This window comes from Vagococcus sp. JNUCC 83 (assembly GCF_053667615.1).
In genome coordinates, this window is the sequence record NZ_CM132204.1 from 229,978 (window position 1) to 287,648 (window position 57,671).

Consider the following 57,671-nt stretch of genomic DNA (forward strand, 5'->3'; position numbering starts at 1 on the left):
TGTATCCAGTAATGAAACAAGTATTTCTGATATGATGAATTCAGGATATGAAACAGGATCAGAATCTTATGAGTGGGACAGTGAATATGATGACAGTTCAATAGGTGCGAGTGCTGCTTCAGCTGCCGCATCTGTATCATCAGCCCCCTTTGTTGGACCCATTTTTAGTTTTGTTATGACGTTTTTAACAATAGGGATATCATTTACATTTCTTGATGTCATTAGAAAAGGAAGGCAACAAGATATGTCGTTTAAGGAAGCGTTCCGGTTGTTTAATGGCAATGATTTTGTTCCGGTTTTATTAATAAACATCTTGTCATATATCTTCCAGTATTTATGGACGTTACTATTTGTTATTCCAGGTATAGTGAAATTTTATTCTTACTCACAGGCAAATTTCATATATAAAGATTTATCAGCAACGCGTGACACAAGAAGTATGGGAGCTACTAGTTTTATTACTGAAAGTCGAGAATTAATGTCAGGACACAAAGGAAGATTATTTTGGTTAGATATTAGTTTTATTGGATGGTACATTGTTGGGATGATTACCCTAGGAATTGGCTTTTTATGGATTAATCCATACATCAATGCAACCAAAGCAGCTTTTTATGATGACTTATCTAAAGGAAAATTTTTAGAAACACCAATAGAAGAAGATGGTGAAGTGTGGACTAGTTTTTAAAGAATGAGATGATTCTCATTCTTTTTTTAGTATATTGATACTATATAGTCAGACTTTTTTAAGTCTTAAGTCGTATGATGAATGGCATACCAATTATCCCGAATTGGTTTTTGAATTCTATTTAAATTTAAATAGAATCATTTACAACCTTCATTTCCACTAGAGCGACGGCTTTGGTGGTTTTTTTGTGCGTTCATGATATAATAAAGAGAACATACATTCTGATTGGAGGGTGAAAAATGTCAAATGGACTACGATTTCCATTAATCAACGATCTATCAAGAAAAATTATCCATATTGACATGGATGCTTTTTATGCTTCTATAGAAGAACGTGACAATCCATCGTTAAAAGGTAAGCCACTAGTAATCGCAAAGCATCCAAAAGATACAAATGGTCGCGGTGTGGTTACCACAGCTAATTATGAAGCAAGAAAATATGGTATTCATTCAGCAATGAGTGCCAAAAAAGCATATGAATTATGCCCACATGCAACATTTGTTGCTGGTAATCGGGAGTACTATGCTCAAATATCTAAACAAATCCATCAAGTATTTATCAAATATACAGATATGATTGAGCCTCTTTCTCTTGATGAAGCGTACTTAGATGTCACAGAAAACAAAAAAGGGTTAAAAAGCGCTATTAAAGTGGCACGACTCATCCAGTCAGAAATTTATGAAACGGTTCAATTAACGAGCTCTGCAGGTGTTAGCTATAATAAATTTCTTGCCAAAATTGCTTCAGATTATGACAAGCCACGTGGATTAACTGTTATTTTGCCTGAGGATGCGCAAAAATTTCTATTTGATTTACCTATTGAAAAATTTTACGGAATAGGGAAAAAGACAATTCCTACGATGCACGAACTAGGTGTCTATACAGGCAAAGATTTATATGCTATATCAGAAATGACATTAATTGATTTGTTTGGCAAAAAAGGTTATAGCCTCTATAGAAAAGTTCGTGGAATTCATAATGAACCTGTTGAGACCAACCGTGAAAGAAAATCAATTGGAAGAGAAAGAACGTTTGGTAAGACTATTATATTAGAGAATGAAATACAAAAAAATATAAGAGAAATGTCTGAAGAAGTTAGCAAAAAATTAATAAGTAATGAATTAAAAGGACAAACGATAGTGCTAAAGATTCGAAATACTTCTTATGACACCACTACAAAAAGAATAACAGTGAACCATTTTATTAATCAAACTGAGGATATTTATTTTTATGCTAACCAATTATGGGAAGATTTAAACTGGCAAAATATTAATATAAGACTAGTTGGTGTAACAGTAACTAATTTAGAAAAATATAGCTATGAACCGATTGAACTACCGTTATTCAACAAAAAAAGGTAGTTTAATATTAATAATAAAAAAATTGTGAAAAAATCATTGACGAATTATCATATAATTGTTATATTAATTCATGTCGCTACGAGCGATAAAAAATTATGAATCGTCATTAAAAAAACATTTCAAAAAAGTGTTGACAAACATTTCGATTCTTGATATGATATAAAAGTTGTTACGGCAACGAAGTTTAGATCTTTGAAAACTGAACAAAGTAAGACAAACCAAATGTGTAGGGCGTTTCTACTATGTAGAAACAAACCATATTTAGTGAATAATATTCGCTAGCAAGTTTTAAACAAATGAGCTTAAACATCGTAAGATGTTAATCAACTTTTTATTGAGAGTTTGATCCTGGCTCAGGACGAACGCTGGCGGCGTGCCTAATACATGCAAGTCGAACGCATTTCTTTTCACCGGAGCTTGCTCCACCGAAAAGAAATGAGTGGCGGACGGGTGAGTAACACGTGGGCAACCTGCCCACCAGAGGGGGATAACACTTGGAAACAGGTGCTAATACCGCATAATTGCTTTTGCTGCATGGCAAAAGTATAAAAGACGCTTTCGGGTGTCACTGGTGGATGGGCCCGCGGTGCATTAGTTAGTTGGTGGGGTAACGGCCTACCAAGACCGTGATGCATAGCCGACCTGAGAGGGTGATCGGCCACACTGGGACTGAGACACGGCCCAGACTCCTACGGGAGGCAGCAGTAGGGAATCTTCGGCAATGGACGAAAGTCTGACCGAGCAACGCCGCGTGAGTGAAGAAGGTTTTCGGATCGTAAAACTCTGTTGTTAGAGAAGAACAAGTGATAGAGTAACTGTTATCACCTTGACGGTATCTAACCAGAAAGCCACGGCTAACTACGTGCCAGCAGCCGCGGTAATACGTAGGTGGCAAGCGTTGTCCGGATTTATTGGGCGTAAAGCGAGCGCAGGCGGTCTTTTAAGTCTGATGTGAAAGCCCTCGGCTCAACCGAGGAAGGTCATTGGAAACTGGAGGACTTGAGTGCAGAAGAGGAGAGTGGAATTCCATGTGTAGCGGTGAAATGCGTAGATATATGGAGGAACACCAGTGGCGAAGGCGACTCTCTGGTCTGTAACTGACGCTGAGGCTCGAAAGCGTGGGGAGCAAACAGGATTAGATACCCTGGTAGTCCACGCCGTAAACGATGAGTGCTAAGTGTTGGAGGGTTTCCGCCCTTCAGTGCTGCAGTTAACGCATTAAGCACTCCGCCTGGGGAGTACGGCCGCAAGGCTGAAACTCAAAGGAATTGACGGGGGCCCGCACAAGCGGTGGAGCATGTGGTTTAATTCGAAGCAACGCGAAGAACCTTACCAGGTCTTGACATCCTTTGACCACTCTAGAGATAGAGCTTTCCCTTCGGGGACAAAGTGACAGGTGGTGCATGGTTGTCGTCAGCTCGTGTCGTGAGATGTTGGGTTAAGTCCCGCAACGAGCGCAACCCTTATTGTTAGTTGCCATCATTCAGTTGGGCACTCTAGCGAGACTGCCGGTGACAAACCGGAGGAAGGTGGGGATGACGTCAAATCATCATGCCCCTTATGACCTGGGCTACACACGTGCTACAATGGACAGTACAATGAGTTGCGAGACCGCGAGGTTTAGCTAATCTCTTAAAGCTGTTCTCAGTTCGGATTGTAGGCTGCAACTCGCCTACATGAAGCCGGAATCGCTAGTAATCGTGGATCAGCATGCCACGGTGAATACGTTCCCGGGCCTTGTACACACCGCCCGTCACACCACGAGAGTTTGTAACACCCAAAGTCGGTGAGGTAACCTTTTGGAGCCAGCCGCCTAAGGTGGGATAGATGATTGGGGTGAAGTCGTAACAAGGTAGCCGTATCGGAAGGTGCGGCTGGATCACCTCCTTTCTAAGGATAATTACGGAAAACACATTTTGTCTTTACTTTGTTCAGTTTTGAGAGGTCTACTCTTAATAAACGGGGCCTTAGCTCAGCTGGGAGAGCGCCTGCCTTGCACGCAGGAGGTCAGCGGTTCGATCCCGCTAGGCTCCATTGGTGAATTCTCACCAATGTTTTGTTCATTGAAAACTGGATAGTTGAAGTTAGATATCAATATAAACCGAGAACACCGCGTTGAATAGTTTCTTTTAAAGAACTGTGAAATGTGTTAATAATTATCTATCGCTAGGTAGTTATTAATAAAAAACAAGCTAACCGTTAGGTTAGAAAAGGTTAAGTGAATAAGGGCGCACGGTGGATGCCTTGGCACTAGAAGCCGATGAAGGACGGGACTAACACCGATATGCTTCGGGGAGCTGTAAGTAAGCTATGATCCGGAGATTTCCGAATGGGGGAACCCAATATCTTTTATAGGATATTATCTAATAGTGAATACATAGCTATTAGAAGGTAGACGCAGAGAACTGAAACATCTAAGTACCTGCAGGAAGAGAAAGAAAAATCGATTTCCTTAGTAGCGGCGAGCGAAACGGAAACAGCCCAAACCAACAAGCTTGCTTGTTGGGGTTGTAGGACTCAGCTGTGGTAGCTGTTGTGGATAGTCGAATCGACTTGGAAAGGTCAGCCGTAGCGGGTAAAAGCCCCGTAGACGAAATTGACAACACACCTATGAGTATCCTGAGTACGGCGGAACACGAGAAATTCCGTCGGAATCCGGGAGGACCATCTCCCAAGGCTAAATACTCTCTAGTGACCGATAGTGAACCAGTACCGTGAGGGAAAGGTGAAAAGCACCCCGGAAGGGGAGTGAAATAGAACCTGAAACCGTGTGCTTACAAGAAGTTAGAGCCCGTTAATGGGTGATAGCGTGCCTTTTGCAGAATGAACCGGCGAGTTACGATAGCATGCGAGGTTAAGCTGAAGAAGCGGAGCCGTAGCGAAAGCGAGTCTGAATAGGGCGAATGAGTATGTTGTCGTAGACCCGAAACCATGTGACCTACCCATGTCCAGGTTGAAGGTGTGGTAAAACGCACTGGAGGACCGAACCCACGTACGTTGAAAAGTGCGGGGATGAGGTGTGGGTAGCGGAGAAATTCCAAACGAACTTGGAGATAGCTGGTTCTCTCCGAAATAGCTTTAGGGCTAGCCTCGGATTTGAGAATGATGGAGGTAGAGCACTGTTTGGACTAGGGGCCCGTCTTGGGTTACCGAATTCAGATAAACTCCGAATGCCATTCATTTATATCCGGGAGTCAGACAGTGAGTGATAAGATCCATTGTCGAAAGGGAAACAGCCCAGACCACCAGCTAAGGTCCCAAAATACATGTTAAGTGGAAAAGGATGTGAGGGTGCACAAACAACTAGGATGTTGGCTCAGAAGCAGCCACCATTTAAAGAGTGCGTAATAGCTCACTAGTCGAGTGCCCTTGCGCCGAAAATGTACCGGGGCTAAACATGTTACCGAAGCTGTGGATAGAACCTTTGGTTCTATGGTAGGAGAGCGTTCTAAGGGCGTTGAAGCTGGATCGTAAGGACTGGTGGAGCGCTTAGAAGTGAGAATGCCGGTATGAGTAGCGAAAGACAGGTGAGAATCCTGTCCACCGAATGACTAAGGTTTCCTGGGGAAGGCTCGTCCTCCCAGGGTTAGTCGGGACCTAAGCTGAGGCCGATAGGCGTAGGCGATGGACAACAGGTTGAGATTCCTGTACTCGTTTGTTTTGTTTGAACAATGGAGGGACACAGGAGGCTATGGGATCGTGCGACTGGAAGTGCACGTTCAAGCAACAAGTCTTGATAAGAGTTAAATGCTTTTATCTTTAAGGACGAGTTGTGATGAGTAGGGAAATAAAGTACCGAAGTCTCAATGTCACACTGTCAAGAAAAGCTTCTAGTTAGAAACAAATGACCCGTACCGCAAACCGACACAGGTAGTCGAGGAGAGAATCCTAAGGTGAGCGAGAGAACTCTCGTTAAGGAACTCGGCAAAATGACCCCGTAACTTCGGGAGAAGGGGTGCTGAACGCAAGTTCAGCCGCAGTGAATAGGCCCAAGCGACTGTTTATCAAAAACACAGGTCTCTGCAAAATCGAAAGATGACGTATAGGGGCTGACGCCTGCCCGGTGCTGGAAGGTTAAGAGGATGGGTTAGCAATAGCGAAGCTCAAAATTGAAGCCCCAGTAAACGGCGGCCGTAACTATAACGGTCCTAAGGTAGCGAAATTCCTTGTCGGGTAAGTTCCGACCCGCACGAAAGGCGTAACGATTTGGGCACTGTCTCAACGAGAGACTCGGTGAAATTTTAGTACCTGTGAAGATGCAGGTTACCCGCGACAGGACGGAAAGACCCCATGGAGCTTTACTGTAGTTTGATATTGAATGTTTGTGACATATGTACAGGATAGGTAGGAGCCGTAGAAGTCGGAACGCTAGTTTCGATGGAGGCGCTGGTGGGATACTACCCTTGTGTTATGACCATTCTAACCCGCACCACTTATCGTGGTGGGAGACAGTGTCAGATGGACAGTTTGACTGGGGCGGTCGCCTCCCAAAAGGTAACGGAGGCGCCCAAAGGTTCCCTCAGAATGGTTGGAAATCATTCGTAGAGTGCAAAGGCAGAAGGGAGCTTGACTGCGAGAGCTACAACTCGAGCAGGGACGAAAGTCGGGCTTAGTGATCCGGTGGTTCCGCATGGAAGGGCCATCGCTCAACGGATAAAAGCTACCCTGGGGATAACAGGCTTATCTCCCCCAAGAGTTCACATCGACGGGGAGGTTTGGCACCTCGATGTCGGCTCGTCGCATCCTGGGGCTGTAGTCGGTCCCAAGGGTTGGGCTGTTCGCCCATTAAAGCGGCACGCGAGCTGGGTTCAGAACGTCGTGAGACAGTTCGGTCCCTATCCGTCGCGGGCGTTGGAAATTTGAGAGGAGCTGTCCTTAGTACGAGAGGACCGGGATGGACATACCTCTGGTGTACCAGTTGTTCTGCCAAGGGCATTGCTGGGTAGCTATGTATGGACGGGATAAACGCTGAAAGCATCTAAGCGTGAAGCCCCCCTCAAGATGAGATTTCCCATTCCTTTAAGGAAGTAAGACCCCTGAAAGATGATCAGGTAGATAGGCTAGGAGTGGAAGTACAGTGATGTATGGAGCGGACTAGTACTAATCGGTCGAGGACTTAACCAAGATAGCGGTGGAAGAATATATTGATACTAACAAAACATCCAGTTTTGAGTGAATAAACACTCAACAGAAATAAAAAGTGCGGTGGCGATGGCAAGAAGGATACACCTGTAACCATGTCGAACACAGAAGTTAAGCTTCTTAGCGCCGAGGGTAGTGAAGGGTTTCCCTTTGTGAGAGTAGGACGTTGCCGTGCTGAGTCTATTTCTTATTTTTATAATAAGTTATTAAATAGTTATTAATTCATTTAAAATATAATAGTAATATAAACAAGGAAGGTACATTTGTATATGTTATCTTCTTTTTTTTGTTATAAAATACATACTTTACAATAATAATGTTAGAATAAAATATGAAATCACACAAATTATTATAAAATATCATAAATATATGATAAACTCATATATGTAGAATTTTTATAGTAATTGTTAGTTGACGATGTAGATTAATGAATACATAACTAATCTAGTTAATGAAAAATACGACTTAGGTCGTATATACAATTCAATCATATGCTTGATATGATTCAACTTAAATGGTTGTAAAATAAGTTGGAAGTAAAGGAGTGGTATGTATGGAATTAAAAAATTTTAAAATCTCAGAATCGACAAAGCGGTGGATTAATTTTGTAGGGCGCACCGTTTTCTATGCAGCTATTATACTTGTATTAATTTATTTGTATCAATATAGTCATGTTGGAGGAGGCTCTTTCATCTATAATCAATTTTAAAAAGGAGCTGATGAATAATGTTAAATGAAATTGTAGCCAAAATTAAAGATATTTCATTAAATAATCAAGAAACTGTCTTTTTTGAAGAAAATAATAAGAAGTATACTTATAAAGAGCTAGATGAATTATCCGACTCTTTAGCAGGGTATTTAGAAGAAACATATCCAACAAAATCACCTATTATTGTTTATGGTAGACAAGAGGCTATGATGGTCGTTTCTTTTTTAGCGTGTACTAAATCAGGTCATTCGTATGTACCTATAGATGATCATACACCTAAAGAACGTGTTTCAATGATTGTTGAGGAAGCAAATGCGTCATGTGTTTTAGCTTTATCTGACTGGCCTTTAGACACAGATAATGTCTATAATCGTGAGAAAGTTATTAGTTTAATGAATGATGAAAAGGAATATCTAGGTAAACAAGTAGTATCTGAGGATGATATTTATTATATTATATTTACCTCTGGAACCACGGGAAAGCCTAAAGGTGTACAGATTACTTATAATAATTTAATCAGTTTTACACAGTGGATGACACATGATTTTTACTTAAAGAAAAATCAACGATTTCTATGTCAAGCACCATTTTCATTCGATTTATCCGTTATGGACTTATATCCAGCATTATTAACTGCTGGAACACTGATTCCTATGCCTAAATCAATGATTGAAAATTTCCCTTTATTATTTAAATCAATCCCTGAAATGAATTTAAATGTTTGGGTATCAACCCCATCGTTAATTGAGATGGTATTGTTAAACCCAGAATTTGATTCTGAACATTTACCAACATTAGAAAATTTTGAATTTTGTGGAGAAGAATTACCAAAAAATACAGCACAAAAGTTATTAGATCGTTTTCCTCAAGCTAAAATTTTTAATACATACGGCCCAACTGAAGCAACAGTAGCTATTACCAATATAGCTCTAAATCAAGAGATACTTGATAAATATGAGCGAGTGCCACTTGGAAAAGTGAAAAGTGATACAGAAATTCATATTTTAAGCGATCAAGGTGAAAAACTACCAGCTGGTGAAATTGGTGAAATTGTTATTTCTGGGCCAAGTGTTTCTGTAGGATATTTTAACAATCCTGAGAAAACAAATGAAGTATTCTTTGAATTTGAAGGTGTTCCTTCTTATCGTACGGGAGATGCAGGATTAATAGAAGATGATTTCTTATTTTATAAAGGCCGTATGGATTTCCAAATTAAGTTAAACGGCTATCGAATGGAATTAGGAGATATTGATCATCATCTAATCACTCAGAATGAGGTGCGAGCAGCTTGCTCTGTACCAAAATACAATAAATCGGGTAAAGTACAACAGTTGCTTGCATATGTTGTTTTAGAACCTAGCATTGATGTATCAGATGAAAGAGTACTGAGCCAAATGTTAAAAGAATCTTTAAGTAAAACTGTGATGGATTATATGATTCCACATCGTTTTATCTTTGTTGAAAATCTTCCTATGACTCAAAATGGGAAAATAGATCGGAAACAATTGATAAATGAGGTGAACAGTTAATGAGTCAATTATCTCAATTAATACCATACTTGACTCCTTATGAGAAACCTTTTTATTTTGTTTTGCTAGGTGTATTATTTATACCATCAATTATTTTGTCGCTAAATGGTAAAAGAATGATGTGGTATCAGAACTTCTTAACTATCTTCTTTTTATGGATAAGTTTTGGAGGTCCAAATTCGAGACAAGGATTGGCTTTAATTGCTTATATTATCTGGCAAACATTATTAACGTCTATTTATTTTAAATATCGACAAAAGAATAATAAAAGTGGAGTTTTTTATTTAGCTGTTTTATTGAACTTATTACCAATGTTCATTATCAAGTTATCACCTTTTTTTGGTTCTCAATCAATACTAGCTTTTCTAGGCTATTCGTATTTGACATTTAAATCGGTCCAAGTTGTAATGGAAATCCGTGATGGTATTTTAAAAGAGTTTAATATTAAATACTATATTCAGTTTTTAATCTTCTTTCCAACTATATCGTCTGGTCCTATTGACCGTTATCGTCGATTCTTAAAGGATTATTTAAATCCACCAGATAAAGAAAAATATGTTGAGTTACTTCAAAAAGGTATTCATTACATATTCTTAGGGTTACTATATAAGTTTATTATAGGATATGTACTAGGTAGTCATTTATTACCGGCAGTTCAAGGCGTTGCTTTAGGTGGTACTTCACCTGTTCTTGGTACAATCGGTTATATGTATGTGTATAGTTTTTATCTTTTCTTTGATTTTGCAGGTTATAGTTTATTTGCAGTTGGTACGAGTTACCTACTAGGATATGAAACGCCAATGAACTTTAATAAACCTTTTATTAGTCCTAATATCAAAGAATTTTGGAATAGATGGCATATGACACTGTCATTCTGGTTTAGAGATTATGTTTACATGAGGTTAATGTTTACTTTATTAAAGAAAAAAGTATTTAAGAGCCGTATTGTGGCATCAAATGTGGGATACTTTGGCTTATTCCTGTTAATGGGATTATGGCATGGTTTAACATGGTATTACATTGTCTATGGTATTTATCATGCGTTGTTGATTTGTATTAATGATGCGTGGTTGAGATATAAGAAAAAACATAAAGAAAAATTTCCAAGCAATCGTTGGACACATGCTTTGGCAATCTTTATAACATTCAATGCGGTATGTTTTAGTTTCTTAATATTCTCAGGATTTTTAGATACACTAATCAAACAATTTATTTTAGTATAGGAGATGGATACGTATGAACGTGAAAGAAACAGTATTAAGTATATTAGAAGATTTAACAGGAACAAATTTTTCAGATCAATTGGCTGTTGACTTGTATGAAGAAGGTATTTTAGATTCAATGGCAACGGTACAAATGTTAGTTGAAATTGATGGACAACTTGGAATTACAGTACCTGTTTCAGAGTATGAAAGAAGCGAATGGGCGACTCCAGAACAAATTATCGCACAGGTTGAAGCTTTACAATCATGACATTAAAGAAAAAGATATTTTTCGCTGTTGGACCATTTGCTATAGCAGCATTGTTCATAGTCGGATTATTGTATTCACCAATTGAGTTTATTAAAGACCCTTCTGATGAGAAGGTACATCAAGCAGCATCGTCTATGTCTGTTAATGTGCTAAAGGGCTCTGAAATTAAACGACAAGCAATGGAATCTGGAAAGTATTTACCATTTTTTGGCTCGTCTGAACTAAGTCGTGTTAATCCATTCCATCCGTCTGTGTTGGCTAAGAAGTATGATAGAGGCTATGAACCGTTTCTTTTGGGAGCGCCAGGAACGCAATCTTTAACTCACTTTTTTATGTTGAATTCAGTTAAAAAGCCCTTAGAAAATAAAAAATTGGTTTTTATTATATCTCCTCAATGGTTTGTTAAAAAAGGTGTGTCTGATCCGATGTATTCATTATTTTACTCACCAATAGAGACTTATGAATGGCTAGTTGATTTAGATGAGACTAATCAGACTGATCGATATGTAGCAGGACGATTACTTGAATTTGATAGTGTCAAATCCGATACTCAGTTAAAGAAAATGCTACTAAAAGTTAAAGATGGCGAAAAATTGTCAAAAGTTGATAGAAGAAAAGCATATTATAAATACAAACGACTTAAAAATGAAGATTTGCTGTTTGGACAAATTGGTATCGTATCAAAGAATAAGAGAATTGATAAGCAAGTTGGTAAATTGCCAAATCAATATAATTTTAATGAATTAGATACGTTGGCTTATAAGATAGGACAAGAAAAAACCAATAATAATCCATTTGAAATTTCAAATAGTTTTTATTCTAATCGTATTATGCCAATGAAAGGGAAATTAAAAAATTCTCAAACAAAATTTAATTATATGTCATCACCTGAATATGCTGATTTTGAGGCTTTCTTAGAATTATTAGATGAAAATCATATCGATGCAATGTTTGTTATTCCTCCAGTCAATGAATTGTGGTCGGATTATACTGGTTTATCAACAGAAATGTTAGATGATTTTTCTAAAAAAATAAATTATCAATTAAAATCTCAGGGATTTAATAATATAGTTGATTTTACTGATAAACGTGGTGAAAAGTACTTCATGGAAGATACGATTCATATTGGTTGGCGTGGTTGGTTAGAAATGGATACTTATTTACAAGAGTTTCTTAAATCTAATAAAAAACCTGACTATAAAATGAACCCAGAATTGTTTTTTAGTAAGAAATGGCAAACAGAACAGTATAAGTAAAAAAATCATCCTCCTTTAATTAGGAGCGATGGTTTTTTGTGTCTTTTAGAAGAGTTTAGGGAAGGTTTTAATACATAGAAGAAATGGTATGTAAAAACCAATAAAATGAGTAGTAAGAGGATGTTTAGGGTGGTTAAATTAAACGATATGATATAATTCCTTAAGTTAAAAGAAAACTGAATTGATATGGGTTGATTATTAGATAAGAGTATGACACAATAAGTGCTACCTTGATTATAAGGAGCAATGAATGAGTGATTAAAAAATTTGTAAAACGATTTGTTTTAATTTTAATAATAGGATTATTAGTATCTGGTAGTTGGTATGTATGGCAACTAAAAAAACATGTCACACAAACTTTAAAATGGGAACCACTTGTCAAAAAAGTACTCCAAGAAGAAAATTTAGTGGAGTATGAAGAATTAGTCCTTGTTATTATCTATACAGAGACAAAAGGTAATAATGTGGATGTGATGCAAAGTAGTGAAAGTAAGTATGGCGAACAAAATAAAATAACATCTGAAAAAGAAAGCATCACAAGTGGAGTCACGCATCTCTCAGAAGCAATTAAGTATGCCATCGATAATGGCTGTGATATTTGGACAGGAGTTCAAGCTTATAACTTTGGAACAAGTTATGTTGATTATGTCGTAAAACATGGGAAAAAAAATTCTTTATCATTAGCTGAAACATATTCAAAAGAAGTTTTGTCTCCTATGCTAGGAAATACTAATGCTAAAACCTATCGGTATTATGAACCAATAGCTTTGTTGCATAATGGGGGAAAGTTGTACCAAAATGGGGGAAACTTCTTTTATGCTGAATTAGTTAAACGAAATATGCAAATTATAGAAAAATTATCATAAAAAAATCCTAATGGCATCAAGTCATTAGGATTTTTTATTGAATGATTTAAATAAGATTTTCCGACCATTAAGTGGTTGAGTATGTCGACAATTATTAGCATGGTAGGTTTTAAGTTGTTGTAGTTGCTTTTTAGATATCTCAACAGTTTCTTTAAATAAATACCATTCGACATTTTCTGTTAATGGTGGGGTAGTGAGTGAACCTAGGTAATGGTAATAGTCTGATATTTTTGGCAATAAATCATATAGGTAGACATGATGAATCGCTTGATTCGTATTGATAGCATCGAGCAGTGTTTGTAGTGTCTCATTATGTTTGCCTTCTACTAAAAAAACACCTAATACGGCTAGTCGACCATTTTGAGCTTCGTGAACAAAATGAAGTTCAGCATCACACGTTTGTCCGTCTATTTTATGTTCACTGTGAGTATGAAAGTGAAACTGTTGCAAATTAAAGAAACGATTATTGATATTAGCAGTACCTGTAGCTATCCCTTGTATGGCTGATCCTGTGTCAAACATTGCATCAACTGTACGAGAGTAAGTAAGTTGGATTTTACCAGTATCCATCATGGGTTCAAGTAGTGTCGTATCAATATCAATAGGAGATTGTGATAAAGAGTGTTCACAACACCAATCGTTTTGAGTAGCATAATTCCAATCTAGTATGGGTGCTTCAAAATGTTTCATTAAAAAACTCCTTAAAATAATTATTAAGAAAAGTTTAGCTGAAAATGAGACATTTATACAAGTTATAGATCTTGAAAAATAGCTTTGTAAAGGATGTTTTAAATTTAAACAACTAAAAATGAACAAGTCTGATTTATAACAAAAAAGTTACATAATAACTACACTAGAGATTCCCAATTATGACATATTTTAGTATATAATACTAAGAGTGAGGTGATAATATGTACAGAATAAAAAATAGTATAAAAAAATCACTCGAATTCATTAAAGATGGGGTTCGTTCCACTAAAAGTGTTATACTAGCCAATGTGATTATTTTATTCATAGCAACACCATTGATGGTAACCTTAACTCGTTTTATTTTAAGAATGGGAGATATTCCCTATCTATCTTATGATACAGTGAGTGTGATTGTGTTTCACCATCCTTTTGTGTTGTGTCTATTATTAATGATGTTATTTCTATTAGTATTAACCCTATATTTTGAATACACATTTTTATTGTTGACGATGTTTTTTATAAAAAATAAAGTAGCTATTTCTTTACGGCAGTTAACCAAGGAAACGCTCCATCAAATGAAAAAGTTAAAAATCAGTAATTTTTTATTTTTCCTATGCTATTTCATTCTTTTAAGTCCAATTGGGGCGATTAGATTCCATTCTGATTTGTTATCTAAAATTAAGATACCTGCTTTCATTGTGGATTTTATCTTTGAAAATCGGATTGTGTTTGTAGTACTATTTATTTTGATGTATCTTAGCTTGATTGTTATGGCGATTAGATTAATGTTTACTTTGCCTTTAATGATACTAAAAGATTTTACCTTTAAGGAAGCAAGTAAGACAAGCTGGCGTGTGACTAGAAAGCATTTTAAATCAATAATCTCCCAGTTTATTCTTGTTATGGGAACAGTGGCACTTATTGCTATTCTTATCAACGGAATATTAATTGGTATCCAAGGATTAATGGATACTTATTACCAAGACTATGCGTTTTATAGCGCGATTGTTTTATTAAGTTTGCTTCAATTTAATTGGGTATTTAATTTGGTTTTAACGACTATTGGTATTTTTTTTGTGACAATTTCTTATTTAGATAGGCTAGGATTTTTACCAAATGTAACGAGTGCTTTTTCACAAGTTAACCACACGTCATTTAAGAAAACCAGCTGGGGTCAGAAAGCCATTTTTTTATTTGGAGGTGTCTGGCTACTAGTCAGCGTGTCATCATATAATTATTTGTTCTTAACACAACCAAGTATTCATCGGCCAAAAACGATATCACATCGTGGAGTGGATGATGGCAACCACGTTCAAAACTCTATTGAAGCGCTAGAAATGACGAGTAAAAAAACACGTCCTAATTTTATTGAGATGGATGTCCAGGAAACAAAAGATAAGCAGTTTATCGTAATGCATGATTTTAAATTGAATCATTTAGTAAACCAGGATGGGAGGCCAAATGAATTTACTCTAAAAGAATTGCAACAAATGACGGCAAAAGAGCATGGAAAAGAAGCACATCTTGTGTCATTTGATGATTATTTGAAGCGAGCAGAAGAATTAGACCAAAAACTATTAATTGAAATTAAAGCAACAAAGGAAGACAGCCCAAATATGGTGTCTCTTTTTATAGATAAGTACTATGATAAAATAAAAAAAGAAGGACATGAAATCCAGTCGCTGTCATTTGATGTTGTGAAAGAATTAAAACAGTTAAAACCTGATTTATATGTTGGCTATATTATGCCGTTTACTTTGGCAGGAACGCCTGATGGTGACATGGATTTTTATTCGGTAGAGTATACGACACTGACCAAAAATTTAGTTCAAACTATGCATAATCAAGGAAAAGAGGTATATGTTTGGACGTTAAATGATACGGATACGATTAATCGTATGATTTTTTATGGTGTTGATGGTATTATTACCGATAATATGTCTCTGTTAAATCGTGTTCTTTCACGAGATATAAACGAGACCACTTATGCTGACAAATTGTTATATTTTTTAGTTGGTATGGGATAATTTATTTATTTCTAATAAAAATGGCGTAATAGCCATTTTTTTTATATAATGATAGTTATGGATGGGGGATGACATTATGACTGTTGTAGTATTTGATGTGGATGATACACTATATGATCAATATGAAACGTTTGAGTTAGCTATGATGCAAAGTTTTCAAGATAAGGATTGGTTCAGAAAAATACCCTTAGCCCAGTTATATCGCTTATTTCGTTACCACAGTGATGAGATGTTTCCAGAAACTGTTTCAGGAGAACTATCGTTAAAAGATATGCGTGTACGCCGTATTCAAAATGCTTTAAAAGATTTGGATGTGGAAGTTTCAACAAAAGAATGTCAAACCTTTCAAGATAATTATTATAAGGAGCAACATCAATTAAAGATTCACCCTGAGATCACACGTTTATTAGCTTTATTGAATGAAAAAGGCATTAAGACAGGCATTTTAACAAATGGCCCTACAACACATCAACAATTAAAGCTTAATCAATTAGGTGTAGCTAAGTGGATTGATGAAAAAACACATCATATTTCTGATAGTATTGGGTTTAGTAAACCTGATGCAAGAGCATTTAAGGTGGTAGAATTGGCTTACTTTGATAAGGACGAATTTATCTATGTTGGAGATTCATATGATAATGATGTGATTGGTGCTAAAAATGCCGGGTGGCAAGTGCTATGGTTAAATAAATACAATAAAAAACTGACACAAGAGATGGTCCAACCTGATTATGAGGTGACAACCTATAAGGAATTAGTCGATAAAGTGTTAGAATTATTAAAAGAGGAGTAAACACATGAATGTAAATCATGCAGATATCGTGATAAGTGCTGTTCAACCAGAACAGTATCCAAAAACAAATTTACCAGAAATTGCTTTAGCGGGTCGATCAAATGTTGGAAAATCATCATTTATCAATACATTAGTTAATCGCAAAAACTTAGCAAGAACATCAGGTAAACCAGGTAAGACACAAACATTAAATTTTTATATTATTGAAGATTGCTTGCATTTTGTCGATGTCCCAGGTTATGGGTATGCTAAAGTATCTAAAACTGAACGTGCTAAGTGGGGGCAAATGATTGAGACTTACCTTACTGAAAGAGAACAATTAAAAGCAGTAGTATCACTGGTTGATATGCGTCATGCACCATCAACTGAAGATGTCCAAATGTATGGCTTTTTGAAATACTACAATATTCCAGTTATTGTTGTTGCTACAAAATGTGATAAAATTCCTAGAGGTAAGTGGAATAAACATGAATCAATGATTAAGAAAAAATTAGATTTTGACCCGTCAGATGATTTTATCATTTTTTCTTCTGAAACCAAAGAAGGAAAAGACAAAGCTTGGAAAGCTATTGAAAGTTATATGAATTAATCGTTTCTGGTAGGTAGAAATTAATATGTAAATAATAGTTAGACCTAGAAATTCATCATGTATTTCTAGGTCTTTTTAATATAAAATTAGTTTTTATTTATTATACTTATAAAGAATAGATATCAAATCAATTGACTTGAATGACACTAACTCCAAGTTTTTCGATTTTTTGTACCATATCATTCGGACAATATTTATCTGTAATAAGGTAATCAAATATAGAAATATCAGATATTTTAAACTTAGATGTTTTCCCAACTTTACGATGATCCGCAACTAAAATACGACATTCAAACGTTTGATTAATCATCAGTTCATTAATTTTTGCTTCGTGAAAAATTTTTGTTGTAACGCCGTTCTCAATACTAATGCCGCTACAACCGATGACACAGACATCTGCGTTCATAGATGTAATCGTATTTGTCGCAATGTCACCGACTAGTACTTCTTTTGGAAATCGTAATTCACCTCCAGTTAAAATGTAATTGTACTCATTGTCATGAGGACTATAGGCTACTTTTAAATTGTTAGTAACAATCGTCAAGTGTTTAGCTGTAAAATAGTCTAGTGCCCCCAGTGCTGTTGAACTCGAATTAATAAACACAGTATTATAATCTCGAATATAATCTTTTACTGCACGCCCAATTTGTTTTTTGATCGTTTCAGGTCCTGTCTCATCATAATTATGATTGACTTCATTGTAGATACAATACCCATATTTTCTAATTACATCATTTTTTTCTTCTAAAATATTTAAATCCCTTCTTATTGTACTAAGTGAAACACCTATATCGTTTGCTAGTTGTTCTGTGGTTATTTCTTTTTTTTCTTTTAATATAGAAAGAATTTTTTCGTGCCTAGTTGCAATCGTATCAACAGAATTTTTCATAAAAAGCCTCCTTTTTGATGTTTATATGATTGTTGTAAATTTATTATATACTAAAAACGCATACATTGAATAAAACAATCATAAAAAAATCAAACGATCATAAAAAAGGGTTTTCATTGTGATTTTTTTATCATATATTAAAAGTGTAGAAAACGAAAAAAGAAAAAGGTGGAATCAAATATGGCTAATAATGTTAATGAAGTATCAAAAGAAAACTGGATTTTATCAACTTTTCCTGAGTGGGGAACTTATTTAAACGAAGAAATTGAAGAAACGGTTGTTGAAGCTGGAACAGTATCTATGTGGTGGTTAGGCTGTACAGGCATTTGGTTAAAATCGCATGAAGGTACGAATATTTTGTGTGATTTATGGTGTGGTACAGGAAAACGAACTCATGGAGATGGAACAATGAAAAAAGGCCATCAAATGATGCGTATGAGTGGGGTGCAAAAAATGCAACCTAATTTACGTACACAACCATTTGTCATTGATCCGTTTGAAATAAAAAACGTAAGCGCTTTAGTTGTCACTCATATTCATTCAGACCATTTAGATATTAACACAGCAGCTGCTGTTCACCAAAATTGTCCTGATGCAAAATTTATTGGACCGCAGGAAGTGGTAAATACTTGGCTAAAATGGGGGATTCCAGAAGAAAAAACAATCGTTGTTCATCCTGGTGACGAAGTGAAAATTAAAGATGTTAATATTGTCGCTTTAGAAGCCTTTGATCGAACAGCTTTAGTAACTTGTGATGATCCAAATGAAGTGTTAAAAGGAAAAATGCCACAAGATATGGATGAAATTGCGGTTAACTATTTATTTGAAACATCTGGTGGAAATATTTATCATGCAGGAGATTCTCATTACTCAAACATGTTTGCTAAACATGGAAACGAGCATAAAATTGATGTCTGTTTAGGAGCTTACGGAGAAAATCCAAGAGGAATTACAGATAAGGTGACATCTGTTGATATGTTACGAATGGCTGAATCATTAAATGCCAAAGTAGTAATTCCTGTTCATTATGATATTTGGGCAAACTTTATGGCAGATCCAAAAGAAATTACTGAAATCTGGAAGTTTAAAAAAGATCGTTTGAAATACGATTTCAAACCTTATATTTGGCAAGTAGGTGGTAAATTCACTTATCCAACAAATAAAGATGATTTAGAATTTAATTTCTATCGCGGATTTGATGATGTATTTACGGTAGAAAATGATACACCATTTACTTCATTCTTATAAAAGGGGTGCTAACTATGTTGAAATATTTTTATGACAATGATTTAGTGAAATACTCGGAAAAAGGGATCACTAATTGGAAAGAAGCAATACAAGAAAGTTGTGAATTGTTACAAAATAAAAACATTATCAATGAAAAATATGTTGAAGAAATCATATCATGTGTAGAAGAACACGGTCCATATATAGTCATTGTTCCTCAAGTTGCCATGCCTCACTCTTCTGAAAAGAGTGAAGGCGTATTTGGAACAGCTATCTCATTTACTAAATTGAAACAACCAGTAAAATTTGATGATGAAGAACAAAAAGAAGCAATTCTTTTCTTCACGTTAGCTGCTAAAAATCCAGAAGAGCACATGACAAATATTCAAAATTTATCAGAGCTACTAATGACAGAAGGGTTGATTGAAGACTTAGTTGATACGGAAAATATCGAAGATTACAAACGTGTCATGACAAAGTATGATCTATAGGGGGAAAAGAGATGGGAGATTTCTTATTAAATATTTGGACTTATTTTGCTGAAAATATTTTAACACAACCAGCTTACTTAATCGGTTTTATTGTTCTTCTAGGTTATATTTTGTTAAAAAGACCATGGTATGAATGTTTAGCAGGATTTTTAAAAGCGACTGTAGGTTATTTTATTTTATCGGTTGGTTCAGGCGGTTTAGTCAATAATTTTAGGCCTATCTTAGTTGGATTGAAAGAAAGGTTTAACTTAGATGCAATGGTAACAGATCCTTATTTCGGACAAAACGCTGTTGATGCAGGTTTAATGGAAACATTTGGTAGAACTTTTGGAGATGTTATGATTCTACTTTTAATTGCTTTTGTTATGAATATTTTGCTTGTTCGTTTCCAAAAATACACTAAATTAAGAGCTGTCTTTACAACAGGTAATGTGCAGATTCAACAAGCTGCGACGGCATTTTGGATTTTATTATTCTGTTTCCCAGATTTAGGTAGAATTGAAGTATTAATTTTCATGGGACTTATTTTAGGTAGTTATTGGGCAGTGGCATCTAATTTAACCGTAGATATCACACAAGATTTAACGGATGGTGCGGGATTTGCTATCGCCCATCAACAAATGTTTGGGATTTATATTTTTGCTAAATTAGCTGAATTCATGAAAAAACGTGATGAGAAAAAAGGCAAATCAAAAAATGCTGATAAAAAATTAGAAGACATTGAATTGCCAGGATTTTTATCTATTTTTAATGAAAACATGGTGGCAACATCAATCTTAATGCTATTCTTCTTTGGAATAATTTTACTTGTATTAGGTCAAGATTATTTAATTCAAGCGGACTTCATGAAAGAAGGACAAAGCTTTTTATTCTATATTATGACAACTTCACTAAACTTTGCCGTATATTTAGCGATTTTACAATTAGGGGTTAGAACATTCGTGGATGAGTTAACTCAATCATTCCAAGGAATTTCAAATACAATCTTACCGGGAGCTGTACCAGGTATTGATGTGGCAGCGACATTTGGCTTTGGTTCTCCAAACGCTGTAACTATTGGTTTCTTATTTGGGGCGTTGGGACAATTTGTGATGATTGCGTTACTTATATTGTTTAAATCACCAACTATTGTTATTGCAGGATTTATTCCACTATTCTTTGATAATGCGGTAATCGCTGTTTATGCAAACAATCGTGGAGGATTTAAAGCAGCATGTATCTTCCCATTTATTTCAGGACTTATCCAAGTGGGAATGTCAGCATTATTTGCAACATGGATTGGCTTATCTCAATATGGTGGTTATATTGGAATGTTCGATTGGGCAACTGCATGGCCATTGTTCACAGTTATTATGAAAGTATTAGGTTATGTTGGAGTAGCTGTTGTTGTAATTGGATTACTATTAATTCCACAATTACAGTACAGAAGAAATCCAGAAGGTTACTTCATGATTGTTGATGACTATGAAGAGTACACAGAAAAATTTGGGAAAAATAATTAAAAATAAAACATATAAATTATAATGGAGGGTTTTACAATGAGAATTTTAGTATCTTGCGCAAATGGATCAGGAACAAGTTTAATGATGATGAGAAGTGTGGAAAAAGCGATGAAAGAATTAAGTATCCCTATTACAAAAATTCATCACTGCTCTATTTCAGAAGGGAAAAGTTCAGCAAGTCAATATGATGTGGTATTTACACCAGTAAACTTTTTAAATATGTTTGAACAAGCTCAGAAAAAAGGTGTAACGGTAATTGGTATTAAAAATGTTATGTCAGCAAAAGAGATTGGGGAAAAATTTGCTGAAACAGATCTTTATAAAAATAGAAAATAAGGGGATAGTAATATGACATTACCAAAATTACAAATTGCATTAGATCATAATGATTTAGAAGGAGCGTTAGCCGATGTATTTAATGTCGGTGAGGTGGTAGATATTATTGAAGTGGGAACGATTTTATGTCTTCAAGAAGGAAGTAAAGCAATTAGTTGTATTAGAAGTATGTACCCAGACAAAATTATTGTCGCTGATACAAAATGTGCCGATGCTGGTGGAACGGTAGCAAAAAATGTTTCAGATGCGGGTGCAGATTTTATGACAGTTATCTGTTGTGCGACAATTCCTACTATGCAAGCAGCACAAAAAGAAGTAAAGGAATTGCAAGTAGAGTTATATGGGGATTGGACGTATGAACAAGCCCAACAATGGCGAGATATTGGGATTAAACAAGCAATTTACCATCAAAGTCGTGACGCACTTCTTTCTGGTGAAACGTGGGGTGAAAAAGATTTAACGAAAGTGAAAAAACTAATCGATATGGGATTTGATGTATCTGTAACAGGCGGATTAAATGTCGATACATTGAAGTTGTTTAAAGGGATTAATGTTTATAACTTTATCGCAGGTCGAGGTATTTCAGCGGCGGAAAATCCGAAACAGGCAGCTCAAGAGTTTAAAGACGAAATTAAACGTATTTGGGGGTAAGCATAATGGCTCAAATTGGGATTTATGAAAAAGCCTTACCTAAAAATATTACTTGGAACGAGCGTTTTTCACTTGTTAAAAAACTAGGATTTGATTTTATAGAAATGTCCATTGACGAAACAGACGAGCGTTTGGCTCGTCTGGATTGGACTGATGATGAAATTGCTGAGCTGAGAGAAAGTATGTTTCAATCAGGAACACGAATTAATTCAATTTGTTTAAGTGGACATAGACGATTCGCATATGGTTCTTCTAATCAGAAAAACCAAAAAATAGCAAAAGAAATGATGGTAAAAGCTATTCACTTAGCTCATAAATTAAGTATAAAAGTGATTCAGGTTGCCGGTTATGATGTTTACTATGAAGATAAAACAATTGAATCACGTGAATTTTTTATTGAAGGATTAAAAGAAGCAGTTTCTTTAGCCTCACAATATGGCATTATGCTATCGATTGAAATTATGGATGATCCGTTTATGAGTTCTATCTCTAAATTTATTGAGATCAAAGAACAAATTCATTCACCATACTTACAAGTGTATCCAGATTTAGGGAATCTTTCAGCGTGGCCTGAAAATGCTCCAGCTGTTGAGCTTGAAAGGGGCATTGATTATATCACCTCTATCCATTTGAAAGACACTTATCCAGTGACAAACGAATTTCCTGGTCAATTCAGAGATGTTCCTTTCGGTGAAGGGTGTGTAGACTTTTTAGGTTTATTGAAATGTTTAAAACGTTTAGGATATGACGGTACATTTCTAATTGAAATGTGGAGTGAGTCAAGTGATGACTTTGAAAAAGAAATAAATAAAGCCAAAGACTATTTATATCCTATCTTAAAAAAGGCAGGTTATGACATTGAATAATCAACTAATTAATGAAATGAAACAGCGTGTTTTTGAAGCCAATTTACAATTACCAGATTTAGAATTGGTTAAATTAACTTGGGGAAACGTTAGTGAAATTAACCGTGAATTAGGTGTCATTGTGATTAAACCTAGTGGCGTTGATTACAAAGAGATGACGGCTGACCAAATGGTAGTGACAGACTTAGAAGGAAATGTTCTTGAAAAAGAATCGTTAAAACCCTCATCTGATTTACCGACACATGTGGTATTATATCGAGATATGCCAGAAATATCAGCCGTTGTTCATACTCATTCAACTAACTCTGTGATGTGGGCTCAAGCTGGTCGGGACTTACCGGCATATGGGACCACTCATGCAGATACTTTTTATGGTAATGTTCCTTGTACACGCCAGTTGACTGATAAAGAAGTCAAAGAAGCATATGAAGAAAACACTGGAAATGTCATTGTTGAAACTTTTAGAAAACGAGATATTTCACCTAATGAAATTCCAGCTGTACTGGTTTATGGACATGGTCCATTTACTTGGGGAGCAACACCTAAAAAGGCCGTAGAAAACAGTTTGATTTTAGATGAGGTTTGTACGATGGCTAGGGAAACAGAGATGGTGAATTCTCATATATCAACGATTCCACAGTACTTATTAGACAAACATTATTTCAGAAAACACGGTGTAGGCGCATATTATGGACAAAATTAATTGACAAAGACCTAAGGATTTTTTAGGTCTTTTTTTGTATATACATAAATTTTTATTGAATAGTTGAGTATAGCATAATTTAGATTTTTCTTATTTGGAAGATACAAATAATAACGGTTTCGATAATTAAAAAGGAAATTCAGTTTTTTTATGAAATAAGTAACAAACTTGACATAAAATAATAAATTTAAGTTTAGAATATTCATAAAATAGTGTATTTGTGTTAGAATTTAAGTGGTTAGATTTGTGAAAAATTACGATAAATCATAAGTGAGGGAGAAATCATGGCTTTAGTAAAAATCGTTTATGCGAGTATGACGGGAAATACAGAAGGAATTTCTGAGATTATAGAAGACCAGTTTATTGATGCAGGATTAGAAGTTGAGCGGGAAGAGTGCACAGAAGTTGATCCAGATTTTTTTGAGGATGCTGATATTTGTATCGTCGCTACATATACTTATGGCGATGGCGAATTACCGTTTGAAATAGAAGATTTCTTTGAAGATTTAGAAGATGAAGATTTAGAAGATAAGTTATTTGGTGTAGTTGGTTCTGGAGACACTGAATATGGTGAGTATTTCTGCCAATCAGCAAGAGATTTTGTGGAACAGTTTAAAAAAACAGGAGCCACACAAGGAGCTGATATGGTTGAAATTGAACACGAGGCAGATGGTGAAGACACTGAAAGACTTCAAGCATTTGTAGACACTTTAGTGAGCAAAGTAGAATAAACTAGAGCAAGGAGAACACCTTGCTTTTATTTTTAGCATAGAAAAGGATGTAACAACATGACAGAAAAAATTACCATGGATGGCAACACAGCTGCGGCTTATGTATCTTATGCATTTACTGAATTAGTGGCAGTTTATCCGATAACACCAAGTTCTACAATGGCAGAAGTGGTAGAAAATTGGTCAGTGAAACATCGTAAAAATATTTTTGGCGAACCAGTAAAAGTAGTCAATATGCAGTCTGAAGCAGGAGCCGCAGGAGCGGTACATGGGTCTTTAAAAGCAGGAACACTAACATCAACTTATACAGCCTCTCAAGGCTTATTACTTATGATACCCAATATGTATAAGATTGCAGGAGAATTGCTTCCAACCGTTTTCCACGTAGCATCTCGCGCAGTTACCACAAATGCTTTGAGTATTTTTGGGGACCATGGGGATGTAATGGCAGCAAGACAAACAGGTTTTTGTATGTTGGCAGAAAGTTCTGTTCAGGAAGTGATGGATTTGTCTGCTGTGGCTCACTTAGCTTCACTTGAAGCCAGTTTACCATTTATGAATTTCTTTGATGGATTTAGAACAAGTCATGAAATTCAAAAAATAGAAGTGATTCCTTATGACACATTAAGTGGATTAGTGAACCAAGAGGCATTGGCAGCATTTAGGAAGCGTGCGATGAATCCTAATCACCCGAGTGTTTCAGGAACAGCACAAAATCCAGATATCCATTTTCAACAAAGAGAAACAATTAATCAATATTATGACAATGTTCCAGGTATTGTTCAAAAATACATGACAGAGATTAATGAGATTCGTGGCACAAATTATGATTTGAGTACTTACTATGGTCATGAAGATGCAACAGAAATTATTATCTCAATGGGGTCTGTTGCACCAACAGTCAGACAAACAGTGGATTATTTAAATTCACAAGGTCGAAAAGTAGGACACTTAAATATTCATTTGTATCGTCCATTTCCAACAGAAAATATTTTGAAAAATATTCCAGAAACAGTCGAAAGAATCGCTGTTTTAGACCGAACAAAAGAACCTGGTGCAGATGGAGAACCATTATTACTTGATATCCAAAGTGCCATGTATCGTCATAAAAATCGTCCGATCGTCATTGGTGGACGATATGGATTAGGTTCAAAAGATGTCCCACCTAACCAAATCAAAGCTATTTTTGATCATTTGAGTGGTCCTGTTGATAAATTATTGTATCGTTTTACTGTGGGGATTAATGATGATGTCACACATTTATCATTACCAGTGGGACCATTACTTGATTTGACACCAAAAGACACTTATCAAGCAAAATTTTGGGGATTTGGGTCTGATGGAACAGTGGGTGCCAATAAGCAAGCGATAAAAATTATTGGTGACCATACTGACTTATATGCACAAGGTTATTTTTCTTATGATTCAAAAAAATCTGGTGGGTTAACGACCTCTTATTTACGTTTTGGAAAAGAACCAATCAATTCCCCTTATTTAATTGAAACAGCAGACTTTATTGGCTGTCATAATGGGTCATACATTCATCAGTATGATTTGTTAAAAGGATTAAAAAAAGGTGGGACTTTCTTATTAAATACGACATGGGATAAAGAACGTGTCTTAAGATTATTACCTAAACGGTTGAAAAAAGAATTAGCTGCAAAAGAGGCGCAATTTTATATTATAGATGCAATGTCGATTGCTCAACAAGTTAGCTTAGGACGACGAATTAATCAAATCATGTCGACAGCCTTTTTTGATTTAAATCATTTGATGCCCAAAGATGAGTATATCAAGTATTTAAAAGAAGAAGTTGAGAAAAATTATGGAAAAAAATCACAAATAATTGTTGATAAAAACTGTGCAGCAATCGACTTAACATTGTCTGAATTAGTAAAAGTAGATATACCAAAAGAATGGTTAGATATTGAGATTGATAAATCAGTTGTTGATTTAACTAAACCACAATATGTCAGAGAAGTTTTAGAACCGGTGAATGCACAAAAGGGAGATTCTTTAAGTGTTAAAACACTTATTGATAATAATATGACAGATGGTAGTGTACCAATGGGAACAGCAGCTTTTGAAAAAAGAGGGATTGCTTTAGAAGTTCCTGAATGGATACCAGAAGCATGCACCATGTGTAATGAGTGTGCTTTCATTTGTCCTCATGCAGCAATCCGACCATTTTTAGCTGATGATGATGAGATGGAAGAAGCACCAGATGGATTTATTGTGCGTGAAATGAAGGGTGCCGATGGTTTGAAATATCGGATTCAAGTTTCACTGGAAGATTGTACAGGTTGTGGATTATGTGTGGATGTGTGTCCAGCCAAAGAAAAGGCATTGGTTATGAAACCATATGATGAACAAAAAGAAGAAGCTATAAATTGGGCATTTGCGATGACATTAAAACAAAAAGCGAATCCTGTGAAGAAAAAAGAATCAATCAAAGGCTCTCAATTTGAGCAACCGTTAATGGAATTTTCTGGGGCATGCTCTGGTTGCGGGGAAACAACGTATATCAAATTATTAACACAGCTTTATGGAGATCGTATGTTAATGGCAAATGCGACAGGGTGTTCTTCTATTTGGGGTGCTTCATCACCAGCCACTCCTTATACCACTAACGCTGAAGGACAGGGACCTGCTTGGAGCAATTCACTGTTTGAAGACAACGCGGAATTTGGATTAGGAATGTATTTGGCAAATAAAACCCAACGTGATAGTGTCCAACATCTTCTTGAGGAAGCCATTGAGCAACAAGTAGGAACAGAGTCATTAAGAGAATTAATGGCTGATTGGATTGAGCATAAAAATGAAGGAAATGGCTCAAGACAGCGATCAACAAAATTAGAAGCCGCACTTCTAGAAGAGATGGAGGGTAACGAATTATTAGAGCAAATTTACTGTAAAAAAGATTTGTTTGTTAAACCAAGCCAATGGATTATTGGTGGTGATGGTTGGGCATATGATATTGGATTTGGTGGTATAGATCACTGCTTGGCTAGTGGAGAAGATGTGAATATCTTTATCATGGATAACGAAGTATACTCTAATACTGGTGGTCAAACATCAAAAGCTACACCAACTGCAGCGATTGCAAAATTCTCATCAGAAGGTAAGAGAACTCCGAAAAAAGACTTAGGGTTAATAGCTATGACATATGGCGGAGTGTATGTGGCTCAAATTGCGATAAATGCTAACCCGACACAAGCAATTAAAGCCATATCAGAAGCCGAAAATTATCCTGGACCATCATTAATTATTGGTTATGTGCCTTGTATTAATCACGGGATTCAAGGTGGAATGAGTCACGCTGTTGAGGTAACAAAACGTGCAGTTGAATCAGGTTACTGGCCTCTTTACCGTTACAATCCAGAACAAATTGATAAAGGAAAAGAACCGCTAAAAATCGATTATAAGAAAGCAAATTTTGATAACTTAACAGAATTCTTTAATTATCAAACACGTTTTTCAGCATTGGAAAATGTGTTAGAAGATGAAGAAGAGGTGTCATCACTACTTGAAAAATCAGCAGATAATGCGATTGAAAAAGCTCAAACTTATAAGAAGTTGTCAGGGAAATAAGTAAAACTATAGTAAAACTATAGTAAAACTCACTAAATCCATTTATATTATGTATAGTGCATAATATAGATGGATTTTTGGTTATCTTAAAAAGGAGTCCTAAGTATGAATCATAAATTATTTATTGTAGAAGACGATCCTGTTATTTGCCAGGGGTTAAAAACACATTTATCTCAATGGGGGTATCATTGTGTTAGTGTAGAAAATTTTGAAAAGGTACTAGATGAGATTCAAGTTAGTCAAGCGGATATGGTATTAATGGATATATCATTGCCTTATTATAATGGGTTTTATTGGTGTGAAAAATTACGTCAAGTGTCAGAAATACCTATTATGTTTCTTTCATCAGCTGATGATAATATGAATATGGTTATGGCAATGAATATGGGAGCAGACGATTTTGTTGCAAAACCATTTGATTTTTCTGTTCTTGTGGCAAAAATTCAGGCGTTACTTAGAAGAAGCTATCAGTTTGGCAATGTTTCATTTTATCAAAATGGTGATTATCAATTACTTTTTCAAGATAACCGAGTGAAATATCATGATGAAAGCATTGATGTATCACCGACCGAATGTAAAATATTATCGTTACTTTTTCAATATAAAAATCAAATCGTCACAAAGGAAATGATGATGGAAAAATTATGGGAAGGTGATGAATTTATAGACAGTAATACGTTGTCAGTCAATATGGCACGACTTCGTAAAAAAATATCTTCGATTAAGTTAGATGAGCATATCCAAACAGTTAAAGGTAAAGGCTATTTATTAGATGGGTTAGATGAATGAAAGAATTTATTTATCACTATTTAAAAGACCATATGATTTATTATTTTTTTGTCTTACTCATTAGTGGCATGTTTTTGCTCACCTTTTTGTTGTATGATTTACTCTTTATGGCATTTAAAGATGGGTTACTATTTGTGGCATTTATATTATTGATTTGGGAAGCTATTGATATGCGTCAAACATACAAAAGACATCAATCTCTACAACAGATTATCAAGCAAGAAACAATAGATAATCAGCTATATCAAAATTTAGCATTAGGCAATACATTAATTGAAGAAGATTATCAAGTATTACTAAAAAAAATCAGTAGTGACAATCGACGTCTAGAACATGAGTTGTTTTCTGAACAGCAAAAATTACTGGACTATTATGCTATGTGGAGTCACCAAATCAAAACACCTCTAGCAGCTTTACAGGTGTTAGTTGAAACAGATCCAACAGCTACAACAAAGATAAAAAATGAGATATCAACCATTGATGGTTATTTATCAATGATGCTACATTATTTAAAAATGACGAATTTACAAGATGATTTGGTTTTAAAACACGTTGCATTAGAAACTATTGTCAAAAAAGTTATAAAAAAATATCGGATGTTCTTTATTCAAAAAGAATTGAGCATTACTTTAGAGCCAATAGAAAAAGTGATAGTGACAGATGAAAAGTGGTTAACATTTATTTTAGAACAGATTATTTTTAACAGTATTAAATACACCAAGACAGGTGGTATTATCATTTCTTTGACTGATGATACATTGGTGATTCAAGATAGTGGTATCGGGATTCTTCCGCAAGATTTGCCACGGATTTTTGAGTCAGGGTATACAGGATTTAATGGAAGACAGCATCAAAAAGCAACAGGATTAGGACTTCACATGAGTCAAAATATCGCCAGTAAATTAGGAATTAACTTAGAGATAGAATCTGAAGTTGGGATAGGAACAAGTGTCTTTATCACCTTTTCTCAATATGAATCAACATATGATTAGCCAAACTTACTAAATTGTAAGTTTGGTTTTTTATCTGTAAGTATGAAACAACCCGAATGTTTTGTATGATTAATTTATCAAGAAGAGCAGATAAAAAGGAGAACAAAAGATGACATTGCTAGAAGTAAAAAATGTAAAGAAAACATATCATACAAGATTAGGTGGGGCAAAAGTAGAAGCCTTAAAACAAATTAATTTTTCCGTAGAATCAGGTGAATATGTCGCGATTATGGGAGAGTCAGGATCTGGAAAAAGTACCTTGTTGAACTTATTAGCAACACTAGATAAACCAACAGCAGGTGATATTTTTCTAAATGGTCAAAATATGAATGACATAAAAGAAAAAGAGTCCGCAGCATTTAGAAGAGAGCATTTAGGGTTTGTTTTTCAACAATTTAACTTACTAGATACTTTTTCAGTTCAAGACAATATTTTATTGCCACTTGTTTTAGCTAAAACACCATTAAATCATATGATGACGCGATTAGACAAGTTAGCTCCAAAGCTAGGGTTAAACAAATTATTAGAAAAATATCCTTATGAATTATCAGGAGGACAACAACAGCGTGTAGCAGCAGCTAGAGCACTGATTACACAACCAGACATCTTGCTAGCCGATGAGCCAACAGGAGCACTTGATTCAAAAACATCCACACAATTATTATCATTATTTCAAGAGGTTAATGAGGAAGGGCAAACAATCGTTATGGTAACACATAGTATTGTTGCGGCAAGTCATGCTAATCGCGTGTTGTTTATTAAAGATGGGCAAGTCTTTAATCAAATTTATCGTGGAAAACAAACTAATGATGACTTTTTAAATCAGATTTCTGAAACAATGACGGTTTTACTAACAGGGGAGGCATAATATGTTTTATTTAAAATTAGCTTTCACCAATTTAAAGAAAAATAAGCGAGCATATGCCCCTTTTATCTTATCGATGATTTTTTTAGTAACGATTAATGTGATTATGCAAGTTTTACTAAAGAACAAAGGAATGGATAGTTTACCTGGTGTTGATGCGGCTAAAACTTTATTTGGCTTTGGTTCAGTTGTCATAATGATTTTCACTCTGATATTTTCACTATATACCAATGGTTTTTTATTAAAACAACGTAAAAAAGAACTAGGACTTTACAATATATTAGGAATGGGAAAAAGAGAGTTAGGAAAGATTTTGTTTATAGAGTCTATCATGGTATCTTTATTTTCTATCGTGATGGGGATATTTACTGGTATTATTTTTTCTAAATTATCTTTTTTAATCTTGAAAAAAATGACAGGATTTGGTGATGGGTTTACTTACAGTTTAAACGTGTTAAGTCTAAGTTACATTAGCCTATTTTTTATTGGAATCTTCTTTCTGCTGTATGTAATCAATAGGATTCAGCTTAAACTAGTGAATCCTCTAGAGTTATTAAAAGGAACGCAAACAGGAGAAAAAGAGCCGAAAGTAAAATGGCTAACAGGTATATTAGGTATTGTTTGTATCGGTGCAGGATATTATATGTCCGTTACCATTGAGTCACCTTTAAAAGCCATTAGCTTATTCTTTTTTGCTATCTTATTAGTGATTGTTGGGACATATGCTTTATTTATGGCAAGCAGTATTATGATATTGAAGTTTTTAAAGCGTCGCAAAACCTATTATTATCAGCCAACTCATTTTATAGCTATTTCCAATATGATGTATCGAATGAAACAAAATGCCGTTGGATTAGCAAGTATTACTGTTTTGAGCACCATGGTACTAGTGACTCTGAGTACGACAGGTAGTTTATTTTTCGGGATGGATAATGTGATAAAAAATCGCAACCCATATGACATGAGCCTGACTGTACCAGAAGATAAAGTAAAAGAAGTGGAATCATTATTTAAGACAGAAGCAACTAAATATGATGTGTCTTTGGATGAAGTTGATCACGCTGATTTATCAGACAGTCTAATGGTATTGAAAAATAGAAATGAGTATAATATGCTTTCTAAAGAGACTAAAAATTTAAATGCTTATAGTCTAGCTGAATCATTAAATTTTATGACACAAGATGAATACAATCGATTAGAAAAAACCAATTTAAAACTGTCAGATAAGGATATTGCATTATATAGTATGAATGGACATTTTAAAGAAGATAACGTATCTTTTGGTGGAAAACGATTTGATGTTAAAAAAGTGATTAATAAGATTACCTTTATTCCAAAAGTGAGTGGCATTTCTAATATGTTATTTGTCGTGGTGGCGAATCAAAAAGTCATGGAAGAAACCATTAAGGCGCTAGCTCCAGATGATTTTGCAACTTATTTAGTAAAAGAACCAACCGTTTATGTTAATTTTACTGGCGATAGTCATGATAAGTTAACTTATGCTAAAGAGATGAAACATAAATTAAAGAAAATAGGAGATCGTAATACGTTCTCATCATCAGACATTGATAAAGAAGAATTACAGTCGTTTACTGGCGGATTTTTATTTTTAGGAATCATCTTAGGGCTAAGTTTTACGCTAGCTACTGGACTCATTATTTACTATAAACAAATATCTGAAGGCATACAGGATGAGCATCGTTATGACATCATGCAAAAAGTGGGCATGAGTCATCAAGAAGTCAAAAAAAGTATCAGAGGTCAAATATTGATGGTATTTTTCTTCCCTATTATGTTAGCCACGTTACATTTGGCATTTGCGTTTCCTTTGATGACTAATTTATTGTTGTTATTTGGTTTAAGTGACAAACGATTATTTCTAATTATTAGTATCATTGTTGTAGGAATATTCTTATTGATTTATTTAGCTATATACTCTCAAACATCAAAAGTGTATTACCGATTAGTTGAAAGAAAAGTGATATAAAAAATAACTACTGTATAGAGTATCTATTCTATATGGTGGTTTTTTATAAGAAAAAATTAAGAAATTAAATATTTAGTTAAACCGATAAAAAACGATATATAAGTGAAAGTTTATTTGTTAAAGTAGTCTTACATTTACTAAAAAAGGCGGTGGAATACAAGTTGGATAGCGATAGTGACGAAGAGAGTCATCAGAAAATAACTTATTATCTTATTTTATAGTTTATCATTCGTGAAACCTGTTAATGAAATATTAAGAGGTCTATTTGTATTGGAATAAACGAAAATAAGGAGAATAAGAATGAATAATATAGAAAAAAAAGATATTGTCAAAACAAATAAAGAATTAATGGAATCATATGACGTGAAAAGTATTTCAGAAGGATTAAGTTCAGATGAAGTGATAAGGCGTCAAAAAGAGTATGGAAAGAACGAATTAAAAACAGAAAAAATATCTAAATGGAAATTATTTTTTCGTCAGTTTAATAATATTATTATCTATATATTGTTGGTATCAGCAGTTTTAACCCTATTTATGGGACATACTTCTGATGCGATTGTGATAGCTCTTGTTGTTATTGTCAATGTTGCGATTGGTTTTTATCAAGAATTAGGTGCATCAAAAAGTTTAGAAAACATCAAAAATATGTTGGTTGTGACAGCCACTGTATATCGTGACGGCGTGCGACAGGATATTGATAGTAAAGAATTAGTCCCGGGTGACATTGTTTTTTTAGAAGCAGGGGATCATGTTCCAGCTGATTTACGTTTATTAGATGTAGATAACTTGAGAATACAAGAATCTAATTTAACTGGAGAAGCAGATTCAATTGAAAAAACCGACCGACCATTAAGTGATGGAGAAATTAAGTTGGCAGATCAAGTAAATATGGCATTTGCTTCAACTTCTGTAACAAATGGTAGTGGTGAGGGAGTGGTTATTGCAACAGGAACCCAGACCCAAATAGGTGAAATTTCAAAGCATATGCAACAAACCAAAAAAAGACCGACTGTTTTAATGCAAGAAATCAATCATTTAGGCAAAGGGATTACTTATGTGATAATAGCTGTCGCAGTTTTATTATTTGTGTATAGTTTATTGATGGGAACTTATTCAGTATCCGCACTGTCTTTAGCAGTTGTAACGATGGTAGTAGGATCTATTCCAGAGGGGTTACCCTCAACAACATCTGTGGTGTTAGCAATAGGTGTTAGTGATATGGCAAAAAATAAGCAAACCATTGTAAAAACTTTACCATCAGTTGAAACACTGGGGTCAGTTAATGTCATAGCGACAGATAAAACAGGAACACTCACAAAAAATGAAATGACCGTTAAAGATATTGTTTTAAGAGATGATACGTATCAAGTAAGTGGAGATGGTTATGCACCGGTAGGGGAAATTTTAAAAGATAATCAACCCATGTCATTGTCAGAAAAATTGGTTTTATTTTTAGAATCCGGATTTGAAGCAAATGATACTGTTCTTGTAAAAGAAGATAATAAATGGGTAATCAACGGTGAACCAACTGATGGCGCATTTTTAACACTTTATTATAAAGCGTTTGGGGAGAATATTATACCGTCTTATCAGGAGTTAGATATGTTGCCTTTTGATTCTGATTACCGTTATATGGCCAAGCTAGTAGAAAATAAAATCGGAGAAAAACTATTATTTATTAAAGGCTCACCTGACAAGTTGCTACCAATGTCAATTTCGGAAAAAGAGTCATCAGAAATGAAATTTTGGGAAACTCATGTAAAAGAATTATCTACGTCAGGAAAGCGTGTAGTAGCTGTTGGATATAAAAAAGTAGAAAAAAATACTCATACAATAACATCAGATATGTTAAATGATGATGTAAAATTGTTAGGGTTAGCAGGGATTATTGATCCGCCTAGAGAAGAAGTTATAGAATCATTGAAACAAATGAGACAAGCTGGTGTAGAAGTAAAAATGATTACAGGAGATCATCCCTTAACTGCTAAAGCGATAGGAAAAGAATTAGGATTAAGTTCTGACATACACGAGATAACTGGTGAAGAACTAGATAAATTAAATGAAAATGAATTAAAAATTGCTGTTGATAGTCATCAAGTTTTTGCCCGGACAACACCAAAAAATAAATTAGACATTGTAAGATCGTTACAAAGCAATGGAAAAATTACGGCGATGGTGGGAGATGGAGTAAATGATGCTCCAGCGCTAAAACAAGCAGATATTGGTGTTTCGATGGGGATAAAAGGAACGGATGTCGCAAAAGATTCTGCTGATATGATTTTAACTGCTGATAATTTTGGAACCATGTCAGTCGCTATTAAAGAAGGACGCAGAATTTATGACAATATCAAAAAAAGTATTCTATTTTTATTACCAACATCATTTGCAGAGGGACTAATCATTGCTTTCACTATATTGATGCAACGTGATATGCCATTGCAACCATCTCAGTTACTTTGGATAAATATGGTATCTGCTGTAACAATTCAGTTTGCTTTGATTTTTGAGCCAGCTGAAAAAGGGATTATGAAACGAAAACCGAGAAAGTCAACAGGAAAACTATTGAATAAATCAGATGTATTTCAAATGGCTTATGTTTCTGTATTGATAGCATTAATGAGTATTGGAGCATATGACTGGTTAATAAACCAAGGAATATCAAGCACTGTAGCTAGTACTGTCATGATTAATATTATAGTCATGAGTAAAATATGTTATTTGTTTAATATAAGAACATCAGGATCGCTATTCTCCAATTCGTTTTTTACAAATAAAATTGCGTTTGTAATTATAGGAATTATGATAGTTCTGCAAATGTTGTTAATTTATATGCCTTTTATGCAACAAATTTTTTATACAAAAGGAATATCGCTTTTAGGGTGGGCTATTTCAGCAGGAGTAGGTATATCTATTATGATTATTGTTGAAGTAGTAAAATATGTAATAAATAAAAGCAACAAATCCACTATTTCGTAGTGGGTTTGTTGCTTTTAATAGTCATTAAAGTCCTCTTTTCCCAATAAAAGGAAAAAATTTAGGAGTATGTTGTGCATAAGATTGAAAATCTTGTCTAGTTTTATATTTGTTTTCTAGTAAAGGAACACCTGAGACAAATAATATTAAAAGAGTGATGGTAATAGGGCCGATGATAATCCAAAAACTAGTCCAATGAGATAAGGATAAAAGGAATATTCCCCACCAACTAGTCACTTCACCAAAATAATTGGGATGTCTAGTAATAGACCATAGCCCAGTGGTTAATAATTGCCCTTTGTTATGAGGATTAGATTTAAACTTAGTTAATTGACGATCTCCAATGACCTCAAAGAAAAAGCCAATAATCCAAACGAACATGCCAAGTACTTGCCACCAGCGTAAAGTATTATATGTTTGTGGGTTAGTAAAGGTATGAGTAACAGGGAGTGCAACAATAAACAATAAGACACCTTGAAGAAGAAAAACATTGATAAATGCCTTTAGGTGAACAAATTTATTTCCCCAACGTTGTTTTATTTTGACGTATCGGTAATCCTCAGGAGCATTCCAATTACGTAATCCTAAATGCCATACAAGGCGCCCACCCCAAAGTGTAACAAAGAGTAAAACAAGTATTTGTTGAATGGTATGAGGAGAGGCCATTAAAAAGCCTACCCAAGCTACCACCACAAAACCTCCCCCCCAAGCAATATCAACTAGGGAATAATTTGACCTAACAGTCGAAATAACAAACCAAATAATAAAGTAAATAAATAGTGCTAAAATAATTTTTAAATACATTTATAGCTCTCCTTTTTTTAATATCCCAGCTATAGCCACACTTTCTTTTCCAGCACTAATAGCAATAGATGTTGAACTAAGTACAGAATACTCAATTTTATCGGAATAATCTTTGAGATACTCTTTTAGTAATTTTGCTTTGCTTTCCGAATAAACATGGGCAATGGCTAGGCGTTCAATTTGATGGCGTTTAAATAGTTTTTTTATCTTCTTTGCAATTTTTTTGATACTCTGCTTTTGACTAAAAGACACAGACATTAGTTTTCCTTTCCCTTGAGTATCCAGACTAACAATTGGTAAAATATGGCTTGCTTGAGCAAGTTTACCAAGAGATAAAGGAATTCGTCCAGAATGTAGCATAGGGGTCAAATCTGCTACAGCTACATAGATAAATAAATGGTAAATAGTATTGTTTAGGCAAGCAACAATATCTTTAAACGTCAATTGTTGTTCTACTAATTCCACAGCTTTCATAACCAAAAGTCCTTGTGCGACTGAGTTAGCTTTTGAATCAATCACAGTTATCCACTGAGGTGATACTTTTTTAGCTTGTATTCTTTGCTGAATTAATTGATATGTACCACTTAATTTTGAAGATACAGTAATGACAAGAACATGATCATATTTCCCTTGTAAAAAAGATAAGAGATTATCGATTGATTGAATTGTCGGTTGCGATGTGCTGTATTGACTAATATCTGTGTTTTTTTCATAAATAAGCTGAGAATCAATGGTTAATTTATCAAGATAACTTTCTCTATCGCTTTGAATAGGCATGGGAATAACATGTATTTGATGCGTTAATAATAAGTCACTAGGGATATCAGCAATGGAATCTGTCACAATAGCAATAGATGATACTGGTTTCGTGTTAACTTTGTATTGAAGAAGCATATCATCTATTTTTTGATAAGATACTCGACCGTAATGACTCAATAGAGATAGTACCCCTTTTGGATTATTAGTATGAATATGAAGTTTTAATTGTTTTTTATTTCCGATGACAATAACCGAGTCACCTTTGTTTAATAGTAGTTCTTTTAATTGTTCAGCGGAAATATTAGATTGAGTGATAATAAACTCTGAACAATACCGATAAGAAGGTTTTTCAGATACGATATGTTTTGCTAATTCCATAGTGAACTGGTCAATATTAATGGAAGAAATATCATCTGTTATGTTATCTATTTCTACGTTTTGAGAATATGTTTCAGTTAAACCTTTAATGAAGTAATAAAAGCCTTTTGCTCCAGCATCAACCAGTTTATTTTCCTTGAAAATAGGTAATTGAAATTGTGTGTCTAAAACAGCTTTTTTGGCAATAACTTGAGCTTGTAAGAAAGAGTCTTGTAAGGATTGTGTCTTTTCATAACTATCTACCAGGCTATTAGACCAAGAATTGATGACTGTTAGTATAGTCCCTTCTTTTGGGTCTATTAAAGAGTCGTAAACTTTATTTAGAGCAGTTTTAAAAGACAAAACCAACTGCTCTGTTGATAACTCACTTTGAGTATAATCTTCTGACAATGCATTTAAATACTGGGCGAAAATCATCCCTGAGTTACCACGAGCTCCAAGTAAAGCAGCAGATGCAACATTATCTAATAGAGAACTTAATGAGTCATGATTGTCTGTCATATTATCAAGAATAGACTGCATGAGAAAAGCCAGATTACTACCCGTATCCCCATCAGCAACAGGGAAAACGTTAATACGATTTAATTCATTTTTATTTTTTATAACTAAGCTAGCACCATTTTTGATACTGTAGGCTAACTTTCTAATATCGACTTCTTCCAAATTAAATTACCCCTTCAAAAAATTAAAATTAATAAAATAAACAATTGCTGACGTGACAGCAGTGATTGAAGTCCCCCATATTAAATCGATAATAGTCATAGCGACGGGCCAATTTTTGATAGTAGCTAAGTTAGTTAAGTCATACGTACTATAGCAAATTAGTCCAAATAGGGCACCTGAAAAAATGGTATAGAAAATACTTTGTCTATCAATACCGGGTATCAAGACAAAGAAAACAACCCCTATAACATAGATAAAATAAAAAATAATAGCAGGGGTTATTTTTACATCACCAAGAAGCTCTCCAATGAATGTTTGGTAAAGCTTTTTGGAAACGACTAATAACCAAAATAAATCAAAGATTAAAAAGACAATAGCGCTTGCAGTAAATAATTTTAAGAACTGATTCACGAGTATCACTCCATTCAAATTTAAATAAATAGTATCATAAATAAAAAATTTGTTAAAATTATTTAACTCAATAAACAATAAATATGCTTTTAAAAGTTTTTTTAGATGGATATTTACCTAAAATGTATGTTTTGTTATAAATAATAGGTAGCACAGGATATTATAGGTGGGAGGCATAAGAAGAAATACCTGTGGATGTAGCCACAGGTAAACTTAGGGGTCATTTCTTTTTTTTTTGACTAATATACCATGCACCTAAAAATAAATTAGAACTTTCATTTGACATGGGAACGTTCCCACGAGATATAGTTTATTTATAAACTAATAAAGGGGAGTTTTTTTATGAAAATTATTGTAAAAAAAGATTTTGAAGCGATGAGTGAAGCAGCAAAAGATATTTTACTTGGAACAATGAGTCAAGATAAGCGTGTTAATTTATCTATTACAGCAGGAAAAACACCGGTGAAAGTATATGAAAAGCTAATCCCTGTTGTTAAAGACTCACCTGACTTTAATAATGTTCATTATTATAATTTTGATGAAATCCCAGTTGAAAATCAAGCAGAAGGTGTGACCATTTCTGAGATACGTAAACTTTACTTAGATCCAGCAAATGTATCAGAGGAAAATATTCATAAATTAACGGTTGAAAATTATGATAAACAAGATGAACGTTTAGCTCTTGATGGTGGTCTTGATGCTATGTTAATCGGTTTAGGCGGTGACGGACATTTTTGTGGAAATATGCCAACGACAACTCAATTTGAAAATGCAACTTATAAGATTAAAGTGACTGGAGATGAGCCTTGGTTTGATCCGTCAATGATGGAGAAGGGACTTGAATTTGTGACAATGGGTCCTAAGAGTGTCTTTAAAGTGAAGCACCTTATTCTAATTGTTAATGGAGCTGCAAAAGCAGAGATGGTTAAAAAAGTTCTTCAAGGTCCAGTCGATTTAGCTTATCCAGCCTCTATTCTTCAATTACATCCTAATTTTACGGTTATTTTAGATGAAGATGCAGCACAATATTTAGATTAAATTTTATTGACAAGATTAAAAAATGATGATAAAGTTATAAAAAACAAAGAACAGAAACAGTAACTTGATTATTTTTGCATAGAGAGCCTTTGGTTGGTGGAAAAAGGTCAAAGAATTGGGTGAAACACATCTGGGAGTTAGCTTTTTGAAATCATCAGTAGAAAAGCTCGTTTGAGACACGTTATGTTACTCGAAGTTAGAACAACTTCATGAGGTTATTATTGTGAAATAATAACAAATTAAGGTGGAACCACGATATTTTCGTCCTTTGGCTGTAAGAGTCAAAGGGCTTTTTTATTTATTAAAAATTCTGTGACTAGACAAGTAGTAAATGATTATTTTTTAACAGAGAGTCTTCCGATATTCTGAAAGGAAGATTAGAAAACCATTTATGAACACAACTAGATAGAAGTATATCTGAAACATAGTAGGGTATAACGTTTGTCTGCGTTAAAGACGCATGTTTAAAATTATTTTTAAACATCATGAGGTTACTATTGTGAAACAGTAACAAATTGAGGTGGAATCACGGCTTGTCGTCCTCTTGGTTAATAACCAAGGGGCTTTTTTTACATTTAAAATAGATTATTGGAGGGTTTTTTATGGCATATATTTTAAATCTGTTACCGTCATTATTAGAAGGTGCAACAATGACTTTAAAAGTATTTTTCTTTACATTACTTGGGTCTGTTCCTTTGGGAATATTAGTTGCTTTTGGGTTACGTACAAAATTCAAACCACTAACTTTTTTACTTAACCTTTATATTTGGCTGATGCGTGGGACACCATTATTGTTGCAACTTATTTTTATTTTCTTTGGTTTACCAGCGATAGGCATTGTGTTTGAGAGATACGATGCAGTAATGATAGCTTTCATATTAAATTATGGCGCGTACTTTGCTGAAATTTTTAGAGGAGGGCTACAATCTATTCCAAAGGGTCAAATAGAAAGTGCGCAAGTTCTAGGATTAAGTTCGTTTCAAACAGCCTATAAAATTGTCTTACCGCAAGTAATAAAAATAATTTTACCATCAATAGGTAATGAAGTGATTAATTTAGTAAAAGACACTTCATTGATGTATGTTTTAGGATTAGGAGATTTATTAAGGGCAGGAAAAATCGCCACAAATAGAGATGTGACACTCGTTCCACTGGTTTTAGTTGGAGTGATTTATCTTCTATTTACGGCAGTACTTACTGGATTAATGAAATATCTTGAGAAAAGATTTAGCTATTACAAATAAGGAGTGATTGACTATGCTTGAGTTAAGAAATGTATCAAAAAGTTTTGGCGATAAAAAAATATTAGATGATGTGTCTCACTTATTTCCAATGGGAGAAATCACTGTCATTTTAGGCCCTTCTGGTGGTGGGAAAACAACATTACTTCGTTGCATTAGTGGATTGGAATCATTTGATGCAGGTCAGTTATTATTAGATGAGGAAGACTTAACAAACAAATCTCACCAAGCAAATAGTGGGAAAATTGGCGTTGTTTTTCAAGATTTTCAGTTGTTTCCACATTTAAATGTACTAGAAAATATTACTTTAGCACCAACAATGGTACTGAAAAAAAGTAAAGAAGAGGCAACAAAACAAGCCCAGTCTATGTTAGGTCTATTAGGATTATCAGATAAAGAAACTTCGTATCCATTTGAATTATCAGGTGGGCAAAAACAACGGGTCGCTATAGCTCGAGCACTTGCAATGGAGCCCAGAGTTTTGTGCTATGACGAACCAACGAGTGCGCTTGATCCAGGTCTTAGTGGAGAAGTGGCAAATGTCATTTTAAACTTAAAGTCACCGAACGTCACGCAAATTGTTGTGACACATGATCCAATATTTGCTGAAAAAATTGCTGACAATACTATTTATGTTGAACCAATAAAATAAAAAGGAGAGTGGATAATATGAAGAAAAGATATTTTTTAATGTTAGTTGTGGGAGTATTATTAATTACCGTTTCAGCTTGTGCAAAGAGTGGTGGAAAAGCTAGTAATTCAGGTAAGGATAAATGGAGTGACATTGAAAAAAATAAAAAAGTTGTCATCGGGTTGGATGATACATTTGTTCCAATGGGATTTCGTGATGAATCAGATAACATTGTGGGATTTGATATTGATTTAGCCAAAGAAGTGTTTAAAGAGTATGGTATTGAACCTGAATTTCAATCAATAGATTGGTCTATGAAAGAAAATGAATTAAATAATGGAACGATTGATTTGATTTGGAATGGGTATAATATAACAGATGAACGAAAAGAAAAAGTGGCATTTAGTGAGCCATATATTAACAGTAGACAACAATTAGTGGTGATGAAAGATAGTAATATTTCTTCATACAAAGACATGAAAGGCAAAGTTTTGGGAGCACAGAATGCTTCAACTGGTCAAGATTTGATTGATAAAAATCCAGCCGTGTTTACGGATATCATTGCTGATAATGAACCTGTTCTTTTTGATACATTCAATGAAGCATTTATCGATTTAAAAGCGAAGCGAATTGATGGATTGATTGTAGATAATGTCTATGCCAACTACTATATTGCTCAACAAAAAAATTCCGAGGACTATCAAATCATTGATACCCCTTTTGAGAGTGCTGAGTTTGCAGTTGGTATTAGAAAAAGTGACAAAGAATTAAAAACAAAAATTGATGATGCACTGAAAAAATTGAAAGAAAGTGGAAAAACAAAAGAAATTAGTGAAAAATGGTTTGGAAATGATCAAACGATTAAATAAACAAGCATCCAAAAGAAGATCCCTTTTATTATTTAGTTTCAGTGTAACTAGTGTCTATCAGTGAAAAAAGTTCTTTGGTATCATCTAAACTCATCAAATCAACGGTAATCCAATGTTCTTTGTTCATATGATAGGCTTTATAAAATCCTTCTTTTTTAATGAGGGAGCCAATTAATTCTGATGGAACTTTCAAATCTATTATAGTTGTTTCTGCTTTCTTGGATAAACCAAGTTTTTCCATACTTACATCCATTAGTAGCCCATACCATTTACCATTATGTTGGTGCTTGAACACACAGTAGTTAGGGAATTTTTTAAAAATATATTCTGGGTTAGTATGATAGTTTTTTTTTCAATATATGAAATAACATCTTGCTTAGAAATCATTTGAATCCCTCCTCTATAATTAAGTATACTCTTATCAGGTGAGGGTAACAAATAAGTAGGCTTTTTTTATGACTAGTTGACAAGCTCTAAAAAAAAGATTATGATTAGAAAAATTAGAAATAAATGATAAAACGCATTGATAAAGAAAGTAAAATCATGGAGTCTTTCTGACAGAGAAACTTGGTAGCTGAAAAAAGGTGAGAGAAATCAGATTTGAAAATGGCTTTTGAGCGGGTGACTTGAACGATCGTTAGAGGCACACGGATATTCCCGTTACCATGAATCCCAATATCACATTTATTTGTCGTATTGGAGTTGAGATAGAAGTAGCGATATTTCTATAAATTAAGGTGGTACCATGTTGAGATAACATCCTTAGAAGAGAATACTCTTCTGAGGATTTTTTTTTTATATGTTTTGAAAACCACCTGCTATGCGGGTGGTTCTAAAGAGCTTTCAGCGTGGTATTAAAAAAGCCTCCTAAAAGGGACTGAACCCCTAAAATGAGACAGTAATAAAAACACCTATGCGATTACTTTTTTCCGATAGTCAACTGGAGATAAGTAGTCGTATTTTTGTTGAATTCTTTCTTTATTATAATAGTTGATGAAATTTTGTACAGTTTCAATTACACTAATTGTAGAGCTTCCAAGCTCTGGGTGTAATGAGAACGTTTCAGACTTTAGGATGGAATGAAACGATTCTATTGGAGCATTATCTGCAGGAGTCCCTTTTCGGGACATACTTCTGGTAATGCTCTTTTCTTTTGTTGCGTGATAATAAGCATATGAAGTATACACAGAACCTTGATCCGAATGAAGTATACATTTATCTGGAAGTTTAGGTAATTTATTTAGTGTGTCTAAAACACAAGATATGTCCTGTTTTTCACTTATTGTATAAGAAAGTATTTCTCCATTAAACAAATCCATAATGCTAGAAAGATAGAGTCTTTTAGGACCATAATCAAGATAAGTGATGTCTGTTGTTAGTTTTTCTAGTGGCTTACTTGAACTAAAGTCTCTATCAATTACATTAGTAGTTTTAAAATAAATAGAACCAGGACGTTTTTCTTTCTTTATTTTCACCTGACAACTCCATCCATATTTTTGCATAATACGCTGAACAACTTTATGATTCACTTTTATCTTTTTACGAAGTAAAAAAGTGATTTTTCGATAACCATAAGTGAACTTGTTTTCTTTACACAGCTGCTCAATCATTTTAATTCGATTATCGGCAACATATTCTTTCTTAGACCAACGATAGTAAGTACTTCTAGCTATCCCAAAATAGTGACATAACCATGTTATAGATAGTTTTCCTTTATAAGAATCAACTAAATTTATGAATACTTCTTTTTCCACATCCTTTCCAACTCCTTGTATTTTTTTAAAACATCAATTTCCTGTTTCAAGTACTTGTTTTCTCTTTCTAGAACTTCTAAAGGTGAAAAGTGTTCATTACCTTTTCCATAAGTATATTGTTTTCCCACACCTTGAGAGAATCGATAAGATTCTCCATTTCTATACCATTTCCACCATGTTTTCACCTGAGTTTTATTCCGAATGTTGAGTTTATTCATAATTTCTGATGTTGTTTTACCTTCAAGTTTCATTTTTATAGCTTCTTCTTTTACTTCTACTGGATAAGCAATCCTTTTAACCATAAAAAATACACCTCCGTTAAATTCATTTTACATGAATTCAACAGGGGTGTTTTTATATTTGTCTCATCTTTTGGGGTCAGTTCCAAAATGATAAGATAAATTTGGTTTCCCGACCACAAAATATCAATCATATAGGAGGCTCCTTATGAAAAAGGACAATCAAAGTTTATCACACACAACATGGAAATGTAAGTATCATATAGTTTTTGCACCTAAATACAGACGACAAATTATTTATGGAAAATACAAACAAAGTATCGGAGAAATACTAAGGTTATTATGTGAGCGAAAAGGTGTTGAAATAATTGAAGCTAGCACATGTAAAGATCATGTTCATATGTTAGTAAGTATTCCACCAAAATTAAGTGTTTCAGGATTCATAGGTTACTTAAAAGGAAAAAGCAGTCTTATGATCTTTGACAGACATGCTAATTTGAAATATAGATATGGTAACAGAAAATTTTGGTGTCGGGGTTACTATGTTGATACAGTAGGACGAAATAAGAAACAAATTGAGGAATACATAAGAAATCAAATTCGAGAAGATTATGTAGCAGATCAACTAACATTATTTGAAGAATATGATCCGTTTACAGGAGAGAAAAATAAAAAGAAATAATAGATCCTTTTAGGATCAGCGAGTGAATGTGGTGCATGAGGGAAACCGTTTCAGTGAGCCTTTCAGGCTCAAGCCGGTAATAGAGGCTTTCAGCCGAAGAACAAACCTCCAGTTCTCACTGGAGGTTTTGATTTGCTATTTAACAAAAAGGAGGTAAAACCATACAGCTAGGTAGTACAACTAACCGTTCAAGTAACGATATAAAATTGGAGGAAATAAATATGACAGAACATTTTGAGACAATACAATTACATGGTGGACAAGAAGTTGATCAAGATACAGGAAGCCGAGCAGTTCCTATATACCAAACTACGTCATACGTTTTTGATGATGCGGATCATGCAGCGGCACGTTTTGGCTTATCTGATCCAGGAAATATTTATACGCGAATTACTAATCCAACCACGTCTGTTTTAGAAGAACGTCTAGCTTTACTAGAAGGTGGCGTGGGTGCTTTAGCTACAGCATCAGGATCAGCAGCGATGACATATGCTATTCAAAATATTGCAAGTGCAGGAGATCATATTGTTTCAGCTGGTGCAATTTACGGAGGGACATATAATTTATTTGCTCACACACTACCAGAATTTGGTATTACAACTACATTTGTTGATGCCGATGACCCAAAAAATTTCACATCAGCAATAAAGGAAAATACCAAAGCTATTTTTGTGGAATCTTTAGGAAATCCAGACATACAAATTGTCAAATTAGATGAGATTTCTAGAATTGCTCATGAAGCGGGTATTCCAGTGATTGTGGATAATACTTTTGCAACAGCTTATTTATTTAAACCATTTGATTATGGGGCAGATATTGTGGTCTACTCGACAACAAAATTTATTGGAGGGCACGGTGTGGCACTCGGGGGAGCAATCATAGATTCAGGAAATTTTGATTGGACAAATGGTAAGTTTCCAAAACTTGTTGAACCTGATGAAAGTTATCACGACTTATCATGGGTTGAAGCTGGAGGAAACGCAGCATTTATTACAAGAGCACGTACGATTGTTTTGCGTGATACTGGTGCAGCACCATCTCCATTTAATTCATGGTTGACGTTATTAGGTGTGGAAACATTATCATTGCGCTTAGAAAGACATGTGGAAAACGCTCAAAAAGTAGCAGAATATTTGGAAAATCACCCCAAAATATCATGGGTAAATTATCCAGGATTAAAAACCAGTCCATACCATGAATTAGCGACTAAGTATTTTCCTAAAGGATCGGGCTCTATCTTTACAGTGGGACTTGTGGGAGGAGCAACTGCTGGAAAAGCTTTAATTAACGAAACAAAGTTATTTTCATTATTAGCTAATGTTGGTGATGCAAAGTCGTTAATTATTCATCCAGCGTCAACAACGCACTCTCAGTTGAGTGAAGAACAACTAGAAGAAATTGGTGTGAAACCAGAAACCGTTCGATTATCAATTGGAATAGAAAATGTTGAAGATTTAATTGATGATTTAGTACAAGCATTAGATAAAGTATAAATAGAAAGAGGATTGTTATGCCGATAAAAATTTTGGATGATTTACCTGTAAAAAAAATATTGTTAGCTGAAGATATTTTTTCTATGGATGAACAGCGAGCAATAAAGCAAGATATTCGTCCATTAAGATTATTGATTTTAAACTTAATGCCTAAAAAAATGGAAACAGAACTTCAGCTGTTAAGGCTTATTTCGCAAAGTCCACTGCAAATTGATGTTGAGTTTATACAAACACAGACACATGAAGCAAAACATACTAGTCAAACTTATTTACAAAAATTTAAGCGACTCTGTATCAGTGTACGAGGACTGGTTTAACCTTGTAAATCAATGATGTACTCAATTTTATTGAATATAAGAATATGCTAGGAAGTATTAAAAAAAATTCAGAGACAGTATAAAGACAGTATAAAAAGATTATTTATATAACAAAAATCATTGAAAAATTTTTCCATTTGAAATAATACAATACTCTATACGAATAAAATAGTATAGAGGAGGATGATGTATTATGGTAAAAAAAGAAGAAAATAAAGAAGCAATAAAAATTGGATATGGAAGGGTAAGTACAGTGGATAAACAGAAAAAATCCCTAGAAAATCAAAGAGAAAAATTGGAACAATATGGATGTGAACTAATATTTTTTGAAGAAGAGAGTGGGAGAAGGGATGATAGGAGAGAATTTAATAAGTGTATTAAGAAATGTAAAAAATTAGCAAAAGAGCATAAGGTAGTGTTAGTAGTAGTCAAAAGTGACAGACTTTCTAGAAAGTTTAGTACTCTAGTAAGTACAATTAATAGCTTAGAAGAGGATAATATAGCTTTTAAATCTCTGACAGAAAGCTTTGATACAAGCAGTATTGAGGGGAAACTAATGTTTAACGTGTTAAGTAGTTTTGCAGAATATGAAGTATCTCAAACCCGAGAGAGGATAAAGATGGGGATAGAGAAAGCACGAAAAGATGGAAAAAAGATTGGCAAGCAAAGAGATATGGAGAAAGAGGAAAGAGTAATAGAAATGTACCGTAACAGAAGTAACACCGTAGAATTTATAGCTAAGTCGAATGGTATAAGTACAAGGACTGTTTATAATATAGCAAAAAGATATAATTTAAGTAGAAAAACATGCTAATAAAAAACAGTTGAATAATAGTATTGTTGTATGTATAATAAAATAGAAAGTGGGATAATGACTGAAAATATAAGAATGTGACAGTAGTCAATTGCAGTTCCTAAATAAAATAAATAACAAATATTGAAGTAGTTGTTAACAAAGCATTTTGCGATTGTTGATAACTACTTTTTTGTCGTGCTCATATCTACTGTTAAGTTCAGTCAGATTATTCGCAAAAGCTAGAGAAAAAAAGGAGATTTTTAGATGGCAAAAAAGTATGGAAAGATGTATCAAGAAGTTATCGAAACAGAAGATGAAGTAAAAACTGGATTCTTTACAAAACTAGGTTATTTCATTGCGTTAGCTGTCGTTTCAATGATTGTTGGGATGTTTAGCACAGTTTTCGGATGGATATTATTTTTAGCTGGAACCTTAATTGTCTGGAACATGTGATTTTTAAATAAAAGGAGAAATATTAATGAACAGAAAAGATTACAGAAAAATGATGCAACGTAAAAAAATGAACAAAATTTACTCAAGAAGCTTGATTTTAGCTGTACTAGGTTTAGGAGTAAGTATTAGTGGTAACACTATTGTTAAAGCTGAACAACGTCAGTGGAAAGCTAACACGTCAACCACAATTAAAAAGGGAGACACAGAGTACAAGATTTTATGGGGAGATACTCTAAGTTTAATTAGTCGAGACAGTGGTATTACAATAGAAACTCTTACTAGATTAAACAATATTTTAGATGCAAACTTGATTTACGAAGGAAACGTTATTTACTTTGGTGATGGAGCAAAAGTTACAGTTAAAGATTCAAGTGGAAATACTATTGCAGAAACACCACTTACAGAAGCTGATAAACAAGGTATTAAGGACGCCCAAAATAATACTAATTCAACAAATAGTACTAGTGTTAGCAATGTGAATACATCAAGTAGTTCAAATACTGGAAGTAATAATAATAATAGTGCTGGAAATATTAGTAATGGTAATAATACTTCAAATAAGCCAACAAATCCTAATAAGCCTGAAAGACCATCAGATAAACCTAGTGATGGAAATGAAGGTAATGGTTCTGGAACTGAAAATTCTCAAACAAAAGAATACAGTGTAACTATTAACCATTTAACAGAAGATGGGACACTTTTATCTAAAGAAGTTATAAAAGCTAAAGAAGGAACTACTTTTGAAGCAAAAGCTAAAGAATTCAAAGGATACGAATTATTAAGCACAGACAAACAAACCGTTAAAGTAACTGAAGATAAAACAATCACATTTATTTATAAAAAAATTGAAAATACTAAGCCAGAGGTGGAAAAAGTAAACGTTACTATTAAATATATAGCTGACGATGGTAAGGTATTAGGAACAGAAACAATCAATGCTGAAAAAGGCTCTACTGTTAAAGCAGATGCTAAAGATTTTACTGATTTAGGGTATGTATTAGATGATACTTTAACAAAAGAAGTTAAAGCTGAAGAAGGTGCTACAATAACCTTCAGTTATAGAAAAGTTGTTACACCAACAGAAAAATTCCAAGTTACGACTAAATATGTTGATGTAGATGGAAACTCTATTGCCGATAACAAAGTAACAGAAGTAGAAAAAGGTACTTTGGTTAAAGAAACAGCAATTAAAGTAGATGGGTATACAGTTAAGGGAGAAGCTACACAAAGCGTAGTAGCAAATTCAAACGAAACAATTACCTTTGTATACGAAAAAAATGATGTTCATGTACCAGTACATACAGAAGAAACTGTTACACAAGTTATTGATGTAGACACTAACGCAAACTTAGGAACAACAGTACCAAGTGGTTATACAGTAGTAAGTGAAACAACAGATGAAGGAACAACAACAACAGCTTCAAATGGAGATACACACACTGTATATACTAAAACAATTATGGTTAAAAAAGACTATGTACCAGTACACACAGAAGAAACAGTGGTAGTAAATGTTGATACAGATGGAAACACATTAACATCAACAGAGGGCTATGATTATGTATCAGAAAGTACAGACTCAGGTGTAACAACAACAGCTTCAAATGGTGATACACATACAGTTTATACAAAAACAGTAGTATGGAAAAAACAAGCAGTAACACCACCTACACAAGAAAACCCATATGCAGGAAAACAAGTATCTGCTTCTGACGTTATTCGTGGAGAGTACAACGGTACATTCTATGAACAATTAGGAAACTCAGGAATGGTATGGAACGACCAAATGACAGCTTCAATGTATGCAATTCATGAAATTGCAAACGGAGGTCATGCAGGTTCATACATCACATGGCAAGTACGCATGGCAGGAACAAACGAAATTATGTGGACTGTACAATTTGTATAATACCTAAATAGTAAAATTAACTAGCTCTTGAATTAGAGCTAGTTTTTTTGTATATAACTAATAAATTTTACCGAAAGACTTTTCATTAATAGGAGAGATTTTTTTAATTGTTGTTATAGTATTTGTTAATAAAAAAGGCTGTATTACTTGATAAATAAAGGTTTTAGAAATATCTAAATATTATTAATCGGTATATAAATATCACAAACATTTATCAACTAATATACTCATAAAACGTTCTAATTTATCTTCTAAGGGAGTTTAGTTTTAATAATGGATAATTATACTATAATTACTAAAATCTCTTAAAACGAAAATCAGAGCTTCTCATGATGTAGCATTAAAAAACTCTCCATATCAATAAAGATAAAATAAGGGGTTAGGAATGATTGCCATTAAAGCATTCTCAAAAGAATTTTATCAATATGATAAGAAATTCCTGATGAATTAAAAAAAATTTAGTATAATAAATATAGATAATCATTTACAAGAAAAGGTATTTGTTCTTTAAATGTTGTGGTTATCACAAAAAAAGACACTTTATGATAAAAAAATATTTCTTAAAAACATCTATTATTCATTATCATTCTACTATTTTCTATTACTCCTTTATATGATATTTAATTTCTTTAGTATATATATATCTTACTCCAATAACTTAATCAGGAAATATAATTAGAAAGTTAGGAAGAATATATAAATAGGAAGTAACAGAAAAAAGAAGAGTAGGAACATGGATTATAGGATTTAGAGAATAGAATTAAGATAGAAAGACTATAAAATTATAGAGGGGAAGATGTACAAATAGGAGGAATAAACTAAATGAGAAAAGAGGAATTAGAAGAAGTAACGAAGTTACTAGATGCATTAAAAGGTGATATAAATTATGGGACAATACGATTTATGAGTGCTATAAAAGAAGGAGTTATGTCAGTAGAGAAAGATGAGGTTAGTCTGAATTATGGGAAACCTATAGTAAAACTAAAAGAAAAAACAAAACACAAATCTGTCTTTTTATCAGACATAGAATATTTGAATACGCATCAACAATTTTTTACAGATGAAGAAAATCTCTATGTTACACCCAATATCTTTAATGGTGAAGGTAAGAAAGTAAAGGAAAATGTAGCATATTTAACTACTCTATTTGCAGATTTAGACCATTGCACAGTAGACGAGGCAATGAAGAGGTTAAAAGCAAGTCCATTTCCCAAACCATCATATGGTTTGTTTTCGGGGCATGGGGTCCATTTTTATTGGATTTTAAGTTATAAATTACCTGTCAATAAGACAGATAAAAAGGGCTATCACTACGAAAAATCGTGGCTAAAAGTCCAAAAGTACATTACTGAAACCCTAAAAAGTGACACTAAAGTTAATGACATATCAAAGTTTTTAAGAATACCACTTTCCACGAATCACAAAATAAAGTTAAAAAAAGGTAAAATAATAAAATTTCCTCCAGTTAAGACGGAAGTACTGATTGATAATCTAGACAAAAAATACGACTTTAAGAAAGATTTTTATGACAAGTTTTGTAAAAGTACAGTCCCATTTGACCCAAACAAATATCAAACAAGGAAAAAAAGAAGGAATAAGAATACAACAAATGTAGTTGCTAACTATCCTCTTCTTCTCGATGAAGATATAAAAGCTCTTTTATCTATAAGAAAGAAGAATGATTTTAGATGGGAAGGTTTAAGAACATATACACTGCTTGCCTTTAAAAGTATCAACAAAACAGAAGAGTATATAAGATATGTCAACAATGAAGTGTTTGAAAATCCATTGTCTGAAATAGAAATTAAGGGAGTTCTAAATCAGGAGAAGAAATACTATGGACTCAAAAGAGAAACTTTATATGATTGGCTTCAAGTATCAGATGAAGAGCTAAAAGAAATGAAGGTATTAATACCCAAAAATGAAGTAGAAATTAGAAATGATATAAAAGAAAAATTAGATAAATTTGACAGTTTAACAAAGGAATATATGGGTTATCTCAAATTTAATTATATCCATAACTCAAAGAAGAAAACCAATAAGCAAATTGGAAAAGACCTAGGTTATGACGAAACAACTATATCTCGATACAAAAAGAGTGCTTTTAAGATACAAGAAAGAAACAGATTAGTAAAAAGAATGCTGATTGAGTACGAAGAGTTTCAAAATCTTAAAAAAGGTATAGAAGAATCAGATAGAGTCTATTCGAAAGAAACTTTAAAGAGATTACAAGAATCAGACACTAAGATAACTAAAATAAAGAGTTTGATAGAAGATAGAAATGAGTTAACGTCAAAAAACAAATTTAAAGTGACAGTTTTGTTAGGGAAGTACAAAGAACTAACAAGAATGAAGTAATAGTATAAAATAACAAGCTAAATAGTTTATAGATGTATATCAGCTTGATGATAATATATAAAGATAGAGCAGTAAAAAAATGAGGTGAGAGGATGATGGTAAAAAGTAATATAACAAATGAAGAAATAAGAAATTTATTAAAAATAATTATGTTAACAGATTTATATGAAGATAAAGATGTGAAAATGTATGTAGAACTAATCAGCACAAGATTAGAAAAATAGAGAAAGGGGAGCGACTAGTATAAAATAGGAGCTTCTTTTTTATTTAGGTAAATATGTGAAAAAATACACATAAACTCCTTATTTTTATATTTCTTTCTATACTGTTCTTTTTACCAATAAATTTACATATCCTCTTCTTAACTTTTATTGAAAACAATTACGTATTGAAAATAGGTATATTAAGTACAAGATTTAAGATATATCACAAATCTTGTACTTACAAAAGAGAATAAACAAATATAGGAGGAAGATAACATGGAAAGTAAAGAAAGAAGGAAAACTACCCCAAATCCAAAAGTACCAAGGATGTCGAGTATCAAGAGAAATAAAAAAGTTAACACAGTGAAAAAAGATATGTTAATGACAGAAGAAAAAATAGGGAATGTATCCAATTTAGAACAACTTTTTGATGACAAAAATGAGGAAGTATCAGAAAAAAATATATCTAAAGGGCAGAACAAAGCAAAAAGATACAAGGAACCTACAAAAATCCCTACGGATGACTGGAAACAGAGCTTCAGAATGACGAATAGCAGAGAGATAGTAAGTTTGTTTAAATTTACTACGGTCAGTCACAACGCTCTTTTACGTTTAACAGGTTCTTATTCAACAAAAATTTTGTCAAACCTAAAAGCTAAAAAAATAGAAAGAAGTGGCATAGAAAGTAAAGCAACAAAGTTATTTTATGATTTTGATTATGACATTTCGCACGCAATTTCTAACGATTTGTTAAGTTATATACCATACTCGTTAAATTATTTATCAAATGAAGAAGAGGATATAACGAAGAAAATATATATTGATAATTTATTACTCGTTTCAGAAAAATTATATTTTAGTTTGTTTATGTACAACAACGAAGTGCTTGAAATAGAATGTATTGTTTTAGATAAAGAAAATTTAGTAAGACAAGAAATTGAATTTTATGACAAAAGAGATAGTTTAAAAATTTTTGTGACAGAGGAGAAAAATACAGGTGATTTACTAAGTGCAATAAAAAGGAATTATCAACAAAACTTCCTTTTGATTGTACTTCATAGAAATAGAAAAGAAATAGGTATGTATATGTACAGTAATGAGGAGATAACAGCATTTACACTTGATAAATTAAAAGAGGTAGCAGGAGATAAAGTTAGGAGTTTAGAAGATGAATCAGAGTATGAAGAAGCAAAATCTAAATATATCAAGTAAAAGAGGAAAAAGTGATATATAAGATGATAATTTGTTATGTTGTTTTATAGAAAATAAACATTAATAAATCAATAAATTTAAATATTTTAAGAAAATATATATTAGAAATTGTCACACAAGATATCACCCAAAAAAACAAATGGAGGGAATGATTATGAAAAGAGAAAAATTAGGAAGGAAGGAGATAGAAAAGGTGTTTTGCGATTATGCAAAATTGTTTAGTAAATTAACCAATAAAACCAATAAATTAACTGAAAAAGAAAGATTAAATATACAAAATAGATTCAAGAACGGTTATAAGATAGCAGAGTTTTATATGTTTAATAAAAATAAGGTAGATGAGAATGATGTTTACTTTGTTTTTATAGAATGGAAGTTAGAAGAATTGAAGAAGATAGATAAACAGGTAAAAGAAAAAAAGAAGAAGTAGAAGCCTAGATTTTTTTATGGGTGTACTTATAAATGACAAAAATTACTAAATGATGAAATGGATAAGAACAGTCAGAATGGACATGGTAAAAAGTTCATTTTGACTTGTTCATTAAATAAGAAGAAAAAGGAGTGAGTATAGGAGGAGATAAAATGAGATTTTTTTACATTAGAGTTAGCACAAAGGAGCAAAATGAGGGAAGACAGTTAGAGATAGCTAAGGAAATGGGTATTGATGAGAAGTGTATTTACCTAGATAAGGAGAGTGGAAAAAACCTAGAGAGACCTGAATGGAAGAAATTAGTGGGAACTTTAAGAGTTGGCGATACATTGATAGTACAAGATTTATCTAGGTTATCAAGAAATAAAAAAGATATTAAGGATATATGGAAATCATTATTAGATGAAGGGGTAAATATTGAAGTGGTTAATATGCCTATATTAAATACTGAAAAATACAAAGATTTGGGAAATATGGGGCAACTTGTGTCCGATATAGTGTTCGATTTGTTAAGTTGGATGGTAGAAGAGGAAAGAGATAGGATAAAAACTAATCAGAAACAGGGAATTGAATTAGCTAAAGAGCAAGGTAAGTATAAAGGGAGACCACCTAAATATCATAAGGATGCAGTAGGAGCAGATAAACTTGTGTATGATGAAATTTTAGAAGGATTGGAGAATGATACACCTGTGCAAGAATTATCAAATAGGTTAAGTATTAGTAAGAACACGATTTATAGAATAAAAAAAGAATTAAACTGTGATATAGAAACATAGATATAGATACCTTTGGTTTGACTTGACAAAAAAATTTTTAAAAAGTCCTATATATAAAATATAATAAAGTGATACTTAAAGAAAATTTAAACAAAATTTAGAATTAGTATAAGAAAACAACGTATCGGTTATTTATAATACTTATAATATCAAAAAGTATATTATTTAAAATGGTTTATATGCTTTCTCAATAGCTCAAAACGTTGACAAATAAGCTTTTATATGTTATAATGGAGTGATTTATCCTTGCATACTTATTGTATATGTTGTATGATATCTGTATAAATAAAATGATAGGGTGTAGAAAATATAGTTGGATAACTTAATTACTAAATAATGTTAATGACTGCCATTGACGGTAAAAAGCTAATAAGAAAAGTTAATATAGATATCAACAAAAATTTAAGCAATTCTACACTAGTAAATTATTACTTCGGTGTAGAATTGCTTTTTATATATAGTTAAAAACAAAAGATGTTTTTAATGATTAGTCTACAATTTAGAGAAAGGGCTTGGTGGAACAGGTATCAGTAGACGAATACATAAATAGCTTAACTATTTATGTATCTGGAAAAGGAGAAAAAATGACAGCAGAGGGTATGATGTTAAAGGTTGAAATGAATGAAGAAATGAAAGCAGAGCTTTTAGATGAGTTTAAAGTATGTATGAATGAGATTTTTCAAAAATTAGTAAATGTTGATGATTTTAGATGTGTAAGAAAGAAAGAAATAGCTAAGTTACTCGGAGTATCAACGCAAACAATTGAAAAATGGATGGAGTTAGGGTTACCGTATATACAGATTGATAATGTAATTATCTATAATGTTACCAATGTAAGTGAATGGTTAAATAAATTTAATAGAAAGGAGGACTAAAATAATGTCACAAAGAAAATATGCTGTAAAAAAAGGAAAGAATAAATATAGGTGGGAGTATGTAATAACTAGACGAGATGCACATGGAAAACGCTGTGATATATCCAAAGGGGGATTTAAAACGAAAAAGGAGGCAAGAATAGCAGAATACGATAGAAGAAAGGAATTAGAAAATGAACTCTTACAGACTAATGATTTAGTAACAATAAATGAAATATTTGAACAATTGATAGATAAGAAAAAACATGAAGGTAAAAGAGAAGGGACAATTAACACTTACGTTTATCCATACGATAAATGGTTTAGAGAAGAAATAGGCTCAAGAACTATACGTGATGTAAAAAAAGTGGAGTTACAAAAAATTATAGATGATATATGTCCGTACGTGTCAAGTGTTGATAAACAAGTATCCATTCTAAAAAATATTTATAATTTAGCTTACCAAGATGAAATTGTTAGCAGGAATATAGCAGAGGGGATTGTTATAAAAAAAGAATTGTTAAAAGAAAGTAAAAAAGTTAGCGATGTATTCTTAGAAAAAGATGAAATAACCCCTTTTTTCAAGAGTTTATCAAGCTACATAGAATGTACTGATAGATTTATATACAGAAGGGAAATGTTAATGTATAACTTATTATTAGTTACAGGATTGAGGTCTGGAGAAGCAATAGCATTAAAATGGACAGATATAGATTTGGATAAAAAAATTATAAATGTGAATAAATCACAAAAGAAAGAAGGGAATGTATATGTTGAAGGAAGTACGAAGACAAAAGAAAGTGTAAGAAAGATACCTGTTTTGAATGAAGAACTGTATAGAATGTTTTGTAAATGGAAAGATGAACAACAGGTATTAATAAAGAAGAGAGGACTAAAAGTACCTGAAGACTTAAAAGAATTAATATTTTTTGATATAGGTAATATGAGAAGATTACCTACTGCATTTTACACCCAAACGTTAAATTCTTTTTACAGAAAAAAACCAGATATTCCTGTAAAGATAAAGTCACATGGGTTTAGGCATACTTTTACGAGCTTGGTAAGAGAAGATGAAGAGTGTGCTGAAAAATGGGTATCCTTATACTTAGGTCATACTAAGAATAAAACTATGACTGATAAATATACACATATAGATAACACAAAAGATTTAGTAATAGTAGCAGAAATTATAAATAAAAAACTACAGATAATATTTGGAAAGAGTAAGTGATATAACATGGAAATGAAGTTAAGAAAAATAAAAGGTCGATTTTGACAGTATGAAAGACAGTATGAGAATAAAATCTTAGTTAGGAGAAATCTCTATGAAGTCAATAATACCAGTGGATATACTACTTTTTTAAAAGAATATAAATTATATTAAAAAAAATGTTTACATTTTTATAAAACATTTGATGATATAAAAAGTCAACGGTATGACGGATTGATTGTCACAGGAGCACCTGTTGAGCAACTACAGTTTGAAGAAGTGGATTACTGGGAAGAGCTGACTGATATTTTAGATTGGGCACAAGAAAATGTAACCAGCATTGTCCATATTTGTTGGGGAGCACAAGCCGGTTTGTATCACTATTATGGAATAGAAAAAACACATTATAAAGAAAAATTATTTGGTATTTATGAAAATAAAGTGACAACAAGGCACCCGTTTTTGAGGGGATTTAGCG

At 33.4% G+C, this 57,671-nt stretch carries 49 protein-coding genes, 1 tRNA gene, 3 rRNA genes, 1 pseudogene and 3 other annotated features (2 of these 57 only partly in view); of the genes and pseudogenes, 47 read left to right on the forward strand and 7 right to left on the reverse strand.

What is annotated here, in order from left to right:
• The 12 genes from JNUCC83_RS01115 to JNUCC83_RS01170 all read left to right on the forward strand — a co-directional run.
• Positions 1-685 carry the 3' portion of a DUF975 family protein gene (locus JNUCC83_RS01115; RefSeq protein WP_454460428.1) on the forward strand. Its footprint begins 161 nt before the window's first position, so 685 of the gene's 846 nt are visible here — the last part of the coding sequence; its start codon lies off the left edge, out of view; the stop codon is at positions 683-685.
• 239 nt (positions 686-924) lie between these two features.
• A complete protein-coding gene (dinB, locus tag JNUCC83_RS01120) occupies positions 925-2,046 on the forward strand; it encodes a DNA polymerase IV (protein ID WP_454460429.1) in 1,122 nt (373 codons plus the stop codon).
• 330 nt (positions 2,047-2,376) lie between these two features.
• Positions 2,377-3,936: ribosomal RNA gene (locus JNUCC83_RS01125) — 16S ribosomal RNA — on the forward strand.
• Positions 3,937-4,007: 71 nt separating this feature from the next.
• Positions 4,008-4,080 (forward strand) — tRNA-Ala (locus tag JNUCC83_RS01130).
• 178 nt (positions 4,081-4,258) lie between these two features.
• Positions 4,259-7,170, forward strand: a 23S ribosomal RNA gene (locus JNUCC83_RS01135).
• A gap of 77 nt (positions 7,171-7,247) precedes the next feature.
• Positions 7,248-7,363: ribosomal RNA gene (rrf, locus tag JNUCC83_RS01140) — 5S ribosomal RNA — on the forward strand.
• Together the 16S, 23S and 5S rRNA genes with 1 tRNA gene alongside form the textbook arrangement of a ribosomal RNA operon.
• Positions 7,364-7,741: 378 nt before the next feature.
• Positions 7,742-7,897, forward strand: a complete 156-nt coding sequence (locus JNUCC83_RS01145) for a teichoic acid D-Ala incorporation-associated protein DltX (protein ID WP_454460430.1) — start codon at positions 7,742-7,744, stop codon at positions 7,895-7,897.
• 17 nt (positions 7,898-7,914) lie between these two features.
• Positions 7,915-9,426 carry a D-alanine--poly(phosphoribitol) ligase subunit DltA gene (gene dltA, locus JNUCC83_RS01150; RefSeq protein WP_454460431.1) on the forward strand — a complete coding sequence of 504 codons (1,512 nt, stop codon included), beginning with the start codon at positions 7,915-7,917 and terminating at the stop codon, positions 9,424-9,426.
• Positions 9,426-10,649 (forward strand): D-alanyl-lipoteichoic acid biosynthesis protein DltB, encoded by a 1,224-nt coding sequence (gene dltB, locus JNUCC83_RS01155; RefSeq protein ID WP_454460432.1) that lies wholly within the window; start codon positions 9,426-9,428, stop codon positions 10,647-10,649. The genes dltA and dltB overlap by 1 nt, the downstream gene beginning before the upstream one ends.
• Positions 10,650-10,662: 13 nt before the next feature.
• Positions 10,663-10,899: a D-alanine--poly(phosphoribitol) ligase subunit DltC gene (gene dltC / locus JNUCC83_RS01160; protein WP_454460433.1), complete on the forward strand. Its 237-nt coding sequence runs from the start codon at positions 10,663-10,665 to the stop codon at positions 10,897-10,899.
• Positions 10,896-12,155 carry a D-alanyl-lipoteichoic acid biosynthesis protein DltD gene (gene dltD, locus JNUCC83_RS01165; RefSeq protein WP_454460434.1) on the forward strand — a complete coding sequence of 420 codons (1,260 nt, stop codon included), beginning with the start codon at positions 10,896-10,898 and terminating at the stop codon, positions 12,153-12,155. The genes dltC and dltD overlap by 4 nt, the downstream gene beginning before the upstream one ends.
• Positions 12,156-12,409: 254 nt before the next feature.
• Positions 12,410-13,021, forward strand: coding sequence for a lysozyme family protein (locus tag JNUCC83_RS01170; protein WP_454460435.1), 612 nt, complete (start codon positions 12,410-12,412; stop codon positions 13,019-13,021).
• Between the two features lie 24 nt (positions 13,022-13,045).
• Here the strand turns inward: JNUCC83_RS01170 and JNUCC83_RS01175 are convergent, their stop codons facing one another.
• A complete protein-coding gene (locus JNUCC83_RS01175; protein WP_454460436.1) occupies positions 13,046-13,711 on the reverse strand; it encodes a carbonic anhydrase family protein in 666 nt (221 codons plus the stop codon).
• A gap of 221 nt (positions 13,712-13,932) precedes the next feature.
• Here JNUCC83_RS01175 and JNUCC83_RS01180 point away from each other — a divergent pair, with 221 nt between their 5' ends.
• The 3 genes from JNUCC83_RS01180 to yihA all read left to right on the forward strand — a co-directional run bounded on the left by JNUCC83_RS01180 (position 13,933) and on the right by yihA (position 17,120).
• Positions 13,933-15,738, forward strand: coding sequence for a glycerophosphoryl diester phosphodiesterase membrane domain-containing protein (locus JNUCC83_RS01180; protein WP_454460437.1), 1,806 nt, complete (start codon positions 13,933-13,935; stop codon positions 15,736-15,738).
• Positions 15,739-15,814: 76 nt separating this feature from the next.
• Positions 15,815-16,531 carry an HAD family hydrolase gene (locus tag JNUCC83_RS01185; RefSeq protein WP_454460438.1) on the forward strand — a complete coding sequence of 239 codons (717 nt, stop codon included), beginning with the start codon at positions 15,815-15,817 and terminating at the stop codon, positions 16,529-16,531.
• Positions 16,532-16,535: 4 nt separating this feature from the next.
• A complete protein-coding gene (gene yihA / locus JNUCC83_RS01190) occupies positions 16,536-17,120 on the forward strand; it encodes a ribosome biogenesis GTP-binding protein YihA/YsxC (RefSeq protein WP_454460439.1) in 585 nt (194 codons plus the stop codon).
• A gap of 127 nt (positions 17,121-17,247) precedes the next feature.
• On the opposite strand, the gene JNUCC83_RS01195 is transcribed toward yihA, so the two are convergent.
• Positions 17,248-18,009, reverse strand: a complete 762-nt coding sequence (locus JNUCC83_RS01195; protein WP_454460440.1) for a DeoR/GlpR family DNA-binding transcription regulator — start codon at positions 18,007-18,009, stop codon at positions 17,248-17,250.
• A gap of 180 nt (positions 18,010-18,189) precedes the next feature.
• Here JNUCC83_RS01195 and ulaG point away from each other — a divergent pair, with 180 nt between their 5' ends.
• The 14 genes from ulaG to JNUCC83_RS01265 all read left to right on the forward strand — a co-directional run bounded on the left by ulaG (position 18,190) and on the right by JNUCC83_RS01265 (position 35,716).
• Positions 18,190-19,257, forward strand: coding sequence for an L-ascorbate 6-phosphate lactonase (gene ulaG, locus JNUCC83_RS01200; RefSeq protein WP_454460441.1), 1,068 nt, complete (start codon positions 18,190-18,192; stop codon positions 19,255-19,257).
• 14 nt (positions 19,258-19,271) lie between these two features.
• Positions 19,272-19,727 carry a PTS sugar transporter subunit IIA gene (locus JNUCC83_RS01205; protein ID WP_454460442.1) on the forward strand — a complete coding sequence of 152 codons (456 nt, stop codon included), beginning with the start codon at positions 19,272-19,274 and terminating at the stop codon, positions 19,725-19,727.
• Positions 19,728-19,738: 11 nt separating this feature from the next.
• Positions 19,739-21,229, forward strand: a complete 1,491-nt coding sequence (ulaA, locus tag JNUCC83_RS01210) for a PTS ascorbate transporter subunit IIC (protein ID WP_454460443.1) — start codon at positions 19,739-19,741, stop codon at positions 21,227-21,229.
• A 36-nt stretch (positions 21,230-21,265) separates the two neighbouring features.
• On the forward strand, positions 21,266-21,565 hold the full coding sequence (locus JNUCC83_RS01215; protein WP_125957380.1) for a PTS sugar transporter subunit IIB: 300 nt from the start codon (positions 21,266-21,268) through the stop codon (positions 21,563-21,565).
• Positions 21,566-21,577: 12 nt separating this feature from the next.
• Positions 21,578-22,216, forward strand: a complete 639-nt coding sequence (locus JNUCC83_RS01220) for a 3-keto-L-gulonate-6-phosphate decarboxylase UlaD (RefSeq protein WP_454460444.1) — start codon at positions 21,578-21,580, stop codon at positions 22,214-22,216.
• Positions 22,217-22,221: 5 nt separating this feature from the next.
• Entirely contained in the window at positions 22,222-23,082 is an 861-nt protein-coding gene (locus JNUCC83_RS01225; RefSeq protein WP_454460445.1) for an L-ribulose-5-phosphate 3-epimerase, read from the forward strand.
• Positions 23,069-23,785 (forward strand): L-ribulose-5-phosphate 4-epimerase, encoded by a 717-nt coding sequence (locus JNUCC83_RS01230; RefSeq protein WP_454460446.1) that lies wholly within the window; start codon positions 23,069-23,071, stop codon positions 23,783-23,785. Before JNUCC83_RS01225 ends, JNUCC83_RS01230 begins: the two co-directional genes overlap by 14 nt.
• A 284-nt stretch (positions 23,786-24,069) precedes the next feature.
• Positions 24,070-24,516, forward strand: coding sequence for a flavodoxin (locus JNUCC83_RS01235; RefSeq protein WP_454460447.1), 447 nt, complete (start codon positions 24,070-24,072; stop codon positions 24,514-24,516).
• A 57-nt stretch (positions 24,517-24,573) separates the two neighbouring features.
• Positions 24,574-28,107: a pyruvate:ferredoxin (flavodoxin) oxidoreductase gene (nifJ, locus tag JNUCC83_RS01240; RefSeq protein WP_454460448.1), complete on the forward strand. Its 3,534-nt coding sequence runs from the start codon at positions 24,574-24,576 to the stop codon at positions 28,105-28,107.
• A 105-nt stretch (positions 28,108-28,212) separates the two neighbouring features.
• Entirely contained in the window at positions 28,213-28,896 is a 684-nt protein-coding gene (locus JNUCC83_RS01245; protein ID WP_454460449.1) for a response regulator transcription factor, read from the forward strand.
• Complete coding sequence (locus JNUCC83_RS01250; protein ID WP_454460450.1) at positions 28,893-29,888, forward strand: sensor histidine kinase; 996 nt, start codon at positions 28,893-28,895, stop codon at positions 29,886-29,888. The genes JNUCC83_RS01245 and JNUCC83_RS01250 overlap by 4 nt, the downstream gene beginning before the upstream one ends.
• Positions 29,889-29,997: 109 nt before the next feature.
• Complete coding sequence (locus tag JNUCC83_RS01255) at positions 29,998-30,756, forward strand: ABC transporter ATP-binding protein (protein ID WP_454460451.1); 759 nt, start codon at positions 29,998-30,000, stop codon at positions 30,754-30,756.
• Position 30,757: 1 nt separating this feature from the next.
• On the forward strand, positions 30,758-32,740 hold the full coding sequence (locus tag JNUCC83_RS01260; protein WP_454460452.1) for an FtsX-like permease family protein: 1,983 nt from the start codon (positions 30,758-30,760) through the stop codon (positions 32,738-32,740).
• A gap of 309 nt (positions 32,741-33,049) precedes the next feature.
• The gene (locus tag JNUCC83_RS01265; RefSeq protein WP_454461303.1) at positions 33,050-35,716 is read left to right on the forward strand and encodes an HAD-IC family P-type ATPase; all 2,667 of its coding nucleotides are present in this window, start codon (positions 33,050-33,052) and stop codon (positions 35,714-35,716) included.
• Positions 35,717-35,740: 24 nt separating this feature from the next.
• Here JNUCC83_RS01265 and JNUCC83_RS01270 read toward each other — a convergent pair whose 3' ends face one another.
• From JNUCC83_RS01270 to JNUCC83_RS01280, 3 genes are read right to left on the reverse strand one after another with little or no spacing between them, the layout of a single operon-like run.
• The gene (locus tag JNUCC83_RS01270; RefSeq protein WP_454460453.1) at positions 35,741-36,517 is read right to left on the reverse strand and encodes a DUF1295 domain-containing protein; all 777 of its coding nucleotides are present in this window, start codon (positions 36,515-36,517) and stop codon (positions 35,741-35,743) included.
• Positions 36,518-38,317, reverse strand: coding sequence for a DegV family EDD domain-containing protein (locus tag JNUCC83_RS01275; RefSeq protein ID WP_454460454.1), 1,800 nt, complete (start codon positions 38,315-38,317; stop codon positions 36,518-36,520). It lies immediately after the preceding gene.
• A 6-nt stretch (positions 38,318-38,323) separates the two neighbouring features.
• On the reverse strand, positions 38,324-38,728 hold the full coding sequence (locus tag JNUCC83_RS01280; RefSeq protein ID WP_454460455.1) for a DUF2177 family protein: 405 nt from the start codon (positions 38,726-38,728) through the stop codon (positions 38,324-38,326).
• 342 nt (positions 38,729-39,070) lie between these two features.
• Here JNUCC83_RS01280 and JNUCC83_RS01285 point away from each other — a divergent pair, with 342 nt between their 5' ends.
• The 4 genes from JNUCC83_RS01285 (at position 39,071) to JNUCC83_RS01300 (ending at position 42,507) form a co-directional block, all read left to right on the forward strand.
• Complete coding sequence (locus tag JNUCC83_RS01285; protein ID WP_454460456.1) at positions 39,071-39,766, forward strand: glucosamine-6-phosphate deaminase; 696 nt, start codon at positions 39,071-39,073, stop codon at positions 39,764-39,766.
• A gap of 37 nt (positions 39,767-39,803) precedes the next feature.
• Positions 39,804-40,038, forward strand: a binding site (T-box leader).
• 31 nt (positions 40,039-40,069) lie between these two features.
• Positions 40,070-40,313: a binding site (T-box leader), on the forward strand.
• Between the two features lie 55 nt (positions 40,314-40,368).
• Positions 40,369-41,010, forward strand: coding sequence for an amino acid ABC transporter permease (locus JNUCC83_RS01290; RefSeq protein ID WP_454460457.1), 642 nt, complete (start codon positions 40,369-40,371; stop codon positions 41,008-41,010).
• A 13-nt stretch (positions 41,011-41,023) separates the two neighbouring features.
• On the forward strand, positions 41,024-41,659 hold the full coding sequence (locus JNUCC83_RS01295) for an amino acid ABC transporter ATP-binding protein (RefSeq protein ID WP_454460458.1): 636 nt from the start codon (positions 41,024-41,026) through the stop codon (positions 41,657-41,659).
• A 17-nt stretch (positions 41,660-41,676) separates the two neighbouring features.
• Positions 41,677-42,507 carry an amino acid ABC transporter substrate-binding protein gene (locus JNUCC83_RS01300; protein ID WP_454460459.1) on the forward strand — a complete coding sequence of 277 codons (831 nt, stop codon included), beginning with the start codon at positions 41,677-41,679 and terminating at the stop codon, positions 42,505-42,507.
• 28 nt (positions 42,508-42,535) lie between these two features.
• On the opposite strand, the gene JNUCC83_RS01305 is transcribed toward JNUCC83_RS01300, so the two are convergent.
• A complete protein-coding gene (locus JNUCC83_RS01305; protein WP_454460460.1) occupies positions 42,536-42,802 on the reverse strand; it encodes an MmcQ/YjbR family DNA-binding protein in 267 nt (88 codons plus the stop codon).
• A gap of 219 nt (positions 42,803-43,021) precedes the next feature.
• Positions 43,022-43,274 (forward strand) — a binding site (T-box leader).
• 144 nt (positions 43,275-43,418) lie between these two features.
• Positions 43,419-44,563 (reverse strand): IS3 family transposase gene (locus JNUCC83_RS01310; protein ID WP_454459279.1). Its coding sequence is split into 2 segments (ribosomal slippage): positions 43,419-44,281 and positions 44,281-44,563, totalling 1,146 coding nucleotides; the frame shifts between segments, so codons are not numbered across the junction.
• Positions 44,564-44,708: 145 nt separating this feature from the next.
• Here JNUCC83_RS01310 and tnpA point away from each other — a divergent pair.
• From tnpA to JNUCC83_RS01380, 14 genes and pseudogenes are all read left to right on the forward strand, one after another.
• Positions 44,709-45,182, forward strand: coding sequence for an IS200/IS605 family transposase (tnpA, locus tag JNUCC83_RS01315; protein ID WP_454459837.1), 474 nt, complete (start codon positions 44,709-44,711; stop codon positions 45,180-45,182).
• A 221-nt stretch (positions 45,183-45,403) separates the two neighbouring features.
• Positions 45,404-46,675, forward strand: coding sequence for an O-acetylhomoserine aminocarboxypropyltransferase/cysteine synthase family protein (locus JNUCC83_RS01320; RefSeq protein WP_454460461.1), 1,272 nt, complete (start codon positions 45,404-45,406; stop codon positions 46,673-46,675).
• 17 nt (positions 46,676-46,692) lie between these two features.
• Positions 46,693-46,992 (forward strand): homoserine O-acetyltransferase/O-succinyltransferase family protein, encoded by a 300-nt coding sequence (locus tag JNUCC83_RS01325; RefSeq protein ID WP_454460462.1) that lies wholly within the window; start codon positions 46,693-46,695, stop codon positions 46,990-46,992.
• 193 nt (positions 46,993-47,185) lie between these two features.
• On the forward strand, positions 47,186-47,806 hold the full coding sequence (locus JNUCC83_RS01330) for a recombinase family protein (protein WP_454460463.1): 621 nt from the start codon (positions 47,186-47,188) through the stop codon (positions 47,804-47,806).
• A gap of 246 nt (positions 47,807-48,052) precedes the next feature.
• Positions 48,053-48,241, forward strand: a complete 189-nt coding sequence (locus tag JNUCC83_RS01335) for a hypothetical protein (protein WP_454460464.1) — start codon at positions 48,053-48,055, stop codon at positions 48,239-48,241.
• A 25-nt stretch (positions 48,242-48,266) separates the two neighbouring features.
• The gene (locus JNUCC83_RS01340; protein ID WP_454460465.1) at positions 48,267-50,150 is read left to right on the forward strand and encodes a MucBP domain-containing protein; all 1,884 of its coding nucleotides are present in this window, start codon (positions 48,267-48,269) and stop codon (positions 50,148-50,150) included.
• A gap of 822 nt (positions 50,151-50,972) precedes the next feature.
• The gene (locus JNUCC83_RS01345; protein ID WP_454460466.1) at positions 50,973-52,508 is read left to right on the forward strand and encodes a hypothetical protein; all 1,536 of its coding nucleotides are present in this window, start codon (positions 50,973-50,975) and stop codon (positions 52,506-52,508) included.
• 95 nt (positions 52,509-52,603) lie between these two features.
• Positions 52,604-52,732, forward strand: coding sequence for a hypothetical protein (locus JNUCC83_RS01350; RefSeq protein WP_454460467.1), 129 nt, complete (start codon positions 52,604-52,606; stop codon positions 52,730-52,732).
• Positions 52,733-52,987: 255 nt separating this feature from the next.
• Positions 52,988-53,923, forward strand: coding sequence for a hypothetical protein (locus JNUCC83_RS01355; protein ID WP_454460468.1), 936 nt, complete (start codon positions 52,988-52,990; stop codon positions 53,921-53,923).
• Positions 53,924-54,077: 154 nt separating this feature from the next.
• Positions 54,078-54,353 (forward strand): hypothetical protein, encoded by a 276-nt coding sequence (locus JNUCC83_RS01360; protein ID WP_454460469.1) that lies wholly within the window; start codon positions 54,078-54,080, stop codon positions 54,351-54,353.
• A gap of 152 nt (positions 54,354-54,505) precedes the next feature.
• Positions 54,506-55,129, forward strand: a complete 624-nt coding sequence (locus tag JNUCC83_RS01365; protein WP_454460470.1) for a recombinase family protein — start codon at positions 54,506-54,508, stop codon at positions 55,127-55,129.
• Positions 55,130-55,644: 515 nt separating this feature from the next.
• The gene (locus JNUCC83_RS01370; RefSeq protein ID WP_454460471.1) at positions 55,645-56,004 is read left to right on the forward strand and encodes a hypothetical protein; all 360 of its coding nucleotides are present in this window, start codon (positions 55,645-55,647) and stop codon (positions 56,002-56,004) included.
• A 4-nt stretch (positions 56,005-56,008) separates the two neighbouring features.
• Entirely contained in the window at positions 56,009-57,214 is a 1,206-nt protein-coding gene (locus JNUCC83_RS01375) for a site-specific integrase (RefSeq protein WP_454460472.1), read from the forward strand.
• A gap of 177 nt (positions 57,215-57,391) precedes the next feature.
• Positions 57,392-57,671, forward strand: a pseudogene (locus JNUCC83_RS01380) (homoserine O-acetyltransferase/O-succinyltransferase family protein) (its annotated part continues 386 nt past the right edge of the window); the annotation flags it as partial.

Bases quoted from the DNA above. Each gene is read 5' to 3' on its own strand.
- dinB (WP_454460429.1), top strand. From the start codon at position 925: ATGTCAAATGGACTACGATTTCCATTAATCAACGATCTATCAAGAAAA.
- JNUCC83_RS01145 (WP_454460430.1), top strand. From the start codon at position 7,742: ATGGAATTAAAAAATTTTAAAATCTCAGAATCGACAAAGCGGTGGATT.
- dltA (WP_454460431.1), top strand. From the start codon at position 7,915: ATGTTAAATGAAATTGTAGCCAAAATTAAAGATATTTCATTAAATAAT.
- dltB (WP_454460432.1), top strand. From the start codon at position 9,426: ATGAGTCAATTATCTCAATTAATACCATACTTGACTCCTTATGAGAAA.
- dltC (WP_454460433.1), top strand. From the start codon at position 10,663: ATGAACGTGAAAGAAACAGTATTAAGTATATTAGAAGATTTAACAGGA.
- dltD (WP_454460434.1), top strand. From the start codon at position 10,896: ATGACATTAAAGAAAAAGATATTTTTCGCTGTTGGACCATTTGCTATA.
- JNUCC83_RS01175 (WP_454460436.1), bottom strand. From the start codon at position 13,711: ATGAAACATTTTGAAGCACCCATACTAGATTGGAATTATGCTACTCAA.
- JNUCC83_RS01180 (WP_454460437.1), top strand. From the start codon at position 13,933: ATGTACAGAATAAAAAATAGTATAAAAAAATCACTCGAATTCATTAAA.
- JNUCC83_RS01185 (WP_454460438.1), top strand. From the start codon at position 15,815: ATGACTGTTGTAGTATTTGATGTGGATGATACACTATATGATCAATAT.
- yihA (WP_454460439.1), top strand. From the start codon at position 16,536: ATGAATGTAAATCATGCAGATATCGTGATAAGTGCTGTTCAACCAGAA.
- JNUCC83_RS01195 (WP_454460440.1), bottom strand. From the start codon at position 18,009: ATGAAAAATTCTGTTGATACGATTGCAACTAGGCACGAAAAAATTCTT.
- ulaG (WP_454460441.1), top strand. From the start codon at position 18,190: ATGGCTAATAATGTTAATGAAGTATCAAAAGAAAACTGGATTTTATCA.
- JNUCC83_RS01205 (WP_454460442.1), top strand. From the start codon at position 19,272: ATGTTGAAATATTTTTATGACAATGATTTAGTGAAATACTCGGAAAAA.
- ulaA (WP_454460443.1), top strand. From the start codon at position 19,739: ATGGGAGATTTCTTATTAAATATTTGGACTTATTTTGCTGAAAATATT.
- JNUCC83_RS01215 (WP_125957380.1), top strand. From the start codon at position 21,266: ATGAGAATTTTAGTATCTTGCGCAAATGGATCAGGAACAAGTTTAATG.
- JNUCC83_RS01220 (WP_454460444.1), top strand. From the start codon at position 21,578: ATGACATTACCAAAATTACAAATTGCATTAGATCATAATGATTTAGAA.
- JNUCC83_RS01225 (WP_454460445.1), top strand. From the start codon at position 22,222: ATGGCTCAAATTGGGATTTATGAAAAAGCCTTACCTAAAAATATTACT.
- JNUCC83_RS01230 (WP_454460446.1), top strand. From the start codon at position 23,069: ATGACATTGAATAATCAACTAATTAATGAAATGAAACAGCGTGTTTTT.
- JNUCC83_RS01235 (WP_454460447.1), top strand. From the start codon at position 24,070: ATGGCTTTAGTAAAAATCGTTTATGCGAGTATGACGGGAAATACAGAA.
- nifJ (WP_454460448.1), top strand. From the start codon at position 24,574: ATGACAGAAAAAATTACCATGGATGGCAACACAGCTGCGGCTTATGTA.
- JNUCC83_RS01245 (WP_454460449.1), top strand. From the start codon at position 28,213: ATGAATCATAAATTATTTATTGTAGAAGACGATCCTGTTATTTGCCAG.
- JNUCC83_RS01250 (WP_454460450.1), top strand. From the start codon at position 28,893: ATGAAAGAATTTATTTATCACTATTTAAAAGACCATATGATTTATTAT.
- JNUCC83_RS01255 (WP_454460451.1), top strand. From the start codon at position 29,998: ATGACATTGCTAGAAGTAAAAAATGTAAAGAAAACATATCATACAAGA.
- JNUCC83_RS01260 (WP_454460452.1), top strand. From the start codon at position 30,758: ATGTTTTATTTAAAATTAGCTTTCACCAATTTAAAGAAAAATAAGCGA.
- JNUCC83_RS01270 (WP_454460453.1), bottom strand. From the start codon at position 36,517: ATGTATTTAAAAATTATTTTAGCACTATTTATTTACTTTATTATTTGG.
- JNUCC83_RS01285 (WP_454460456.1), top strand. From the start codon at position 39,071: ATGAAAATTATTGTAAAAAAAGATTTTGAAGCGATGAGTGAAGCAGCA.
- JNUCC83_RS01290 (WP_454460457.1), top strand. From the start codon at position 40,369: ATGGCATATATTTTAAATCTGTTACCGTCATTATTAGAAGGTGCAACA.
- JNUCC83_RS01295 (WP_454460458.1), top strand. From the start codon at position 41,024: ATGCTTGAGTTAAGAAATGTATCAAAAAGTTTTGGCGATAAAAAAATA.
- JNUCC83_RS01300 (WP_454460459.1), top strand. From the start codon at position 41,677: ATGAAGAAAAGATATTTTTTAATGTTAGTTGTGGGAGTATTATTAATT.
- tnpA (WP_454459837.1), top strand. From the start codon at position 44,709: ATGAAAAAGGACAATCAAAGTTTATCACACACAACATGGAAATGTAAG.
- JNUCC83_RS01320 (WP_454460461.1), top strand. From the start codon at position 45,404: ATGACAGAACATTTTGAGACAATACAATTACATGGTGGACAAGAAGTT.
- JNUCC83_RS01325 (WP_454460462.1), top strand. From the start codon at position 46,693: ATGCCGATAAAAATTTTGGATGATTTACCTGTAAAAAAAATATTGTTA.
- JNUCC83_RS01330 (WP_454460463.1), top strand. From the start codon at position 47,186: ATGGTAAAAAAAGAAGAAAATAAAGAAGCAATAAAAATTGGATATGGA.
- JNUCC83_RS01335 (WP_454460464.1), top strand. From the start codon at position 48,053: ATGGCAAAAAAGTATGGAAAGATGTATCAAGAAGTTATCGAAACAGAA.
- JNUCC83_RS01340 (WP_454460465.1), top strand. From the start codon at position 48,267: ATGAACAGAAAAGATTACAGAAAAATGATGCAACGTAAAAAAATGAAC.
- JNUCC83_RS01345 (WP_454460466.1), top strand. From the start codon at position 50,973: ATGAGAAAAGAGGAATTAGAAGAAGTAACGAAGTTACTAGATGCATTA.
- JNUCC83_RS01350 (WP_454460467.1), top strand. From the start codon at position 52,604: ATGGTAAAAAGTAATATAACAAATGAAGAAATAAGAAATTTATTAAAA.
- JNUCC83_RS01355 (WP_454460468.1), top strand. From the start codon at position 52,988: ATGGAAAGTAAAGAAAGAAGGAAAACTACCCCAAATCCAAAAGTACCA.
- JNUCC83_RS01360 (WP_454460469.1), top strand. From the start codon at position 54,078: ATGAAAAGAGAAAAATTAGGAAGGAAGGAGATAGAAAAGGTGTTTTGC.
- JNUCC83_RS01365 (WP_454460470.1), top strand. From the start codon at position 54,506: ATGAGATTTTTTTACATTAGAGTTAGCACAAAGGAGCAAAATGAGGGA.
- JNUCC83_RS01375 (WP_454460472.1), top strand. From the start codon at position 56,009: ATGTCACAAAGAAAATATGCTGTAAAAAAAGGAAAGAATAAATATAGG.